General features: G+C 49.4%; 42 protein-coding genes and 1 riboswitch (1 of these 43 only partly in view). Of the genes, 38 read left to right on the forward strand and 4 right to left on the reverse strand.

Annotated features, from left to right (window positions below; translation table 11 throughout):
- The 3 genes in view from Q6A92_RS03345 to Q6A92_RS03355 are tightly spaced (at most 6 nt apart) and all read left to right on the forward strand, a layout consistent with a single transcriptional unit that may run on beyond the window.
- Positions 1–1,160, forward strand: partial view of a PTS ascorbate transporter subunit IIC gene (locus Q6A92_RS03345; RefSeq protein WP_332237023.1) — the 3' portion only. It extends 232 nt beyond the left edge of the window; the window shows 1,160 of its 1,392 coding nt (coding positions 233–1,392); the start codon falls outside the window, past its left edge; it ends in the stop codon at positions 1,158–1,160.
- A 6-nt stretch (positions 1,161–1,166) separates the two neighbouring features.
- Positions 1,167–1,994: a transketolase gene (locus Q6A92_RS03350; RefSeq protein WP_443029677.1), complete on the forward strand. Its 828-nt coding sequence runs from the start codon at positions 1,167–1,169 to the stop codon at positions 1,992–1,994.
- Positions 1,991–2,965 (forward strand): transketolase family protein, encoded by a 975-nt coding sequence (locus Q6A92_RS03355; protein WP_274400978.1) that lies wholly within the window; start codon positions 1,991–1,993, stop codon positions 2,963–2,965. Before Q6A92_RS03350 ends, Q6A92_RS03355 begins: the two co-directional genes overlap by 4 nt.
- Positions 2,966–3,356: 391 nt before the next feature.
- Here the strand turns inward: Q6A92_RS03355 and Q6A92_RS03360 are convergent, their stop codons facing one another.
- A complete protein-coding gene (locus Q6A92_RS03360; protein WP_332237026.1) occupies positions 3,357–4,364 on the reverse strand; it encodes a D-2-hydroxyacid dehydrogenase in 1,008 nt (335 codons plus the stop codon).
- 497 nt (positions 4,365–4,861) lie between these two features.
- On the opposite strand from Q6A92_RS03360, the gene Q6A92_RS03365 reads away from it, so the two are divergent.
- The 18 genes from Q6A92_RS03365 (at position 4,862) to Q6A92_RS03450 (ending at position 25,817) form a co-directional block, all read left to right on the forward strand.
- Positions 4,862–6,214 carry an NCS2 family permease gene (locus tag Q6A92_RS03365; RefSeq protein ID WP_274400983.1) on the forward strand — a complete coding sequence of 451 codons (1,353 nt, stop codon included), beginning with the start codon at positions 4,862–4,864 and terminating at the stop codon, positions 6,212–6,214.
- A 279-nt stretch (positions 6,215–6,493) separates the two neighbouring features.
- A complete protein-coding gene (locus Q6A92_RS03370) occupies positions 6,494–6,772 on the forward strand; it encodes a hypothetical protein (RefSeq protein ID WP_274400985.1) in 279 nt (92 codons plus the stop codon).
- 165 nt (positions 6,773–6,937) lie between these two features.
- Positions 6,938–7,039, forward strand: a riboswitch (purine riboswitch).
- 332 nt (positions 7,040–7,371) lie between these two features.
- Complete coding sequence (gene purE, locus Q6A92_RS03375) at positions 7,372–7,830, forward strand: 5-(carboxyamino)imidazole ribonucleotide mutase (protein ID WP_332237064.1); 459 nt, start codon at positions 7,372–7,374, stop codon at positions 7,828–7,830.
- Positions 7,827–8,978, forward strand: coding sequence for a 5-(carboxyamino)imidazole ribonucleotide synthase (gene purK / locus Q6A92_RS03380; protein ID WP_274400986.1), 1,152 nt, complete (start codon positions 7,827–7,829; stop codon positions 8,976–8,978). Before purE ends, purK begins: the two co-directional genes overlap by 4 nt.
- A complete protein-coding gene (gene purB / locus Q6A92_RS03385) occupies positions 8,975–10,273 on the forward strand; it encodes an adenylosuccinate lyase (RefSeq protein ID WP_332237027.1) in 1,299 nt (432 codons plus the stop codon). The genes purK and purB overlap by 4 nt, the downstream gene beginning before the upstream one ends.
- Positions 10,274–10,346: 73 nt before the next feature.
- Positions 10,347–11,057 carry a phosphoribosylaminoimidazolesuccinocarboxamide synthase gene (purC, locus tag Q6A92_RS03390; RefSeq protein ID WP_274400988.1) on the forward strand — a complete coding sequence of 237 codons (711 nt, stop codon included), beginning with the start codon at positions 10,347–10,349 and terminating at the stop codon, positions 11,055–11,057.
- Entirely contained in the window at positions 11,054–11,305 is a 252-nt protein-coding gene (purS, locus tag Q6A92_RS03395; RefSeq protein ID WP_274400990.1) for a phosphoribosylformylglycinamidine synthase subunit PurS, read from the forward strand. The genes purC and purS overlap by 4 nt, the downstream gene beginning before the upstream one ends.
- Entirely contained in the window at positions 11,302–11,994 is a 693-nt protein-coding gene (gene purQ / locus Q6A92_RS03400) for a phosphoribosylformylglycinamidine synthase subunit PurQ (RefSeq protein WP_332237029.1), read from the forward strand. Before purS ends, purQ begins: the two co-directional genes overlap by 4 nt.
- Positions 11,975–14,197 (forward strand): phosphoribosylformylglycinamidine synthase subunit PurL, encoded by a 2,223-nt coding sequence (gene purL, locus Q6A92_RS03405; RefSeq protein ID WP_332237031.1) that lies wholly within the window; start codon positions 11,975–11,977, stop codon positions 14,195–14,197. Before purQ ends, purL begins: the two co-directional genes overlap by 20 nt.
- Positions 14,173–15,597, forward strand: coding sequence for an amidophosphoribosyltransferase (purF, locus tag Q6A92_RS03410; RefSeq protein ID WP_274400994.1), 1,425 nt, complete (start codon positions 14,173–14,175; stop codon positions 15,595–15,597). Before purL ends, purF begins: the two co-directional genes overlap by 25 nt.
- A gap of 18 nt (positions 15,598–15,615) precedes the next feature.
- The gene (purM, locus tag Q6A92_RS03415) at positions 15,616–16,656 is read left to right on the forward strand and encodes a phosphoribosylformylglycinamidine cyclo-ligase (RefSeq protein ID WP_274400995.1); all 1,041 of its coding nucleotides are present in this window, start codon (positions 15,616–15,618) and stop codon (positions 16,654–16,656) included.
- On the forward strand, positions 16,646–17,215 hold the full coding sequence (purN, locus tag Q6A92_RS03420; RefSeq protein WP_332237032.1) for a phosphoribosylglycinamide formyltransferase: 570 nt from the start codon (positions 16,646–16,648) through the stop codon (positions 17,213–17,215). Before purM ends, purN begins: the two co-directional genes overlap by 11 nt.
- A gap of 17 nt (positions 17,216–17,232) precedes the next feature.
- Positions 17,233–18,774 (forward strand): bifunctional phosphoribosylaminoimidazolecarboxamide formyltransferase/IMP cyclohydrolase, encoded by a 1,542-nt coding sequence (gene purH / locus Q6A92_RS03425; protein WP_274400998.1) that lies wholly within the window; start codon positions 17,233–17,235, stop codon positions 18,772–18,774.
- Between the two features lie 39 nt (positions 18,775–18,813).
- Positions 18,814–20,088 carry a phosphoribosylamine--glycine ligase gene (gene purD / locus Q6A92_RS03430; protein WP_332237035.1) on the forward strand — a complete coding sequence of 425 codons (1,275 nt, stop codon included), beginning with the start codon at positions 18,814–18,816 and terminating at the stop codon, positions 20,086–20,088.
- A gap of 1,132 nt (positions 20,089–21,220) precedes the next feature.
- On the forward strand, positions 21,221–21,817 hold the full coding sequence (locus Q6A92_RS03435; protein WP_332237036.1) for a TetR/AcrR family transcriptional regulator: 597 nt from the start codon (positions 21,221–21,223) through the stop codon (positions 21,815–21,817).
- 53 nt (positions 21,818–21,870) lie between these two features.
- Positions 21,871–24,495, forward strand: coding sequence for a phosphoenolpyruvate synthase (gene ppsA, locus Q6A92_RS03440; protein ID WP_332237039.1), 2,625 nt, complete (start codon positions 21,871–21,873; stop codon positions 24,493–24,495).
- An 82-nt stretch (positions 24,496–24,577) separates the two neighbouring features.
- Positions 24,578–25,054, forward strand: a complete 477-nt coding sequence (locus tag Q6A92_RS03445; RefSeq protein WP_332237041.1) for an SRPBCC family protein — start codon at positions 24,578–24,580, stop codon at positions 25,052–25,054.
- A gap of 100 nt (positions 25,055–25,154) precedes the next feature.
- Entirely contained in the window at positions 25,155–25,817 is a 663-nt protein-coding gene (locus tag Q6A92_RS03450) for a hypothetical protein (RefSeq protein ID WP_332237042.1), read from the forward strand.
- Between the two features lie 660 nt (positions 25,818–26,477).
- Here Q6A92_RS03450 and Q6A92_RS03455 read toward each other — a convergent pair.
- On the reverse strand, positions 26,478–26,924 hold the full coding sequence (locus Q6A92_RS03455; protein ID WP_332237044.1) for an ImmA/IrrE family metallo-endopeptidase: 447 nt from the start codon (positions 26,922–26,924) through the stop codon (positions 26,478–26,480).
- A 589-nt stretch (positions 26,925–27,513) separates the two neighbouring features.
- Here Q6A92_RS03455 and aceB point away from each other — a divergent pair.
- From aceB to Q6A92_RS03495, 8 genes are all read left to right on the forward strand, one after another.
- The gene (gene aceB / locus Q6A92_RS03460; RefSeq protein ID WP_332237046.1) at positions 27,514–29,109 is read left to right on the forward strand and encodes a malate synthase A; all 1,596 of its coding nucleotides are present in this window, start codon (positions 27,514–27,516) and stop codon (positions 29,107–29,109) included.
- Positions 29,110–29,197: 88 nt separating this feature from the next.
- Positions 29,198–30,475: an isocitrate lyase gene (aceA, locus tag Q6A92_RS03465; protein ID WP_332237048.1), complete on the forward strand. Its 1,278-nt coding sequence runs from the start codon at positions 29,198–29,200 to the stop codon at positions 30,473–30,475.
- Positions 30,476–30,710: 235 nt separating this feature from the next.
- Positions 30,711–31,691, forward strand: a complete 981-nt coding sequence (locus Q6A92_RS03470; RefSeq protein WP_332237049.1) for an L-lactate dehydrogenase — start codon at positions 30,711–30,713, stop codon at positions 31,689–31,691.
- Positions 31,692–32,112: 421 nt separating this feature from the next.
- Positions 32,113–33,846 (forward strand): adenine deaminase C-terminal domain-containing protein, encoded by a 1,734-nt coding sequence (locus Q6A92_RS03475; RefSeq protein WP_332237050.1) that lies wholly within the window; start codon positions 32,113–32,115, stop codon positions 33,844–33,846.
- A gap of 153 nt (positions 33,847–33,999) precedes the next feature.
- On the forward strand, positions 34,000–34,290 hold the full coding sequence (locus Q6A92_RS03480; RefSeq protein WP_274401010.1) for a YerC/YecD family TrpR-related protein: 291 nt from the start codon (positions 34,000–34,002) through the stop codon (positions 34,288–34,290).
- Positions 34,291–34,386: 96 nt separating this feature from the next.
- Positions 34,387–36,621 (forward strand): DNA helicase PcrA, encoded by a 2,235-nt coding sequence (gene pcrA, locus Q6A92_RS03485; protein ID WP_274401011.1) that lies wholly within the window; start codon positions 34,387–34,389, stop codon positions 36,619–36,621.
- 398 nt (positions 36,622–37,019) lie between these two features.
- The gene (ligA, locus tag Q6A92_RS03490; protein ID WP_274401012.1) at positions 37,020–39,023 is read left to right on the forward strand and encodes an NAD-dependent DNA ligase LigA; all 2,004 of its coding nucleotides are present in this window, start codon (positions 37,020–37,022) and stop codon (positions 39,021–39,023) included.
- Between the two features lie 3 nt (positions 39,024–39,026).
- Positions 39,027–40,214, forward strand: a complete 1,188-nt coding sequence (locus Q6A92_RS03495) for a CamS family sex pheromone protein (protein WP_332237052.1) — start codon at positions 39,027–39,029, stop codon at positions 40,212–40,214.
- A gap of 134 nt (positions 40,215–40,348) precedes the next feature.
- Here the strand turns inward: Q6A92_RS03495 and Q6A92_RS03500 are convergent, their stop codons facing one another.
- Complete coding sequence (locus tag Q6A92_RS03500; RefSeq protein WP_332237054.1) at positions 40,349–40,720, reverse strand: hypothetical protein; 372 nt, start codon at positions 40,718–40,720, stop codon at positions 40,349–40,351.
- A 531-nt stretch (positions 40,721–41,251) separates the two neighbouring features.
- Here Q6A92_RS03500 and gatC point away from each other — a divergent pair.
- From gatC to rlmD, 5 genes are all read left to right on the forward strand, one after another.
- A complete protein-coding gene (gene gatC, locus Q6A92_RS03505) occupies positions 41,252–41,548 on the forward strand; it encodes an Asp-tRNA(Asn)/Glu-tRNA(Gln) amidotransferase subunit GatC (RefSeq protein ID WP_332237056.1) in 297 nt (98 codons plus the stop codon).
- Positions 41,549–41,572: 24 nt separating this feature from the next.
- Positions 41,573–43,033, forward strand: a complete 1,461-nt coding sequence (gene gatA, locus Q6A92_RS03510) for an Asp-tRNA(Asn)/Glu-tRNA(Gln) amidotransferase subunit GatA (RefSeq protein ID WP_332237057.1) — start codon at positions 41,573–41,575, stop codon at positions 43,031–43,033.
- Positions 43,033–44,469: an Asp-tRNA(Asn)/Glu-tRNA(Gln) amidotransferase subunit GatB gene (gatB, locus tag Q6A92_RS03515; RefSeq protein WP_274401017.1), complete on the forward strand. Its 1,437-nt coding sequence runs from the start codon at positions 43,033–43,035 to the stop codon at positions 44,467–44,469. The genes gatA and gatB overlap by 1 nt, the downstream gene beginning before the upstream one ends.
- Before the next feature lie 762 nt (positions 44,470–45,231).
- Positions 45,232–46,170: a diacylglycerol kinase gene (locus Q6A92_RS03520; protein WP_274401018.1), complete on the forward strand. Its 939-nt coding sequence runs from the start codon at positions 45,232–45,234 to the stop codon at positions 46,168–46,170.
- 557 nt (positions 46,171–46,727) lie between these two features.
- Positions 46,728–48,098: a 23S rRNA (uracil(1939)-C(5))-methyltransferase RlmD gene (gene rlmD / locus Q6A92_RS03525; RefSeq protein WP_332237058.1), complete on the forward strand. Its 1,371-nt coding sequence runs from the start codon at positions 46,728–46,730 to the stop codon at positions 48,096–48,098.
- Positions 48,099–49,059: 961 nt separating this feature from the next.
- On the opposite strand, the gene Q6A92_RS03530 is transcribed toward rlmD, so the two are convergent.
- Entirely contained in the window at positions 49,060–49,809 is a 750-nt protein-coding gene (locus tag Q6A92_RS03530) for a MurR/RpiR family transcriptional regulator (protein WP_274401156.1), read from the reverse strand.
- 163 nt (positions 49,810–49,972) lie between these two features.
- Between Q6A92_RS03530 and Q6A92_RS03535 the strand changes: the two genes are divergently transcribed.
- From Q6A92_RS03535 to Q6A92_RS03550, 4 genes are read left to right on the forward strand one after another with little or no spacing between them, the layout of a single operon-like run.
- Positions 49,973–51,988, forward strand: a complete 2,016-nt coding sequence (locus Q6A92_RS03535; RefSeq protein WP_332237059.1) for a fructose-specific PTS transporter subunit EIIC — start codon at positions 49,973–49,975, stop codon at positions 51,986–51,988.
- Between the two features lie 31 nt (positions 51,989–52,019).
- Positions 52,020–54,641: a glycoside hydrolase family 38 C-terminal domain-containing protein gene (locus Q6A92_RS03540; RefSeq protein ID WP_274401046.1), complete on the forward strand. Its 2,622-nt coding sequence runs from the start codon at positions 52,020–52,022 to the stop codon at positions 54,639–54,641.
- Between the two features lie 11 nt (positions 54,642–54,652).
- Positions 54,653–56,344 (forward strand): alpha-amylase family glycosyl hydrolase, encoded by a 1,692-nt coding sequence (locus Q6A92_RS03545; protein WP_332237060.1) that lies wholly within the window; start codon positions 54,653–54,655, stop codon positions 56,342–56,344.
- Between the two features lie 9 nt (positions 56,345–56,353).
- On the forward strand, positions 56,354–57,505 hold the full coding sequence (locus tag Q6A92_RS03550) for a glycerate kinase family protein (protein WP_274401048.1): 1,152 nt from the start codon (positions 56,354–56,356) through the stop codon (positions 57,503–57,505).
- Positions 57,506–57,671 lie beyond the last annotated feature (166 nt).

Consider the following 57,671-nt stretch of genomic DNA (forward strand, 5'->3'; position numbering starts at 1 on the left):
TTATGCCGACGAATGAAGCAGTGCTTCCCTACGCTCTCAAGAATTTCGGCTCTATGGGCGCGCTGATCATGGTCGGCGGGTTTGCGATTAATATTTTGCTTGCCCGGTTTACCAAATTTAAGTTTATTTATCTGACGGGCCACATCATGCTTTACGTTTCCTTATTTGTTACCGTCATTCTTCAATCCGTCGCCGGCCTGAACGGATTTGTCCTTTTCATTGCGGGGGCCGTCGTCATGGGTCTCTATTTTACCTTTATGCCGACTCTTTTGTACCCTTATTCGAAGAAGATTACGAATGGAGAAAAGTTCACCGTCGGGCATACCGGGGACATCGGCTACTGGTTTTCGGCATGGATCGGAAAATACGTCGGCAACCCGGAAAAAAGCGCTGAAAAATTTAAACTGCCTAAATGGTTAAGCTTTTTCAGCGATTCGACGACAAGTATGGCTGTTACAATGGTCCCGATCTACCTGATCTGCGTGCTGATTGCCGGATACGGCTATGTTGCCAAAAACATCAGCGGAAGCACGGATCCGATCATGTTTGCCGTTCTGCAGGGCCTGACCTTCGCTGCAGGAGTAACCGTCATTCTGGCCGGCGTTCGGATGATGCTGTCCGAGATTATTCCGGCATTTTCCGGCATATCCGGAAAGGTAGTTCCCGGGGCTGTTCCCGCACTGGACTGCCCGGTCATGTTTCCTTATGCACCGACCGCGCTGCTTCTGGGTTTTATCTCGATGTTTATCGGAATGATTATCGGAATGTTCTCGCAAATGGGCTTTCATTCTCTCTATATCATTTTGCCGGGTATTGTACCGGCATTCTTTGCCGGCGGCACGGCAGGGATTTTCGGAAACAGCACCGGCGGCTGGAAGGGGGCAATCGTCGGGCCGTTTATCGTTGGTATCGCATTAGCCATCGGGACCGGTTTCCTGATTCCAAGCACAGGGGCATTGGCAAAAACAGGGAGTACTTTCGGCGACCCGTTCTATGCAACTGCCGGATTGGCCTTTGCAAAATGGACAAAATTGGCAACGACGAATCCACTGTGGGGTCTGCTTGCTTTAATCGCGGTTCTTGCGGTCATCAGCCTGCTGCTTAGACGGCGGACCCGTAAAGAGCATGCAGCAGAAAATATTGAAAATACAGCAAAATAATAGGAGGTGATCGTCTTGGATTTATCAACGCTTCAGAATACGGCAAACCGGCTGAGAATAGATGTTCTTAATGCAGTGTATCATGCGAAATCCGGGCATATCGGCGGCTCCTTTTCTTCGGCGGAGATTGTTTCCTATCTCTATTTTAAAGAGATGAATATTAAAGCAGACGATCCTGAATGGGAGGACAGAGACAGATTTGTATTGAGCAAGGGGCATGCAGCGCCTGTTCTATACAGTGCTCTTGCCGAAAAAGGGTTTTTCCCGCGCGGGGAGCTAGAGACGCTCAGAAAATTCGGCTCAAAACTTCAGGGACATCCGGATATGAAAAAAGCACCGGGCGTTGATATGTCGACGGGTTCTTTAGGACAGGGATTTGCGGCTGCGGCCGGAATGGCCATGGCCGGGAAATTGAATCATAAAGATTATTATGTCTATGTACTTGCCGGGGACGGTGAGATGGAAGAGGGCGAAATCTGGGAAACGTTAATGAGCGCCGCCAAATATAAATTAGATCATTTGATTCTTTTTCTTGATCACAATGGGATTCAGCTTGACGGAACAACCGGTCAAGTCATGAATACCGAACCGATAACCGATAAACTGAGGGCGTTTAATTGGCACGTGATTGAAATTGACGGTCATGATTTTCAGCAGATTGAGGATGCTGTTCAAAATGCAAAAATGATAAAAGAGCAGCCGACGGCCATTGTTGCCAATACCGTTAAAGGCAAGGGGGTTTCCTTCATGGAAAATAAGGCGGCCTGGCACGGCAAGGCGCCTAATGAAGAAGAATACAAAAATGCACTAAGAGAATTGGAGGCATCCGTATGACCGGAGTACAGTCAGAAAGAGTCGCCTTGAGAGATGCCTATGGAGAAGCATTGCTCGAACTTGGTAAAAAGCATCCGGACGTCGTTGTGCTCGATGCCGATCTCTCAGAGTCGACAAAAACCTGTAAATTTGGAACGGCATTTCCGGAACGTTTTTTTAACATGGGCATTGCTGAGCAAAACATGATGGGGGCCGCTGCCGGCCTTGCCGCCTGCAAATTTGTCCCTTTCGCCTCGACTTTTGCATTGTTCGCTACAGAACGGGCTTTTGAACAAATTCGAAATTCCATTGCCTATCCCCGATTAAATGTTAAAATTGCTGCGACTCATGCCGGATTATCTGCCGGGAAAGATGGAGGCAGCCATGAAGCGATTGAAGACATTTCTTTAATGCGGAGCGTGCCGAATATGACTGTTATTGTTCCGTGCGATGCCGTTGAAGTGGAGCAGGCGGTCGAAGCCGCATATGCGTATGACGGGCCTGTCTATCTTCGCCTGAGCAGACTGGAACTGCCGATCATCCATTCAGCCGATTACACCTTTCATATCGGCAAGGGAGAAGTACTGGCAGACGGTGAGGATGCGGCCATCATGGCCACGGGGGCCATGGTTCCCCGCGCATTGGAGGCATCCGAAAGACTGAGACGCGATGGAATTCACGCAGCCGTTCTTAATTTTGCAACGATCAAGCCGATTGATAAAGAATTGATTCTCCATTACGCAAAGAAAACCGGGAAAATAGTGACAGCGGAAGAGCATACGATGTTCGGCGGCCTATTTTCCGCTGTTGCCGAAATTGTTGCCGAACATGATCCGGCGGCTGTCGCAAAAGTCGCCATTGCAGATAGATTCGGTCAGACCGGCAGCCCGGAAGAGCTCTTTCAAGAATACGGGTTAACTGTGGAAAATATTATCAGGAAGGTTAAAGCTCAACTTCCGGGGAACGGAGAGGGCGGTCGTTTGTTCGACTAAACGAAGAACGGAGCTACCCGGCCGGAGTGAGGGCCGGATGGCTTCCAAAATCGGCCGATAGAGCCCCTAATTCGGCTGGTAGAGCGCCTGATTTGGCCGATAGAGCGCCCGAATCGGCTGATAGTCCCACGGATTTGGCTGGTAGAGCGCCCGAATCGGCCGATAGAGCCCCTGATTTGGCTGGTAGAGCGCCTGATTTGGCCGATAGAACCCCTAATTCGGCTGGTAGAGCGCCTGAATCGGCCGATAGCTCTCCCGAAATCCGGTGGATAAGGTCATCAGGACTGTCCCGAGCCGGGGAAGCAGGTTGTATCTTCAATAAATCAAGAAGCCTCAAGTAAAAAAACCGGGCAACCATGTGCCCGGTTTTTCACTAACTGGTCTTATTTGTTCATTTTTCTTTGGACGGCGGCTGCACTTGATTTTTGCTTGTTCCTGTCGTTAAAATATCGAGAACGCTGTTCAGGCCGCCTTCGACCATGTTTTGAACGGCTGTTGTTGTGAAAAACCCGACATGGGGGGTCAGGATCACCTGATCCAGATGGATCAGTTTCAACAGCTGCGGATTGTCGATTGTTTCGTGGCTCAGATCCTGATTAATGAAACGTTCATCTTCAAAGGTGTCCAATGCGGCGCCCGCGATCTCCCGGTTTTCAAGTGCCTCTATCAGATCGTCGGTGTTGACGAGGCCGCCGCGTGCCATATTAATCAGGAATGCGCTGCTCTTCATTAATTTCAGTGTATTTTTATTGATCATGTGTGTCGTGGAGTCGAATAGCGGCGTATGCAGCGAAACAATGTCCGACTCGCGAAGGACGTCTTCCATGGAAGAACGGTAGTCGAGGATGTCTGCTAATTTTTCGTTTGGATACTGATCAAACGCGATGACATGGGCCCCCAGCCCCTTAAACAGCCGGGCGGCGATCGCACCGATATGTCCGGTGCCGATGATGCCGACGGTCATGGACCGTATTTCCCGTGAGATCAGGCCGTTCCAGCGAAAATCGTGGCGGGCGATCCGTTCATCGAATTGGGGAATGCGGCGGACAAGACTCAGGGCCTGGGTAACGGCCAGTTCGGCCACTGCATAAGGAGAGTAAGCCGGAACATTCGTGACAGTCAGACCGTTCCGATCTGCTTCTCTTAAGTCGATCATATCGTATCCGGCAGAGCGCGTGGCAATCTGCCGGATTCCGTATTGTTTTAATTTTTGATAAACGGCCGGACCGCCGACGGGCACGGTCTGCTGTATACAAAGGCCGTCGCAGCCTTTGACCTGATTAACCGTCCGGATTGAAAGGACGTCCCGGGAGATGCCGATGTCGATATGATGCCGATCCGACCAGCGTTTGACCGCTTCTTCTTCCTCTTTAATAACGTGGAACATAAAAAATTTCATTATTTTGATCCTCCCTTTGAATTCAGCACAAATCCGGATTTCAGCCGTACAGGAGAATACGGTTAAGATCTGCCATGATCTGTGAATCGGTTCACAAATCCATCGTACATGATTTTATCTGCAGTGTAAACGATTCTCATTTAAAGCGTGAGCAGGATGCTGCTTTAATGCACGAAAGAATCATGCAATCGGCTGTACATTTTGATAAGCTTTACCCACAGGTTTGATATCATCCTGAATTCACGAACAATTTATAATTCATATACAAAAACGTTCGTAATTTGTTTGACTCTACTCGGCCTCGTTGTTATAATGAATGTGCAAAAAAAGTCGTCCATCTTTATGAGCATTCGTTAAAATTTTTTTCGGTTCCTGCGGCGGTTCATTTATTCTTTATAGGATGCTTCAATGTGTTTTGAAGCTTTTTTTGTTTTTATGCTCTATTTCGTGCTGAAGAGCCGGAGGAATCCATCCGTATCTCCGGGGGAAAATGGACAATGAATGGAAATGGGGACGATTTAAAAAGGGGGATTATTGTGAACAGCAATTGGTTATCACGTTATTTTCAGTTCTCTGAATTGAAAACAACGCTCGGCCGCGAGGTGCTGGCCGGTCTGACAACGTTTATTTCAATGGGGTACATATTGTTTGTCAACCCCAGCGTGCTTGGCGCTTCTGGCATGGACAAGGGTGCGGTCTTCACGGCGACCGCCCTGTCCAGCGCGCTTGGCTGTCTGATTATGGGAATTGTTGCCAAATATCCGATTTCCATCGCGCCCGGCCTGGGTGTCAATGCTTTTTTTGCTTATTCCGTTGTCATTGGCATGAAGGTTCCGTGGCAGACGGCCCTTGCAGGGGTTTTTATTGCCGCGGTTATTTTCTTCATTATTACAATATTTAAAATTCGCGAACTGATCATTAATGCCATTCCGCAAAGCATGAAACTGGCGATGGCTGCCGGCATCGGGATGTTTATCGCTTTTATCGGGCTGAGCGAGGGCGGCCTGATCGTCCCCAGTAAGAGTACGATCGTTTCTTTCGCGATGCTGACGAAGGGAACGACCTGGCTGACCATTTTCGGCCTGATTGTCACAATCATTCTGATGTGCCGGAAGATTCCAGGCTCCATTTTCATCGGCATGGCGCTGACCGCGATTGCCGGCATGATTTTCGGCCTGATTCCGCTGCCGACCCAGATTATTTCGACGGCACCCAGCCTGGCACCGACGTTCGGCGTGGCGATTACCCATGTCGCCGACATTAATACGGTGCAGCTTGCCGTCGTAGTCCTGACCTTCCTGCTTGTCACATTCTTTGATACCGCCGGCACCTTGATCGGCCTTGCCGAACAGGCGGGATTCATCAAAGACAACAAGATGCCCCGTGTCGGCCAGGCACTGCTGGCCGATTCGTCATCCATGCTTGTCGGCTCGGTGCTCGGTACTTCACCGACATCGGCATATATCGAATCCTCTACAGGTATTGCGGTAGGCGGCCGTTCCGGATTGACAGCCGTGGTTACCGGCATCCTGTTCCTGTTCGGCCTTCTGTTCTCGCCGCTGCTGGCCGTTGTGACTTCGCAGGTTACCGCGCCTGCCCTGATCATCGTTGGTGTGCTGATGGCTAGCGCTCTGAAAAAAATTGAATGGGATAAATTCGAAATTGCCGTTCCAGCCTTTTTGACCGTGCTTGGCATGCCGCTGACCTACAGCATTTCCGACGGCATCGCTCTCGGATTTATCGCGTATCCGATCACCATGATTGCTTCCGGACGGGCAAAAGAAATTCATCCGATTGTGTATGGCCTGTTTTTCGTCTTCATTATTTTCTTTGCAGTGATTTTTGGTTAAGTCCGGAACAGATTGAAAAAATTCCTTTTCTTTTTGTACTATCCTAAGTCGAACATCAAAGTCCGGCAGTCCGGGATTGTGCACTTCGAAGAGGAATTTTTTTATGCCGCAAGTATCGCTTTTATAGTATCAGCCGGCGATCAGGTACTGCAATCTGGGCATAAGGACTCCCCGGCTGCCGCGGGTGAAGTTTTCTGATCTGAAGCGAGGCGTGCCGCATAGCGGGGAACAAGCTGAGCCATGATAAAGGATAATCAATCCAAAAGGACGTGAGTACCGATGGTTTCTTTAATTCTGGCTATCCTGTTCTGGCTCGCCGGCATCGCTCTGATGTTTGCCGGTTATATTCTGACACGAAAAATAAAAACGGCAGGGAAAAAATTACTGATCCATGCCGAGCACGAAAAGGGAAAGGACAACTCGGCAAGTATCGCGATGACCATAGAAGGAAAGATGTTGAAGTACACGCCGAGCTTTCTCGTACAGGTTATTACCAATATCTCCGGATCGATACTGATTACCTTCGGATTTGTGGCTTTGGCGTTTTATATTCACTGAATCCTAAGGTGTATCGTCCCGCTCATCCGGCAAAGAATAACGGGCATTTGCCCTTTTTTCCGGAATTTAGGAGACAAAAGGCGAACAATACCGTCTCGCTGCTCTTACAATGTTCGATTATTAGGTTGACACAATCCGAACGATGCTGATATGATGAGAGTGTCAAAAAAGAAGAATGTAAACCCTCATATATTTTTGGGAATATGGCCCATCTGTTTCTACCCGGCGACCGGAAATTGCCGGACTATGAAGGGAAATCATAACGTTCTGTCGCTTGAACCGCTGATCTGCGGTTAGGAGACCAGGCGGTTTGTTTTCTCTTTTTTTTGGAGAGGCGGCTGTTCTGGGCTTTTTTTATTCTATAGCACGTACAAATTTTTAGAAGAATCGTGCAGCAGCCGAATGTCCTGTGCGCGCCGCGTTCAGCGGCCTGTTTCGGCATGAGGCTGCCCCCGGCCGGCACAGCGAAGGCTTCGCCTGTGCCAAAGGGTTGGCGGAGTCAGGTTTTCTAATGCCATATGTTCAAAGGAAATCTCTGCCCTTTTAACAAATTGTTTTGGGGAGGCAGCATTGTGAGTAAAGCAACAGTCGGTGTGATCATGGGAAGCAGCTCGGACTGGGAAACGATGAAAAATGCGTGTGATGTTCTGGAGAACATGGAGATCCCGTATGAGAAAAAAGTGATTTCGGCTCACCGTACGCCGGATCTGATGTTTCACTATGCGGAGACGGCAAGGGAGCGCGGCCTGAAAGTGATTATCGCCGGCGCGGGCGGCGCGGCGCACCTGCCGGGAATGGTAGCGGCGAAGACCACCCTGCCCGTGATCGGCGTTCCGGTGCAGTCGAGAGCGCTGCACGGCATCGATTCGCTGCTGTCCATTGTACAGATGCCCGCAGGAATCCCCGTTGCTACAGTGGCGATCGGCGCAAGCGGAGCGACAAACGCCGGGCTTCTGGCCGCCCGCTTTCTGTCGGCGTTCGACGAATCGCTGAAAGAACGGCTGGACGGTTACCGTCAATCGCTGGAACAGAAAGTAAAGGAAAGTGATCTAAGTTGAAGCGGAAGATCATTTTGCCGGGACAGACCATCGGCATTCTCGGCGGCGGCCAGCTCGGGCGGATGATGGCGATTGCTGCCAAACAGATGGGCTACCGCATTGCTGTGCTCGATCCAACGGAGGACTGTCCGTGCGCTCAGGCCGCCGATACAGCGATTACGGCGCCATACGATGATCCGGAAGCCGCAAGAAAAATGGCGGAATGTGCGGATGTTGTGACCTATGAGTTTGAAAACGTCGCTGTCGGGACAGCCGATTATCTGCAGGAGCACAGCTATCTCCCGCAGGGCTGGCATTTGCTTGAGATCACGAAAGACAGGCTTAATGAAAAGGCGGCGATCGAAGCGGCCGGTCTTCCGCTGGTTCCTTATTGTCCCGTCAGGAATGAAAGCGAATTGAGATCGGCGATTGCCGAAATCGGCTTTCCTTCCGTACTGAAGACTACAGAAGGCGGCTATGACGGAAAGGGGCAGTATACGCTGCAGTCGGAGGACGATCTGAAGGAAGCGCTTCCGCACATCGGCCGCGTGCCGTTCGAACTTGAGAAATGGCTGCCTTTTGAAAAAGAAATTTCCGTAATCGTCGTGCGCAGCACGGCGGGGGAAACATCGGTTTTTCCCGTTGCTGAAAATATACACCGCCATCATATTCTGCATCACACGATTGTGCCGGCGAGAATACCGGGTGCACTCCGCGAAGAAGCCGCCGGCTATGCGCTGCGTCTTGCGGAGACGCTCCATCTCGTCGGCACGCTTGCCGTTGAAATGTTTGTCGGCAAAGACGGCACGGTCTATGTCAATGAAACCGCGCCGCGTCCGCACAATTCCGGCCATTTTTCAATCAATGCCTGCGAGACGTCGCAGTTCGAGCAGCATATTCGGGCGATCTGCGGCCTGCCGCTCGGCCGTCCGGATCTTCTGAAACCGGTGATCATGGTTAATATACTCGGCGAGCATCTGCAGCCGGTACTGGACAACCTTTCACTTTTATCGGATGCGCATTTGCATCTGTACGGCAAGAGTGAGGCGAGAGAAGGCCGGAAAATGGGGCATCTGACGATCCTGGGCGACTCCGTACAGGAAGCCGTAGATAAAGCAGAGAGATTAGGGATATGGAAAATTGAACAGGAAGCGGGTTTAAATTCATGATTGATCGTTACACGCGTCCGGAGATGGGCGCTATCTGGACGGAAGAGAACAAATACAAGGCCTGGCTTGAAGTCGAGCTTCTTGCTTGCGAAGGCTGGTCTGAACTGGGGGAAATTCCGAAGGAGGACGTTAAGAAACTGAGGAGAAACGCAACCTTTACGGTGGAACGCATCCATGAAATTGAACAGATGACGCGCCACGATGTGGTTGCCTTTACCCGCACGGTTTCGGAGTCGCTCGGCGATGAAAAGAAGTGGGTGCACTATGGGCTGACGTCAACGGATGTCGTCGACACGGCACAGTCCTATCTGCTTCGGCAGTGCAATGCTCTTTTACTGAAGGATATTGAACATTTTATCGCTGTCATCCGCGAAAAAGCGAAAAAGTACAAAAACACCGTGATGATGGGCCGGACCCACGGCGTCCATGCCGAACCGACGACATTCGGCCTGGTTATGGCCCTCTGGTACGAAGAGATGAAACGCAATCTTGCTCGGTTCAGGGAAGCCGCCGACGACATCCGCGTCGGCAAGCTTTCGGGAGCGGTCGGCACCTATGCGAATATTGATCCGTCTGTCGAAAAATACGTCTGCGAGCATCTCGGATTAAAGGCTTCGCCGATTTCGACCCAGGTGCTGCAGCGGGACCGGCATGCACATTATATGGCGACGTTGGCTCTGATCGCGACATCGATTGAAAAGTTTGCCGTCGAGATCCGCGGCCTCCAGCGTTCGGAAATCCGCGAGGTCGAGGAAGGTTTTGCAAAAGGCCAGAAAGGTTCGTCATCGATGCCCCATAAGCGCAATCCGATCGGTTCCGAGAACATGTGCGGCATGGCGCGTGTCATCCGCGGCTATATGATGACAGCCTATGAAAATATACCGCTCTGGCATGAACGCGATATCTCGCATTCGTCGGCGGAACGGATCATTCTTCCCGATGCGACAATCTCTCTCGATTATATGCTGCACCGCTTCTCCGGCATTCTTGAGAATCTGACCGTCTTCCCGGAAAATATGCGCCGCAACATGAAACGGACATTCGGCCTCCCGTTTTCTCAGCATGTGCTGCTGGCACTGATTGAAAAGGGCATGAGCCGGGAGCAGGCGTATGATATTGTTCAGCCGAACGCCATGAAGTCATGGGAAACCGAAACACCTTTCAAAAAGCTGATCGAGCAGGATGAGCGCATCACGGATAAGCTGTCCCAGGATGAAATTGACGCCTGCTTCGATGAAACATATCATCTGAAAAACGTTAATCTCATTTTTGAACGTCTCGGTTTGAATGACTGAAACGGGCGTTTATTGACATAAAAGACAGGTTCGGCGAGCCGCTGAAAATCTGATCAGACAAAGGGGAAAAATGATGAGCCAGTTACTGTATGAAGGCAAGGCAAAGAAAATGTTCACGACAGACGATCCGAATGTTCTGCGCGTTGAGTACAAAAATGATGCGACTGCGTTCAACGGCAAGAAGAAAGCCGTTTTTCCCGGCAAGGGGCGGCTAAACAACGCGATCTGCACGCGAATTTTTCATGTGCTGCAGGCACACAATCTCCCGACCCATTTTATTGAAAAAATTTCCGAGACCGAGCAGCTCGTCAAAGCGGTCGATATTATTCCGATCGAAGTGGTTATCCGCAATATCGTTGCCGGCAGCCTGGCAAAACGCCTCGGCCTTGATGAAGGAACGGATCTCGGACGGACGATTATTGAATTTTACTACAAGAGCGATGAGCTGGGCGATCCGATGATCAACGACGACCACGCGCTGGCCGTGAAAATTGCAACGGAGGCGGAATTGACGGAAATTCGCCGCCAGGCGCTCAACGTCAACAAAGTGCTGCAGGCTCTCTTTGCCGAAGCGGGTATTCTGCTGGTCGATTTTAAGCTGGAATTCGGCAAACTGAAGACAGACGGCGGGATTGTTCTTGCCGATGAGATTTCGCCGGATACGTGCCGCCTCTGGGACAAGGAAACTCATGAAAAACTCGACAAGGACGTTTTCCGCCGCAACATTGCCGATCTGCCCGAAACCTATGAAAAACTGCTGAGCCGCCTGGAGGCCGTGCAATGAAAAAGGTGAAGGTGTTTATTACTCTGAAAGAGAGCGTGCTGGATCCTCAGGGCCAGGCCGTGATGCAGTCGCTCCATAATATGGACTATCGCAATGTGAAGGACGTCCGGATCGGCAAATATATCGAACTTGAAATAGAAGACGCGGCGGATCCGGCGGAACAGGTCGATGCGATCTGCAGCAGGCTGCTGGCCAACACAGTGATTGAAAATTATCGTTATGAAATTGAGGAGGAGGAACACCTGTGAAAACCGCGGTCATTGTTTTCCCCGGATCGAACTGTGATCAGGACATGTACTACGCGATCAAGGACGGCCTCGGCGAAGAGGCGGAATACGTCTGGCACGCGGAAACCTCGCTTGACGGCTTCGATGCGGTGATGATTCCAGGGGGCTTTTCGTACGGAGATTACCTCCGTTCCGGCGCGATTGCCCGCTTTGCCGGTATCATGCCTGCTGTCGTCAGGGCAGCCGGGGAGGGCAAGCCGGTGCTCGGCGTGTGCAACGGTTTCCAGATTCTGCTTGAGGCCGGCCTGCTGCCGGGCGCGATGCTGAAAAACAAGCATCTTAAGTTCATCTGCGAGACAGTGAATCTTAGGATGGAAAATAACCGTACGCTTTTTACTTCATTATATAAGGAAGGCGAAATCATCCGCATTCCGATCGCGCACGGTGAAGGCAACTACTATTGTGATGACGAAACGCTTCGGGAACTGAGGGATCAACAGCGGATCGTTTTCACCTATGCGGGCGAAAATCCGAACGGTTCGCGGGCGGCTATTGCCGGTATCGTCAACCGGAACGGCAACGTGCTCGGCATGATGCCCCATCCCGAGCGGGCGGCGGACGTTCTGCTCGGCAGCGACGACGGGCTTCGGCTTTTTCAGTCAATCTTGAACTACTGGAGGGAATCCGCACATGCCGCTTACACATCTTGAACCGTCACCGGAACAGATTGAACGGGAGAAAATCTACAGAACAATGGGATTGACAGAGGACGAATACCGGGAAGTTGCGCGACTTCTCGGCCGAAAACCGAACTATACGGAAACCGGCCTTTTCTCCGTCATGTGGTCCGAGCATTGCAGCTATAAAACATCAAAACCGCTGCTCAAACTTTTTCCGACGAGCGGAAGCCGCGTACTTCAGGGGCCGGGTGAAGGCGCGGGAATCATTGATATCGGCGACAGCCAGGCTGTCGTGTTCAAGATTGAAAGCCATAACCATCCGTCGGCGATTGAGCCTTATCAGGGTGCGGCTACCGGAGTCGGCGGAATCATCCGCGATGTGTTCTCCATGGGCGCTCGTCCGGTTGCCCTGCTCGATTCGCTCCGCTTCGGCGATCTGAGCGATCCGCACGTCCGCTATCTGTTTGAAGAGGTCGTCAGCGGGATCGCCGGCTACGGCAACTGCATCGGCATTCCGACGGTCGGCGGTGAACTGCAGTTTGACAATTGTTACAATGGCAACCCGCTCGTCAATGCGATGTGCGTCGGGATCATGAATCATGAGGATATCCAGGTCGGCCAGGCGCGCGGAATCGGCAATACGGTGATGTACGTCGGCGCGAGCACGGGCCGCGACGGAATCAACGGCGCGACATTCGCTTCCGAAGAGATTACGGAAAAATCGGATGAGAAACGCTCGGCGGTTCAGGTCGGCGATCCGTTCATGGAAAAACTGCTGGTTGAAGCGTGCCTCGAACTGACCAGGCATGAAGCGCTCGTCGGCATTCAGGACATGGGCGCGGCGGGGCTCGTTTCCTCCGCCAGCGAAATGGCTGCGAAAGCGGGAGTCGGCATCCATATGAATCTCGATCTGATCCCGCAGCGCGAAACGGACATGACCCCCTATGAAATGATGCTGTCCGAGTCTCAGGAACGGATGCTGATCGTTATCAAAAGAGGCAGCGAGACAGAAATCCAAAAGATTTTCGAACGCTGGGGCCTTCATGCGGTTGCCGTCGGGGAAGTCATTGAAAAAGAAGTGCTTCGTCTCGAACATAAGGGCAGAATCGTTGCCGAGGTGCCGTCGGACGCACTTGCCTCCGCTCCGGTGCGCCACATGCCGTCTGCGGTGCCGGCTGAATATACAGCCAATCAATCGGTACCGAACTGGGTACCCGATATCCAGGACTTTGCCGCAACGATTAAAAAGCTGCTTGCACAGCCGACGCTGGCTTCGAAGGAATGGGTCACCCGTCAGTACGACTATATGGTGCAGACGAATACGGTCGTTGCCCCCGGTTCCGATGCCGCTGTTATCCGCATCAGAGGTACGAAAAAAGGGCTTGCGATGACGACGGACTGCAACGCAAAGTATCTGGCGCTGGATCCAAGGGAAGGCGGGAAGATCGCCGTTGCCGAAGCGGCGCGCAATATTGTCTGTTCGGGCGCTCTTCCGCTCGGCATCACCGACTGCCTGAACTTCGGCAGTCCCGAAAAGCCGGAAGTGTTCTGGGAAATGGAGGAGTCGGTCAAAGGCATGGCGGAAGCGTGCGCAGCGCTGGAGACTCCGGTCATCAGCGGCAATGTTTCTCTCTATAACGAGACGGACCGTGAAGCGATTGATCCGACACCGGTGGTCGGTATGGTCGGCCTTGTTGAGGATCTGGCCCGCGTCATGACTGCTTCTTTTAAACACGAAGGCGATGCAGTTTATGTCATCGGCACGGCGGCGCCTGAATTCGGCGCCGGCGCGCTGCAGATGCTGATCGAGGGCAAAGCAAGCGGCAGGGCGCCGATGCTTGATCTGTCCCTTGAAAAGAAGCGGCAGTCCCAGCTCCTGAAAGCGATCAAAGCGGGCTATCTATCTTCCGCCCATGATATTTCCGAAGGCGGCCTGGCAGCGGCGGTTGCCGAATCCGTTTTCGGGACACCGTTCGGCGTGGACCTGCATTTTGACACTGACCCGGCTGCGGAGCTTTTCTCTGAAACGCAGTCCCGCTTTGTTGTGTCTGTCCCTGAGACGTCCATGAAGGCCTTTGAGGCCGCAGTGGATGACGCCGCGTTTGCCGGGAAGGTTACCCGCGATGAACAGATCCATATTAGCTTTGCATCTGAAAAGGTCTCTTTGAACCGGCCCGAACTTGAAAAAGAATGGAGAGGAGTCCTGTCATGCATGATGTCGGCAGAGAATTAAACGAAGAATGTGCAGTATTCGGAATCTGGGGACATGTCAATGCGGCGAGACTGACTTATTACGGACTTCACAGCATGCAGCACCGCGGCCAGGAGGGGGCGGGTATCGCCGTATCAGACGGAAAGCGCATCTACGATCATAAAGGACTCGGACTTGTGAACGATGTTTTTGATCATGAAAAACTTGAACAATTAAACAAAGGGCATGCGGCAATCGGCCACGTCCGCTACTCGACTCAGGGCGGAAACAGCTATGCCAACGTCCAGCCGCTTGTGTTCCGCTCCCAGAAGGATACGTTGTCGATTGCCCATAACGGCAACCTTGTTAATGCCCATAAGCTGAAAGGCGAGCTGGAGGAGCGCGGGAGCATTTTTCAGACGACGTCCGATACGGAAGTGATCGCTCATTTGATCAAAAGGGACTTTTCCGATAATTTCATTGAAAGTGTCAAGCATGCGCTTTCCGTTATAAAGGGAGCCTATGCGCTGACCATGCTGACCGAACATCAGCTGATCGCGGCGCTTGATCCGAATGGCCTGCGGCCGCTCTCTCTCGGACGGCTTGGCGAGGCCTGGGTCGTTGCCTCAGAAACCTGTGCATTCGATCTGATCGGAGCGACCTTTGTACGCGACATTCATCCCGGAGAAATTTTGATAATCGACGGTGACGGCCTGCATTCGGAATTCTATACGAATCACTCGACTCCGGCGATCTGCAGCATGGAATATATCTATTTTTCAAGGCCGGACAGCAACATTCAGGGAATCAACGTCCATGCCGCCCGTAAAAATCTCGGCCGGCTGCTGGCGCAGGAAGCTCCAGTTGAGGCCGATGTGGTCACCGGGGTCCCCGATTCAAGCATTTCGGCGGCAATCGGTTATGCGGAAGCAACGGGAATTCCTTATGAACTCGGCATGATCAAGAACCGCTATGTCGGCCGGACGTTTATTCAGCCTTCACAGGAACTACGCGAACAAGGCGTTAAAATGAAACTTTCTCCCGTACGTGCGATTATTGAAGGCAAGCGTGTCGTGATGGTCGATGATTCGATTGTCCGCGGCACGACCAGCAGGCGGATCGTCGGTATGCTGCGGGACGCCGGCGCGACGGAAGTTCACGTGCGGATCAGCTCACCGCCGATTACCCATCCCTGTTTTTACGGGATCGATACATCGACCTCATCCGAACTGATCGCCGCCACACACTCAGTGGAAGAAATCCGGGAAGAAATCGGTGCCGATTCGCTCATTTTTCTGAGCGTCGACGGCCTGATGAAGGCGATCGGCCGCGATCCTGCACTGAAAAACTGCGGCCAGTGCCTGGCCTGCTTTACCGGAAAATATCCGACTGAAATTTATCCGGGTACCGTTCTGCCGCATGAAAAAGAAATGCTTGTCTGAAGGAAGGAAGATAAAAAAATGGCCGATGCGTATAAAAATGCCGGTGTGAACATTGAGGCCGGCTATGAAACGGTGGACCGAATCAGGAAACATGTGCAGCGGACGTTTCGTCCCGAAGTGGTCGGCGCTCTGGGCGGTTTCGGCGGCGCGATCGATCTGTCGAAGATGAATCTTAAGGAACCGGTGCTTGTATCCGGAACAGACGGTGTCGGAACAAAACTGATGGTTGCTTCCGCCACCGGCCGTCATGATACGGTGGGTACGGATGCGGTGGCGATGTGTGTCAATGATATCATCACACAGGGTGCCGAACCGCTCTACTTCCTCGATTATCTGGCCTGCGGATCGCTGGAGCCCGCAAAAGCCGAAGCGATCGTTAAAGGGATCGCCGATGGCTGCGAAGCGGCCGGCTGTGCCCTGATCGGCGGCGAAACGGCGGAGATGCCGGGCATGTATCGGGGAGACGATTACGACATTGCCGGTTTTGCTGTCGGCGTGGTTGAAAAAGCGAAACGGATCACCGGGGAAAACATCAGACCCGGAGACCGGCTGATCGGCCTCGCATCAAACGGTCTTCACAGCAACGGCTTTTCTCTTGTCCGGAGAGTCATCGCCGATGCGTCCCTGAAATTCAGCGATGCGTATAGACCCGATCCGCGCCGGACGATCGCCGATGAACTGCTCAGGCCGACACGGATTTATGTCAAGCCGATTCTCAGCCTGCTGCAGGAAATCACGATCGGCGGGCTGGCCAATATTACGGGCGGCGGCTTTTATGAAAACGTGCCGAGAATGTTTCCGGAAGGCCTCGGCGCCGAAATCGACACGGCCATCTGGCCGGTCCCGGCTGTTTTCCGCTGGCTGAAAGAGCTGGGCGGACTGACGGCACAGGACATGTACCGCACATTTAATATGGGCATCGGCATGGTGATGGCGGTGGCTCCGGCAGACGAAGGCTTCGCGGTCGACCGGCTGAGAGAGCTGGGCGAAACGCCTTATGTGATCGGACAGGTGACCGAAAGACAGGGATTGGCGCTGGTGAATCTGGATGAAGCATAAAATAGCGATTTTTGCCTCGGGTCACGGAACCAATTTTCAGGCAATCGCCGAGGCTGTCCGGCGCGGCGAAATAGCGGCCGTTATCGAGCTGATGATCTGCGATCAGCCGGGTGCCCATGTTATTGACCTGGCGAGAGAAGCCGGTGTCAGAACACGAGTGATTGTACGCAAAGATTATCCGAGCAAGCGCGCCTTTGAGGAAGAAATTAAAGAAACCTGTCAGGCGTGCGGCATTGAGTACATTTTTCTCGCGGGGTATATGCGCATCCTCGGCAAGACATTGCTTGGAGCCTATCCGCACCGGATCGTGAATCTGCATCCCGCGCTGCTCCCGTCCTTCACCGGGCTCGACGCGATCGGCCAGGCTCTGCGAAAGGGAGTCAAGATTACGGGTGTGACGGTGCATTATGTTGACGAGGGGATGGACACCGGACCGATCATTGCCCAGGCTGCCGTTCCGGTTGAAGACGGAGATACGATCGACTCTTTAACAGAACGCGTGCATGCGGCAGAACATGTCCTTTATCCGAAAACAATTGCGAAAATACTTGGAAACTGAGGAAGGGAAGAGTCAAAGTGGCAAAGCGTGCTTTAGTCAGTGTTTCAGATAAGACCGGACTGATTGATTTTGTAAAAAAATTGGTGGATGCAGGTGTTGAAATCATTTCAACGGGCGGAACAAAAAAAGCGATTGAAAATGCAGGCCTTCCAGTGGCCTCGGTCAGCGACGTGACCGGTTTTCCCGAGATCCTCGACGGGCGTGTGAAGACGCTGCATCCGGCTATTCACGGCGGGCTGCTTGCTGTTCGCAGCAAAAAGGCACATATGGATGCCATCGCCGAGCACGGCATTCAGCCGATCGATTTTGTGATCGTTAATCTTTATCCTTTCAAGGAGACCATTTCCAGGCCCGATGCTGCTTATAGTGAGGCCGTTGAAAATATCGATATCGGCGGGCCGAGCATGCTCCGCTCAGCGGCGAAAAACCATGAAAGCGTGACCGTCGTCTGCGATCCTGCCGACTATGATCTGGTGGCGGAGAGTCTGGATGAAAACGGCGAGGTTCCCTTCGAACTGAAACAAAAACTCGCGGCCAAGGTTTTCCGGCATACGGCTGCCTACGACGCCCTGATTGCCGACTACTTCACCAAACAGACGGGCGAAGTTTTCCCGGAAAAACTGACAATCACTTATGAGAAGAAGCAGGCGCTGCGTTACGGCGAAAATCCGCATCAGCGGGCGGCCTTCTACCGTGAACCGATTGAAAATGAATCGACCATTGCCGCGGCCGGGCAGCTTCACGGCAAGGAACTGTCATACAACAATATCCGCGATGCGGATGCCGCGCTCGGTATTGTCAAGGAATTCCGGCAGCCGGCAGCTGTCGCGGTCAAACATATGAATCCGTGCGGCATTGGCATCGGCGAAACGGTCAACGAAGCCTACGACAGAGCTTACGAAACCGATCCCGTCTCGATTTTCGGAGGAATTATCGCACTGAATCGCCCGGTCGACAAGGCGCTGGCCGAGAAACTGCACAGCATTTTTCTGGAAATCGTCATTGCTCCCTCTTATTCGGAAGAAGCGCTTGCCATTCTGGAAAAGAAAAAGAATATTCGGCTGCTGCAGGTTAAACTGACGGATGACAGCCAGGAATTTACACAGTACACGTCGGTGCGCGGCGGGATGCTCGTTCAGGATCTCGATACCAAGGGTTATGAAGACGTCAGGGAAAATCTGAAGGTTGCCACGGAGCGTAAACCGACCGATGATGAACTGAAGAGTCTGGCCTTCGCCTGGACCATTGTCAAACACGTCAAATCCAACGCAATTGCACTTGTCAGAGACGGCCTGATGGTCGGTATGGGCGGCGGACAGACGAACCGTGTCGGGGCGGCGAAAATCGCCCTTGAGGAAGCGGGAGAAAAGACAAAAGGGGCGGTACTGGCGTCGGATGCCTTTTTCCCGATGGGCGATACAGTCGAAGAAGCGGCCAAAGCCGGAATTACAGCGATTATCCAGCCGGGCGGATCGATCCGTGACCAAGAATCGATAGATATGGCGAATAAATTCAACATTGCCATGGTTTTCACGGGCATGCGCCACTTTAAACACTGATCCGCTCTTATCTTCCGCACTTTCGAAAGGAGCCGAAACATGAATGTCCTGATTATCGGCAGCGGCGGCCGCGAACATGCAATGGCATGGAAAGCCGCACAAAGCCCGAAAGTAGATAAGCTTTTGGCGGCACCGGGGAGCGACGGAATAGCGGCCGTCGCCGAATGCGTGCCGATTGATGTCATGGATTTTGAGCAACTTGCCGCCTTTGCCAAAGCACATCGTATCGACTTGACGCTTGTCGGTCCCGAGCAGCCGCTTGTCGGCGGGATCGTCGATTTTTTTGAGAAAGAAGGTCTGAAAATTTTCGGGCCGTCCGCGGCGGCGGCTCAGATTGAGGGAAGCAAGTCCTTTGCCAAGGCGCTGATGGAAAAGTATAATATCCCGACGGCGCATTATCGGACGTTTACGGATTATCAGGCCGCCGGCAATTATCTGCACGAAGTCGGCGCCCCGATCGTTCTGAAGGCCGACGGACTGGCCGCCGGAAAGGGAGTCGTTGTTGCGCCGACGATGGAAGCGGCCGGACAGGGCCTGAAAACATTGATGAAAGATAAAAAATTTGCCGGGGCAGGTGCCCGTGTCGTCATTGAGGAGTATCTGGAGGGCGAAGAATTCTCCTTGATGGCGCTCGTGCACGGCGGGCTGGTCGTTCCGCTCGCGATTGCCCAGGATCATAAGCGGGCCTTTGAAGAAGATAAAGGACCGAATACCGGCGGGATGGGCGCCTATTCGCCGGTTCTGCAGATTGCGCAGACGGTTGTCGCCGAGGCTGTGCGCACCATTGTCGAGCCGGCCGCAGCGGGGCTTGTTCAAGAAGGGCGCCCATTCACGGGTGTGCTTTATGCCGGGCTGATGCTGACTGAAAAAGGCCCGAAAGTGATCGAGTTCAACTGCAGATTCGGCGATCCGGAAACACAGGTTGTTCTGCCGCGCCTGGAATCGGATCTTATTGCGGCCATTCAGGATGTGATGAAAGGAATCCGGCCGCAGCTGCGGTGGACGGACAGGACCGCTGTCGGCACAGTGCTTGCCTCAAGGGGTTATCCCGGTTCATACAAAAAAGGCGAAAAACTCGGCCGCCTTGACGCTCTTTCTGAAAATGCCCTGCTCTTTCATGCAGGAACGAGAAAGTCCGGCACTGACTGGCTGACTAACGGAGGACGGGTACTGCTTGTGACAAGGCTCGGCGACAGCCTCCGCGCTGCCCGCGACGCCGTGAACCGCGATCTGGAAAACATTCAGACAGATGCCGTCTTCTTTCGGAAAGATATCGGCCACCGCGCTTTGGAAGCGGAGGCAAAGAAGGCATAAGACCGCCGTCCGCTGTCAGACTGTAACCCTTTGCAGCGGCAACATGCCGCCCAATAACCAACTGCCGGAGAACCCCGGCAGTTTTTAATAGCACCTTAAAAGAACTCAATACCCATGCGGCTGCTAAGGGCAGCCTGTAAAAAGGCATCAACTGCTTATCTGCGCTACTGATTTTGGATCAATATATTCATACGTTTGCGTAACCGCCCCGCCGCTTCTTGTGTAAAATACGTGGCGGCAGTTTCTTTATCGCGTCCAGCGGTACTCATAGATGAGTCAAGCGCATTAGGAAAACTGCAGAGATAGATTGAAGCGACATGTCATACAGGGCACCGCCAAATGGGCTATATGGGCGGGGCTTTTTGTATGGTCGCGGTCACCTCTCAAGGCCACAGGGCCCGGAGCGGCCTGCCGCTTTTGTTCAAAATATTATCCTTAGGTTTTCATATAACGGGTATCCCCTCAACTCATGTATCCAGTCGGGCCGCGGCGCGAGAACGCCAGCGCTTCTTCCGAAAACCGATCGGTTTGCACAGGCGGCAGTCTATTTTTTTGAATGTTCCTGCGGACGACGGGTTATTCCGTTGAAAAAGAGAGATATCCTGCACAGACAGGCGTTACATAGCGGCAACACCCGGCCTTTTTCTTCGGCCCGCCGCATATTCCGGTGAATCGCGGCTAAAATCGCCGGTAACGGCCAAAGAATCGACAGTAAACAAACTGGAATCGATAAGTAAGAATAATCAGAACAAAGAGATCGTCCCTGATTGATGGATCAAACGCGGCCGGAATTTGATCAGCCATTACCGCAGCTTTATCGATCGTCATCCCCGTTTTAACGATCATGAGCAGCAATTTATCGACCGCTGCGGGAGTTTATTGATTGATCGCGGACACGCTTCCGTCTTTCGAAAGATTGACGGCCTCGGGAAAGATCGATCATTAATTGACGACCCAGCAGGAAAATGGGCTAAAGAGATACTCATATTTCAAGTTATATTTGAAAGAAGCATCTTGACAATGTGACCGGTTGGTCATATACTATTCTCACGATGCGACCATCCGGTCATAATAAAAATTATTTTTTTTACAATCAATATGACCACTCGGTCGTTACAGGAGGATAAAAGTCATGCCAAAAGCAACCTTTTATAATTTAAGTGATGAAAAGAAAGACCGAATATTCGATGCCGCCATGCAGGAGTTCTCAGCCCGGAGTTTCGGCGAGGCATCGCTTAATCAGATTATCAAGAATGCAGGTATCCCTAAGGGCAGTTTCTATCAATATTTTGATAATAAGGAAGATATCTATCTCTATATGATAGAAGTCATTTCGAAAGAAAAGTCTGAAATACTAAGCCAGGTAAAAGGAATGGATCCGGATGCAGACGTTTTTGAAGTGATTATGTATTCGACCAGAGAAGCCCTTGAACAAGGAAGCGAGAAACCGGGGTATGTCGAGCTGGGGATGCGGATGGAACTGGATAATAGTGAAATTACGATGAAAATCCGTGAATCATCCACTGATAAATTTGTAAAAATGGTTGAGCGTGATAAGAAGCGCGGTCTTATCAAACCGGATGTTGATTCTGAACTGGTGATTAATATGATTTCCACATTTAGTTTAAATGAGTATTACAGGAACAGATCAGACAAGGAAAAGTATTTAAAGAATCTCGGCGATGCGATCAAAGTTATCAAGGAAGGCATTGCACTGTCTAAGGATTGACAGACATGACTAATATATTTTGACACTCAAAATAGACAGAAAGGTGAATCGGTATGAATACCTATGTGCTTGGCTTTCAGGATATTGATAAAACAAAGCTTCCTATCGTCGGGGGGAAAGGAGCGAACCTCGGGGAACTGTCCAGAATCGCGGGAATAAGAGTACCGGGAGGTTTCTGCGTCACGACGGAAGCGTATAAAAAGACAATCGGACAAATACCTGAGCTGCCTGAGCTCTTAGAACAGCTCGCTCATGTAAAGGCGGGAGATAAGGAAAGGATCATTGAAGTTAGCGCTAAGATCCGCCGCGTCATCGAAAAGACGGCTATCCCGGAGGAAGTCGCTGAAGAGGTAACGCGTCATCTGGCAAAACTGGGAGAGCAGAATGCTTATGCCGTGCGGTCCAGCGCCACAGCGGAGGATCTGTCGACGGCCTCCTTTGCCGGTCAGCAGGATACGTATCTGAACATCATCGGAAGGGAGGCCATTCTGAAACATATCAGCAAGTGCTGGGCATCGCTGTTTACTGACCGTGCCGTGACCTATCGTATCCAAAACGGATTCGACCACCGCAAGGTCTATCTGTCTGTGGTCATCCAGCGGATGGTTTTCCCAGAGGCGGCGGGGATCCTGTTTACTGCCGACCCGATCACTTTCAATCGCAAAGTGGTGTCTATCGATGCAAGCTTCGGTCTCGGCGAAGCACTGGTTTCCGGTCTCGTCAACGCAGATAACTATAAAGTACGCGACGGCAGCATTGTTGATAAGAAGATCTCGACAAAGAAGCTGGCGATCTATGGCCTGAAAGAAGGCGGAACAGAAGAGAAGAGGATCGATACCGCACATCAGAATATGCAGACGCTGACGGACGAGCAGATTTTGGAGCTTGAACAAACGGGCAGGCGCATTGAAGCCTATTTCAGCGGCCCCCGGGACATCGAATGGTGCCTGTATGAAAACAAAATTTTTATCGTCCAGAGCCGTCCCATCACCACTCTTTATCCCATACCGGACGTGCGGGACGGAAAAAACCATGTGTATCTGTCGTTCAGCCATCAGCAGATGATGACCGACGCCATGAGGCCGTTGGGCTCGTCCTTTTTTCAGTTGTCGACCGATGATTTTCCCCTGATTCAAATCGGCGGAAGGCTGTACTTCGATATCGCGCACGATTTGGCTTCTCTCACGGGACAAAAGGTTGTACTCATGGCCGCGGATAAGATGGACCCTCTCATGCATACTGCGCTCAAGAGCTTAATAAAGCGAAAAGACTTTATGAAATCATTGTCGCGCGGCAAAAAAGCCCTCAGCATGGGGTCGGGGTATTTTTCCTGGGGACTGGTCGCTCAGTTTATGAAGATTTCCCGCGACAACGATCCATCCGTCGTTCAAACGCTGTTGTCAAAAAATAAGGCATTGATCAGAGATATGGGGCAAAGGACAGCAAATTTGTCCGGAGAAGAACTGTTTGCCGCCGTTATCGAAGAGCTCAAGCGTTTAAAAGAAGCGGCGTATGCCCCCCAAAACATGGGAGTGATCTATGCCGGGACATTAGCGCTGAGCTGGATCAATAAGCACATGGAAAAGTGGCTGGGCGAGAAGGGCACGGCCGATTCGCTCACCAAATCCGTTGCCAACGATGTCACTTCCGAAATGGGACTGGAGCTGCTGGATGTGGCGGATGTCGTCCGTCAATATCCGGCGGTGATGGAGTATCTGGGACACGCCAAGGACGAAACCTTTTTTGAGGACCTGGCCGAGCTGGAAGGCGGAGACGCCGTCAGTCAGGCCATCCGGGCATATCTTGAAAAATACGGCATGCGCTGCCCGGGCGAGATCGATATCACCAGGCCCCGTTTCAGCGAACAGCCGACCGCGCTGGCCCCGATGATTCTCAACAACATCAAGAATCTTGAACCAGATGCCCATGGCGCCCTTGTTAGGCGGGGCCTGCTGGAAGCAAAGCAGAAGGAGCGGGACCTCCTGAACCGTCTGGAACAATTGCCCGGCGGAAAGGAAAAGGCCAAGAAAGCAAGGAAGAAGATAAGCGTTCTACGTAACTTCATCGGTTACAAGGAATACCCGAAGTACCTGATGATGGAGCATTTCTGGATCATTAAGCAGTCCCTGTTAAAGGAGGCCGCCCGGCTCGTGCAAAAGGGAGTGATCCGGGAGAAAGAGGATGTCTGCTACCTGTCTTTTGAGGAATTCCGGGAGGCCGTTCGTACAAGCCGGTTGGATTACGATGTCATAACGAAAAGGAAAGAGGAATACGAGGCGTATAAGAAATTATCACCTCCCCGTATCATAACCTCCGAAGGCGAGGTCTTATCCGGTGCATACGATACCGGCAACATCCCGAAAGACGCTTTGGCAGGCATCCCTGCTTCCTCCGGGACCGTCGAAGGCCGGGCACGGGTCGTTTTAAGAATGGAAGATGCCGCCTTGGAGGAAGGCGATATTCTGGTTACGACATTTACCGATCCAAGCTGGACACCGGTTTTTGTATCCATTAAAGGCTTAGTGACGGAAGTGGGCGGGATGATGACCCACGGTTCTGTCATTGCCAGAGAATACGGCCTGCCTGCGGTTGTAGGTGTGGAAAATGCGACGAAGCTGATTAAAGATGGCCAAAGGATTCGTGTAAATGGATCGGAAGGGTATATAGAAATCCTGTAATTGCATTTCTTATATCAGTAAAGTTATCGGCTGACTGAAATCTGAAGCGATGACACAATGTCAGGAAGGATGCGTGATTCAATTGATTGAGGAAACGACTGCGGTATCTACGATGATACGACATTTTAACGTTGCGGCAGAAAGGGTCTTTGATGCTTTTTTGGAACCGTCGGTCATGAAAAAATGGTTTCTGACAACGGAATTTACGAATAAAGCTGTAAAGAATGTTCCCCATGTCGGCGGTACCTGGGAAACGGTCGACCATCGGGACGGGACGGACTACAGAGCGATTGGCACATATCTGGAAATCAACCATCCAAATCGGTTGGCTTTTACTTTGCAAATGCCGCAGCTCAGTGAATCAATCGACAAAATCATTGTTGAGATTAAGACGCTTGAACAGGGCTGCGAAATGGCCTTCACGCAAAATATTCCCGTAACTTATGATGCAGGCTGGACTTCGCAAAATGTGGAAAGGGCAGTTAATGAGGCTAAAAACGGTTCAGAACGTGTCTGGAATACCTTGCTAGGCCGCTTAAAACAAATTGTCGAAGGCTAATAGCTAAACGGTTCTGTATGATTCAAAGATATATAGAGATCTTGTAAAGCACTGAGTTGATGTTCAGGGGCCGAGAATCCCGGAAGGAAGGATGAAAAAGATGAACGTTGACATCGCTGCTTTCAAACAACAAATGAAGGACGAGGAAACGAAAGGTTTGGTTATCGACCTTGATGAGACGCTTTCATCCACAATACAGTACTGGACTTCGGAACTTGTGAAAAGCTTCGGTAATCCCGAAAATCTGCCAGCAGAAGAAATGACGAAAAGAATCCTCGCTCAGGACATCCCCTTTTGGAAACCTGAAGAAGTTCAAAAGTGGATGATACGCGCCCTGAAGTCCGAAGAAATGACTGAGGCATATCCAATAATTGAAGGTTCAGATAAAGCTGTTGACAGAATAAATCAGGCCATCCCGGTGGTAGGCTACCTTACTCTAAGAGAGACATTAATCAGAGATGCTACAAGAAGATGGCTGCAGAAACATGGCTTTCCCGATCGGCCGGTGATCACCAGGCCTGACGATTTAAAGAGCGGAGGAATGAAATGGAAAGCAGAGACACTGGCCTATCTCTATCCTCAGGTCATCGGCACGATAGATGATACCCCTGGTTTTATTGACTATTTACCAAGCAGCTATAAGGGGGCCATTTTTCTGTATGGTAATCGGGATTACCGAAAGAGCAATCTCGACGTTATACTCTGCAGTACCTGGGATGACGTCTGCAGAGAGGTAGCAGCCCGCCGCGCCGCGCTTCAATAAACGGCCGGCATTGCTGTTCCCTATGGCTCTCAGCAGTTTCAAAAACTTTGAGACACTAATCCTTTGTTTGTACGAGAGCTACTGGAATCGTGCAGGGCACAGGATTTATTGAACCGCTTGAAAAACAGTGCACCGGCGGGAATAAAAGTCTAAAAGGGCGAGAAAGATGCTGTTAACGAACCTTTTAGGCCCATCCGCTAGGTGATTAATGGTTTGAACGAAATAAAGCCAGCGTTTTTTTGCTGGCTTTAGTTGTTTCCCTGCAAAAATTCGTCAGGAATTTTCTTTTGTATAATTTTGTATAATTAAGAATGGTAATTTATGAAAAATGCAGGAATGAAAGTTCTTCCGTCCAAAATTTTAACCTGATCCTCATCTCCTGAGAGGAATGACTTGTGCAGAATCAAAGTATTCTTTCTTCGGTTGCAGATAGCGGTCAAAGCTCCCACGTTCTAGGCTAAACAAATTAACAAGAAACATGGGAGTAATATGAAATTCAGATTCCATATCAGAAATAGATATCGGAAAGCAGCTGTAAAAGGGATTTTACCCAGCCCGGACGAATGGGAGGAATTTGCTCGTCAAGGGTTTCCAGCGTCTGATAGTTCTTTTTGTACATTTGTCCAAAGAAATAGCGATTCTCCTGATAAGTCATTAAGCCTAATTTATAAGCACGGTATGCCAATGCGACGCTTGCATGTCGATGTAGTAGTCCGGGTTGGAATGCCTGGGCAGTTCGGCTAAATCCCGCTTAAATTCCTCCTCGGGCAGCAGGAAGACAGCGGCCAATTGATTGGCTCGCTGCTCGATTTGCCTGTGCTCCGATTTGGTCCGTGTTTCCATATCAACGGCAGTATGAAGCAGAAGATGCCCAGGCTCATGTGCCAGATCAAAGTTTTTGCGGACTGCTGATTTGTTAATGGTCCCTAAGATAATGAATGGGCGACCATCGTCTGTGATTGTGCTGTAGGCATCAATTTCCGGACCGAGGGTCTTTTCAACAATGTAGATGCCGCTGATTTCAAGTGTATATATCAGATCTTTGTTGTGTCGGAGTTTGAGAAATTTTCTTGCCAGATCGGCTGTTCGAGTAATTCTTTGGTCCATTGACTGATCCGGATCGGACCGCAACATTTCCGCAACCCTTTGTCGCAGTCCAGTGATCGCTGAATCAGGGGTTATCAAAAATTTTTCAAAAAAACGGATGTAGTAATCGACATAGCTAATATAAGTTCTTTCAAGCTTAGTCTGCGGATTACTGATGATCCTATGAACATTACCGGAGATTCTCCCGCCTTTTCTGTAGATTTAAACCTACTGACAATTTCCGAACGGCACACTCCAGTGAATAGTCAGAGATGGACTTCTTCGGTGCGGGTTTTCAAAAATTGATTTAAAAGTGTACTCCTTTCCGTCCGGATACTTCTTCTTGCCGTTCCATCATCCCGCACGAGAACAACTCTTCAAAAATGTTTTATTTCTGATTCTTTTTTTAACAAAGGCATCAATCGGGTTTCATTAAATGGGGCTATAGTGCACATTTCACTGAAAAAGGTTCCTCATTTGCGAAAAATGTCGATTTTTAGTTCATAAATTTGCCGCAAATTTTTAAAAAAAGGTTCACAAATGCATCTTACTGTTATATAATACATTTACAGTTTTCAAAGCTGTAATATAACAGAAAAGAGGTAAACTCATGGCTACTCAGACAACCGGAATCAAAGTCACTGGTCCGATGCGCCCGGAGTATAACACAATTCTGACGCAAGAGGCTTTGCGGTTTATCGATCGGCTGGAAAGAACGTTCGGCCAGCGACGCATCGAACTGATGAACAAGCGGAGCGAAAGGCAAAAGGATTTTGACAGGGGAGAGAGGCCGGACTTTTTAAAGGAGACCAAGAGAATCAGGGAAGGGAACTGGCAGATCGCTCCGCTTCCGAAAGATCTCCTGGACAGACGGGTAGAAATCACCGGCCCTGCCTCGGACCGGAAGATGGTCATCAATGCGCTGAATTCCGGAGCCAAGTTCTTTATGGCAGATCTGGAAGACGCAATGTCGCCGTCATGGGACAATGTCATTCAGGGACAGATCAACTTGCGTGATGCTGTTCGCAAAACCATTTCTTTTGTCAATGAAAAAGGAAAGCGCTATCAGCTTAAGGATTCTATTTCCGGATTGATGGTGAGACCCCGGGGCTGGCATATGATCGAAAAAAATATCCGGATCAACGAGACGCCGATCTCCGGTTCACTGCTTGATTTTGGCCTTTTCCTTTTTCATAATGCCCGGCAGTTGATTGAGAAAGGCACGGCTCCCTATTTTTATCTGCCGAAGCTTGAGAGCCATTTGGAAGCGCGTCTGTGGAATGACGTATTCTCCTATTCGGAGCAATATATAGGCATCCCGCACGGAACGATCAAAGCCACAGTCCTTCTCGAAACCATTCCGGCAGCTTTTGAAATGGATGAGATCCTCTATGAACTGCGCGATCATTCGGCCGGACTCAATTGCGGCCGCTGGGATTACATTTTCAGTTATATTAAGAAGTTCAGAAATCAGAAGAATGTCATTCTTCCCAATCGTTCGGAAGTGACGATGACGGTGCCGTTTATGAGAGCTTATTCTCTGCTTGCGATCAAAACCTGTCACCGCCGCAAGGCACCGGCCATCGGCGGAATGGCGGCGCAAATACCGGTTAAAGGGAACGAAAAGCTAAACGAAGAAGCGTTTGCAAAGGTCGAAGCCGACAAACAGCGCGAGGTAAACGACGGACACGACGGCACATGGGTCGCTCATCCGGGACTTGTACCGGTTGCTCTGAAAGTCTTTGATCGCGGCATGCCGGAACCTAATCAAATAGAAAAAAAACAGCTGGAAGATATTCACATCACGACGGAGCAATTGCTTGCCGTACCGATCGGCAAGATTACCGAATCGGGCGTCCGTGAAAACATCTGTGTCGGGATTCAGTACATAGCGTCCTGGCTCAGAGGCAACGGCGCCGCCCCAATCAATCATTTGATGGAGGATGCGGCGACGGCGGAAATCTCGAGGGCGCAGATGTGGCAGTGGATCCGCCATCCGAAGGGTATTCTGGAAGACGGACGGAAAGTGACTGTCGAGCTTTATAAACAGATCAGAACGGAGGAAATGCAGAAATTAAAGCAGCAGTACGGAGACGCCGATTTTCAATCGGGCAAGTTCGAAGAAGCGGCCGAACTATTCGACAAACTGACACTGAGTGATGACTTTGCCGATTTCTTAACAGTGCCCGGATACGAACTCTTATAATTCAGACCTCCATCCGCTGGAAACCGATCATCATTGCATTGACAGGGCCGAAACACAAATGCCATCCATTAAAAAGGAGAGGGAAAAAATGACAGATGCAAGAGTGAGCAAGCTGGAAGAGTCGTGGAAGAGTCCGAGATGGAAAGGGATCAGGCGTCCGTACTCGGCGGAAGATGTCATTAAACTGCGGGGTTCGTTAGATATTGACTATACGCTTGCCCGCCGCGGTGCGGAAAAGCTCTGGAAACTTGTGAACAGTGAAAAATACGTAAACGCGCTGGGTGCGTTAACGGGAAATCAGGCGGTTCAGCAAGTGAAAGCGGGTCTGAAGGCAATCTATTTAAGCGGATGGCAGGTGGCCGCCGACGCCAATCTGGCCGGCCAGATGTATCCGGATCAGGGGCTCTATCCGGCGAACAGCGTGCCGGAGGTGGTGCGCCGCATCAATCATGCGTTCCAGCGTGCCGATCAGATCGATTCGGTCGAGGGCAATCATTCGAAAGACTGGTTCGCTCCGATTGTCGCCGACGCCGAGTCCGGATTCGGCGGGCAGCTGAATGTTTTTGAAATCATGAAAAGCATGATTGAAGCAGGCGCAGCGGCCGTTCATTTCGAAGATCAGTTATCTTCCGAGAAAAAGTGCGGGCACATGGGCGGCAAGGTGCTGCTCCCGACACGGACGGCCATCAGCAACCTAATCTCGGCCCGGCTCGCCGCAGACGCGATGGGCGTGCCGACACTCATTGTCGGCAGAACGGATGCCAATGCGGCCAATCTGCTCACCAGCAATATCGATCCTTATGATGCGCCGTTCATTACCGGAGAAAGGACGGAGGAAGGCTTTTTCCGGACGAAGGCCGGCATCGACCAGGCAATCTCCCGTGCGCTCGCTTATGCGCCTTATGCCGATCTGCTCTGGTGTGAGACCGCGGAACCGAATGTCGAGGAAGCGCGGAAATTCGCCGAAAGCATTCATAAACAGTATCCGGGTAAACTGCTCGCTTACAACTGCTCACCGTCCTTTAACTGGAGGCAGAAGCTGGATGAAAAAACGATCGCCGGCTTCCAGGAAATGCTGTCGGAAATGGGCTACAGGTTCCAGTTTGTCACGCTGGCCGGCTTCCATGCGCTCAACTACAGTATGTTCCATCTCGCTCACGGCTACAAGGACCGCGGCATGGCTGCCTATTCCGAACTGCAGCAGCAGGAATTCTCCAGTGAGAAAGACGGCTACTCGGCGACGCGCCACCAGCGCGAAGTCGGCACCGGTTACTTCGATCTGGTCTCGACCATTGTCAGCGGCGGAAAGTCTTCCACGGTAGCACTGAAGGGCTCAACGGAAGAGGCGCAATTCCAGGCCAACTGATCCGCTTGAGCCCGTATTCGCTCGTGTATTTCCCAGACTTTTTCAGGTTTCCCGTCCGTGCCGTTTCAAAAGGCGGCGGGATCTATGCCTGAGCCGGGTCCCGTTTTGTCGGGGCCTTTTTTTTTATTTTGCAGAAGGCTTATAATGAAATGGAGAAAAGTCCCATTGTTCTGAATGGGAGTAGTTGATTTCTAATGACAAAACCGGGATCACAGAGAAAAAGGAGAGAGTTGAAATGAGCGAAACAATCAGAAAAGTCGGCATTGTCGGGATAGGCAATGTCGGCAAGGCCGCCGCATCGGCCATTGTCCACGAAAATATAGCGGACGAGCTGTATCTTTCGGATATTGATGCGGAACGTGCGAAGGGGGAAGCGTGGGATTTTGCAGACAGCATTGAACTGACGCCGTCGAGAACGCGCGTTAAGGCCGTCTCTCTTGAAGAGCTGGCTGCCTGTGACGTTATTCTGGTTTCGGTTACAGAGCGGCAGAAAATCATCAGCAATTCGCGCCTCGAGCTGCTTAAAGGATCGGCGGCGATTGCCTATGATATCGTTCCGAGATTAAGAAAGGCGGGATTCGGCGGAATCTACGTGATTGCCACGAATCCTTGCGATATCATTACTTATCTGTTTTACAAACTTTCCGGGCTGCCGAGAAAACAGGTCATCGGGACCGGCACCGCGCTTGACAGCATGCGGCTGCGCAGACAGATCTCCGAAGTGATCGGCGGCATCAATCCGCGCAGCATCGTCGCCTACATGATCGGCGAACACGGTGATTCACAACTTGCGGCCTGGTCCCATGTCACGGTCGGCGGCAAACCGTTAGACGAATACGAAGCGGAAAATCTCGACCGCTTCGGAAAGATAGACCGCGGTAAGGTAGAGGAAGAGGCCCGCCATTTCGGCTGGGAAATCCTGACACGCAAGGGCAACACACAGTTCGGCATCGGCAACGAACTCGCCTTTTTTGCTAAATCAATTTTAAACGATGCCCGCATTGCCACGGCAGCTTCAGCCGTTCAGAAAGGCGAATACGGCCGCGACGGTCTGTCGATCGGTGTCCCGATCGTTCTCGGCCGCGATGGCATTGAAGAAATTATCCATCTGAATCTTAATGAGAACGAACAAGAATTGTTCAATGCATCGGCGGATCTGGTGAAAAAGTACATCGACCAGACATTGGCCGAGCATGGGGAAACAGCCGGGAAATAAGCCAACCTGATCGTCGGGGTGCAGAAAATTATCGTATATTGTAAAAAAAACGTCCAGCGGCCGATACCGTCGGGCGTTTTTGGCGCGGCCGGACCGGATCTTCCGGACAACAACGCCTTGTGAAACGAAACGCTGCTCCGGACATTTTTGGGGCAATAAAAGCGGCGGCAAACGGTTCTGTACACCGCCCGGACAGATTCTGCCGATGTAAGCCCGGGAACAATTGAGAGAGTCCGGCGCTTCTGCTTCAGATTCAGATTATGACCGGATTGCAGAATGCCCTGAATCGTTAGATACAGAGTCGTTTTTTGATAAAAAGCAGCGGATGATTTAAACTTTCTTCATCGAGACAATTGCGGTAAGATAGTAACAGAAATGCTTTCATGGATTAGCGTACGACCACACACAAGAGGAGTGTATCATGAATCAGGAATCTTACTGGACGATCACCCAAATGCGAAGACAGGCGGCGATCATTCGCGGAGAGGAAGCACCGGAGACCGTACTGACTGATGCCCTCTATTTGAATACCTACCTGAAAAGCTGGGAAAAAGCAAATATCTGGATTGACGGCGACCGGATTGTCTATGTCGGAGAGGCTATGCCGGCGAAAGACAGCGAGATAACAAGACGGATTGACTGCAAGGGTTATGTCCTCGTTCCCGGTTATATTGAACCGCATGTCCATCCCGGCCAGCTCTATAATCCGCAGTCATTCGCGGCGTATGCGGCGCAATTCGGAACAACGGCATTGATCTGCGACAACGCGATTTTATTCAAGACGTTGAGCGACGAGGAGGCGTTCGGGCTGATTGACAAGCTCGACCGGCTGCCGGCCACTTTCTACTGGTGGTGCCGCTATGATCCGCAGTCGGCTGTTTTTGATTCTCCGTTTAACGACGAGCGCATCAGAAAATGGCTGAATCATCCGCGCGTCGTCCAGGGCGGCGAGCTGACGGGCTGGCCGCTGGTTGTTCATGGCGACGATCAGATTCTGACATGGATGCGCGAGACGAAACTTCTGAGAAAGCCGATCGAATCCCATCTTCCCGGCGCATCGGAACGTACGCTGACCCAGCTCAAGCTGTTCGGCGCGGATTGCGATCATGAGGCGATGACCGGCGAAGAGGCGATCATGCGTCTGAGACTGGGCTATACGGTATCGCTGCGCTACTCGTCCATCCGCCCCGATCTGCCGAATATCTTAAAGACAATGATGAATGAAGGTGTGCGCGATTTCCAGCATGTGTACATGACACTGGACGGAGCGATGCCGGCCTTTCTGAAAGACGGAGTCGTCGATCGGCTGATCCGCATTGCCCTCGACCAGGGGGTGCCGCCGGAAGACGCTTATATGATGGCGTCCTCCAACATTGCGGTTCATTATAATCTGGCCGACCGTATCGGCCATATCGCCCCGGGAAGACTCGCTAACATCAATTTTCTGCGTTCGCCGTCTGATCCCCGTCCGCTTGCGGTGATGGCAAAAGGACGCCTGGTTTTTCATGACGGTCAAACGGAGAATGATCTCTTTTTCCCGTTCAGCCTCTCCGAAGGCCTGAAAGGCCCGGCCTTTGAATTCTCGCTCACGGCGGAACAGCTTACGGCAAAAACGGCCCTCGGTCTGGATATGATAAACGATGTGATCACCAAACAATATGAGCTGCCGGCTGCCGCATCAGGAAAGCAGCTGCCGGATGATGTGCTTTACATGACGCTTGTCGATAAAAAGGGCAGCTGGATTGTCAATACTTATGTGCGTGGGTTCGCCCGCAGCCTGTCTGGATTTGCCAGCAGTTTTTCCGCAACGGGAGATGTTCTGCTGCTCGGAAGGAAGAAAGAAGATATGATTGCCGCCTTTAACCGGCTGAAAGAGCTCAAAGGCGGGCTGGTCATTGCTGAAGACGGAAAAATAATGAAGGAACTGGCTCTGCCGATACTCGGCTTCATGTCTGCGCTCCCTATGGAACAGCTGATACGCCGGACCGGCGACTTTGAAAATGAGCTGTGCTCTGCAGGTTATCATTTTGGCGATCCTTTTTTCAGCCTGCTTTTTTTTGCGTCGACTCATCTTCCCTACATTCGGATTGCTCCGAAAGGGATTGTCGATGTGATGCACAGAAAACTGCTGGCGGCAAGCGAACCATTAATATAAAATACAGGTGTTCAACAGGTGGAAAGGGCTGGCGAACCCCGGCCCTTTCCGGAATTTTCAAACATCTTCGGGTGTGAAGATAAATACAGATCTATCGGCTGCTTTAAGTACATGCTTGTTGCAGAATAGCGAAAGGGAAGGGAATGGACAAGGGTGCAAATCGATAAATTGAGAGGAAAGGCGCTTGACCAGCTGTTTGACGCCATCCTGACACTGAAGGACAGAGAGGAGTGCTATCGCTTCTTTGACGATTTGTGCACAATGGGTGAAATCCAGTCGCTCTCGCAGCGGCTCGAAGTCGCCAGGATGCTGATGGCCGGTCATACGTACCATCGTATCGAAGATGAAACAGGTGCCAGTACAGCGACGATTTCGCGCGTGAAGCGATGCATCAATTTCGGCAACGACGGTTATCAGATGACACTTGAGAGACTGAGCAAATAGGAACAAAAAATACCGGCTGTTATAAGGAAGCAGCCGAATGATCTGAAATCACACATTCGGCCGGCTTGAAAACAGCCGTATTGAGGAAGTGGTAAGATGGACAGCATCTCTCAGCAGCTGCTTGAAGGGCTCAACCCCGAGCAGCTGAAGGCGGTCAAGCATCACGACGGGCCGCTGCTGATCATGGCCGGCGCGGGCAGCGGGAAAACGCGTGTGCTGACACACCGCATGGCCTACCTGATGATTGAAAGAAATGTAGCGCCGTGGAACATCCTGGCGATCACGTTCACAAATAAAGCGGCGAAAGAAATGAGAGAACGGCTTGCCGCTCTGGCGGGACCGCTCGTCGATGACACCTGGGTGTCGACCTTCCACTCGATGTGTGTGCGCGTTCTGCGCCGCGACATCGACCGGCTCGGAATCAGCCGCAATTTTTCAATACTGGATGCGACGGATCAACAGTCCGTCGTCAAAAATATCTTAAAAGATCAGAATCTTGATCCTAAGAAATTCACTCCGCGCAGCATTCTCGGAAAAATCAGCGCGGCAAAAAACGAGCTGAAAACGGCCGCGGATTTCGCCAAAACGGCGAACGGCCCGTTCGATGAAGTTGTCCGCGATGTTTATACGGAATATGAGAAGCGACTGCTCAAAAACCAGTCGCTCGACTTTGATGACTTAATCATGACAACGGTGCGCCTTTTCCAGCGTGTACCGGAATCGCTGGCCTTTTATCAGAAAAAGTTTCAATATATTCACGTCGATGAATATCAGGATACGAACCGAGCCCAGTATCTGCTCATTCACCTGCTTGCGGACCGTTTCAAAAACTTGTGCGTTGTCGGTGATTCGGATCAATCGATTTACGGCTGGCGCGGTGCGGACATTCATAACATACTTTCCTTTGAGGAAGACTATCCGGATGCCATGGTGATCAAACTGGAACAGAATTACCGGTCCACAAAGAAGATTCTGGAGGCCGCGAATCATGTCATTGAGCATAATCATGACCGGAAGCCGAAAAACTTGTGGACGGAGAATGCCGATGGCAAGAAAATCGCTTATTACCGGGCCGGGACAGAACATGACGAAGGCTATTACGTTGCCGGGAAAATCCGCGAACTGTCCGAACAGGGATTCAGTTATTCGGATATTGCAGTTCTTTACCGGACAAATGCCCAGTCCCGTGTGATTGAAGAGACGCTGGTTAAATCGAATATTCCGTACCGGATGATCGGCAGCATTAAATTCTATGATCGAAAGGAAATCAAGGATATTCTCTGCTATCTGCGCCTGATTGCCAATCCGGATGACGATATCAGCCTTGCCCGCGTGATTAACGAACCGAAGCGCGGAATCGGCGCGTCATCTATGGACAAGCTGGCGGACCGGGCGATCGGCGGCGACCTGTCCCTGATGAAAGCGATCGGAGAAGCGGAGCAGGCCGGCATCGCTTCGCGAACGGTCCGCAAGATGGAAGCCTTCGCCGAACAGGTCATGAATTGGTCGAAGATGCAGGAGTTTCTGCCGGTGACCGAACTGGTCGAAGAAGTGCTCGACAAATCCGGCTATCGCGAAATGCTGAAGGCGGAGAAAACGCTCGAGGCTCAGAGCCGGATCGAGAACCTTGAGGAATTTTTATCTGTGACGAAAGAATTTGAGGCTAAACATGACGACAAGTCACTGATCGCTTTTCTGACCGAACTGGCCCTGGACGCCGATATCGATGAAGAGGAGGAAGCGGGGACCGATGACGCGGTCATGCTGATGACGCTGCATTCCGCAAAAGGGCTGGAATTTCCGGTCGTTTTTCTCATCGGCATGGAAGAAAGCATTTTCCCGCATCTCCGTTCGCTCGACGATGAAGGGGAAATGGAAGAGGAACGCCGGCTGGCTTATGTCGGCATCACAAGGGCTAAAAAGCGTCTGTTTCTCACGTCCGCGCAGATCCGTACTTTATTCGGGAACACGGCGGTGAATGCTGTTTCTCGTTTTATTAAAGAAATACCGGAAGAATTGCTGGATATAGAGCAGCCGGAACAGCCTTCCGGAGCAGCGCGCTTTTCCGCTTCCGCAGTAAAGAAATCGCCTTTTGCCAGCCGCTTCGCTTCAGCATACAGCAGCCGGCCGGTTCCGATGCTGCAGAAGAGGCCGCACGGGAACGAAGAGTGGCATGCCGGCGACAAAGTGCTTCATAAGAAATGGGGACAGGGAACCGTTGTCGGCATTAAAGGCAGCGGCGACAGTATAGAACTGGATATTGCCTTTCCCAATCCGGTCGGACTGAAACGGCTTCTCGGCGCCTTTGCACCGATCGAGAAAGCCAAATAATCGGTATGGAACATTTTAAAAGAGTCTGTTCAAAAGGGAGAAGATTACAGGCTTGTGGCGCGGGCTTCTCTAACAGGAGCCCTGCTGCCTCGCCGAAGCGTCAAAAGACCGGTACAGTGCCGTTGCGGCTGCCGGGTATTGCCTGGATCCACAGACGGCAGCGGCTTCGATGCCGTGAACGGGACTTGCTGTCACAGACATTTCGGTGTGCTGGTTTTCACAGACTGCGGCGATTCCGGCGTTGTATACAGAACGTGTACGTTTTTAGCCGGAGCCCCTTCCTTACCGGGGGCGGGTCCCTTTACCCGGCCCGGCTGCCGGCCCTCTTTTGAACGGACTTTCTTTACCTTCTTTCGATACTTTTCGAACAGCCTCTTAAATAAAGGAGAAACGGAATTATGGACGACAACCTGCCTAGCCGCGTCCGCGTGCTGCACAGGCAACTGAATCAATACAGTTACGAATACTATGTCAAGGACAATCCGAGCGTCCCGGACAGTGAATACGACCGGCTGATGCAGGAACTGATCAAGCTTGAGGAAGAACATCCGGAACTGATCACGCCGGAATCGCCGACTCAGCGCGTCGGCGGCCAACCGCTCAAGGCCTTCAGAAAGGTCACGCATGACATCCCGATGCTCAGTCTCGGCGATGTATTCAGCAAAGAAGAACTGCTTGATTTTGACCGCCGTGTCCGCCAGGCTGTTGGGCCTGATGTGACTTATGTCTGCGAACTGAAGATTGACGGACTGGCCATCTCGCTGACTTACGAAAAAGGGCGATTTGTTCTTGGCGCGACACGGGGCGACGGGGTAACAGGCGAAGATATTACGAACAATCTGCGCACGGTGCGCAGCCTTCCCCTTGTTCTTCCGGAAGAAGAAGACATCGAAGTGCGCGGCGAATGCTACATGCCGAAAAAATCGTTTGAAAAGCTGAACGAAGCGCGGCGGCAGAACGGCGAGGCGCTGTTTGCCAATCCGCGCAATGCGGCGGCCGGTTCCCTTCGTCAGCTGGATCCGAAGATCACGGCCAAAAGACGGCTTGACGTTTTTCTGTACAGCGCCGGACATTTTGACAGAGATCGGATTCAGACGCATGACGGCCTGCTGGAGTACATCAGGAAGCTCGGACTGCCGGTTAATCCGGAATCGCGCCGCTGCCGGAACATGCAGGATGTGTTTGATTACATCGAGGAGTATACGGAAAAACGCGACTCGCTGACTTACGGTATTGACGGCATTGTCGTGAAAGTCGATTCCATGGCCCAGCAAGCGGAACTCGGACATACAGTCAAGTCGCCCCGCTGGATGATCGCTTATAAATTTCCGGCTGAAGAAGTCGTGTCGACGCTTGAGGATATTGAAGTCCGCGTCGGGCGGACGGGCGCGGTCACGCCGACGGCCGTTCTGACGCCGGTATCCGTTGCGGGTACGACGGTCAAAAGAGCGACACTGCATAACGAAGACTTGATTCGGGAGAAAGATCTGCGGATCGGCGACCGCGTCGTCATCCGCAAAGCGGGCGACATTATTCCCGAGGTCGTTAATGTGCTGACGGATCGGCGGACCGGGGCAGAAAAACCGTTTACGATGCCGACCCGCTGCCCGGAATGCGGCAGCGGGCTGGTCAGGCTTGAAGATGAAGTCGCACTGCGCTGCATCAACCCCAAATGCCCGGCGCTGATCCGCGAGGGACTGATTCATTTTGTCTCGCGCAATGCGATGAACATTGACGGACTAGGCGAAAAGGTTGTGACTCAGCTCTTTGAAAAACAGCTGATTCACGATGTGGCCGATCTGTATCAGTTAAAATATGATGATCTGATTGCCATGGAAAGAATGGGAGAGAAATCAGTTTCCAATCTGCTTGATGCGATCACGCATTCGAAGCAGAACTCCCTGGAGCGGCTTTTATTCGGCCTCGGCATTCGCTATATCGGCTCGAAAGCGGCACTTGTTCTGGCCCGGGCCTTTAAAACAATGGATCGGCTGTCAGAAGCATCGATGGATGACCTAGTGGCTGTCGATGAGATCGGTGAAAAGATGGCGGATTCCCTTGTTGCTTATTTTTCAAAACCGGAAGTTGCCGCGCTGATCGGCGAACTGAAGGCAGCCGGGCTGAACATGAGCTATCTGGGCCCCGATCCGCAGCAGATGAGCGCTGCCGATTCGCCGTTCAGCGGGAAGACGGTTGTACTGACCGGCAAGCTTGAGAGCATGTCGCGTCCGGACGCAAAAAGTGAAATTGAAAAACGGGGCGGCAAGGTCACCGGAAGCGTCAGTGCAAGCACGGACATCGTTGTCGCCGGCGAAGCGGCGGGATCAAAACTCAGTAAAGCCCGGGACCTCGGCGTTGATATCTGGGATGAGACGCGTTTTCTGGAAGCACTTAAGGATTAAGGGGTGTCACGATTGAAAAAAAGAAAACTCGGTGCAGCCGCACTGATCGTTCTGAGCCTTCAGCTTGCCCTTGCAGGCTGCTCGCAGGGCAGTTCACAGAACAGCGTTGTGAAAAAAAACGGAGGAACGCAGACCACCCAGCTGATACCAGGCGCGAACAGTAAGGATTATCAGTCGCTTCGCCCGGTTTCCAACGATCAGATGCGCGGGTATATCAATTACGGCGTCAACAATCGTGTAGATGTCGACCAGCTGGAACTCGGGCTGATGAATATGTCGAAAAGTGTTTTCAGCCCGGATCAATATGTTTTTCAAAGCGGCCAGTATCTGACGGAAAATGACATTAACGGGATGCTCTATCGCCAGGGCCAGGAGAAAAATAAGACGAGCGGCTCGCTGCCGGGACTCAATCCCCCGCTTGGAACAGGCAAAACGGCCGTTCAGCGGGCCCAGAGCAGCCCGAAATATTTAAATTACGTACTCGAACAGGACTATCTGAAAAAGTCGAGTAATGGAAAATATGTACTGGCAGGAGTATCCATCGCCGTTTCGCTTAATTCGGTCTACTCGGACCAGATCATGGATCAAAACCAGAATATCAATTCGATTCAGGAACAGTTGAATTCTGCCACAGTCAAGGCATGGGGAAGAAGCGTCGCACCGAAAATTCTGCAGCGTGTGCGCAGCGTCAAAGGCTTGAGCAAAGTGCCTGTTTTCCTCACCCTTTATATGACTGCCGCTCCGGATTCGCTGATTCCGGGTGATTATTTCGCGAAAACGACGGTTTCGGCCGGTTCGGCAACAATCGATAAGTGGACGACGGTGAATGATCAGCATGTCCTGTTTCCGTCTACTGCAGCATCAAGCCAGTATAAAGCGGATCTTGCCAAGTTTAATACATTTAAAAGCGACGTTCAGAAATATTATCCGGATTTTGTAGGCGTCGTCGGGAAAGGCTTTTACGAAAACCAGACGCTTACCGATCTGACAATCGACATCAATCTTCGATTTATGGATGAAACAGAAATCATCGGTTTTACCAATTACGTTGCTTCCATTGTCAACAATGGATTCGGTTTCGGCCGCGAAGTCCCGATTCATATCTCGATCACAAGCAACGATGTCCAGGAAGCTCTGGTCGACAGAACGTCGTCGATGGATACGGCCTATGTACACATCTTCCAGCATTGACCGCAAAAAGAACATGGCAGGACCGAGAGCGCGCAGCAAAAGAACTGCGGGCTCTTTTCTTCCTTTAGTCAAGGTGTTGATGGAATCGATGCCCAGGCTCCGATTTTAGAAAAATTTTTTAAATGGGTATCCCCTCAACTCATGTATCCGGCCGTGCTCGGGTTATCAACCGTCAGGCGCCGTTTATCGGTCATCGCAGGCGATTTATCGGTCACCGCCGGGAGTTTATCGATCGTTGCCCGGGTTTTATCGGTCACCGCTGGGAGTTTATCGGTCGTTGCGGCCGAGTTATCGGTCAGCAACGGCTGTTTATCGACCGATGCGGCCAGATTATCGGTCAGTAGCAGGCTATCGGTCGTTGCCTGGGATTTATCGGTCACCGCCGGAGGTTTATCGATCGTTGCCTGGGATTTATCGGTCACCGCCGGGAGTTTATCGGTCGTTGCCTGGGATTTATCGGTCATCATCGGGATTGATTGCGGAAAGGCTCTTCGTCTTTCGAGCAATTGACGGTCTCAGGAAAAGTCGATCATCATCTGACAGCTTTATTTATTTTACCGGAGTACAAAATTTTTAGCGGCTGTGTATAAAGATCGATACCAGGCGCGGCAGCGTGCCCGGCACGAAACCGTTCCCGCTGTCATAAGTGCCGAAGGCCTGGCGGGGCCGAGGGTCTCATCGCCTTCTTTTTTGACGCGCGGCGGCAGCCGGCTGTTTCCGGAATATCTGAAAAGCTGCATTCTTAAATCGCTGAACCGGATATGGAACCGACGATCGGGCTTCATGATGCAGTACGGGCCGTGCTGCAGCGGGAGCTGCCTTTTTAAAAAAATTCTGCAGACAATCGGCGGGCCCGTCCCGGCAAAAATTGCGGATCCGTGCTCAAGAGCTGCGGGATTGCGCATTTTTTTACGGAATCGCGTTTTTAAGCGGCCTTCCATTGATTATAGTCAATGGAATTTGATATGATTAAGACATTGTTGGGATTTGCCGCAACCGGCCGAAAATCCCGGATGAATGAGATGGAGATGACTATAATGAGCCGGATAAATGAAGAACAGGTTCGATATGTCGCTAACCTTGCCAGACTGTCGTTTGACGATGTCGCGATCAAAAAGTTCACGACACAGCTGGACGATATTATCGGCTTTGCGGAGCAGTTGAACGAGCTGAATACGGAAGGTGTCGAACCGACGACGCACGTTCTCGACATGTATAATGTCATGCGCGACGATGTCGTCGAACCGTCTCTTCCGCGTGAAGAAGCGCTGAAGAATGCGCCTGTCCAGGAGGACGGGCAGATCAAAGTGCCGCTGATTATGGAAGCGGACTGATCAAAAAGAAGGAGGATAACAAAGATGCCACTTTTTGAAGAAGGCCTTGTGCATCTGAAGAAGAAGATACATAGCAAGGAAATTAAGGCATCCGATCTCATTGACGAGGCCTTTTCCCGGATAAATGAAGTAGACGGCAAAGTGAAGGCTTTTTTAACGCTGAATGAAGAGGCGGCCAGAGAGGAAGCACGGACGATCGATGAAACCGCTGCAGATGAAGATACACTGCTTTTCGGCCTGCCGATCGGCATCAAGGACAACCTCGTAACCAAGGGCCTGCGCACAACCTGTGCGAGCCATATTCTTGAGAATTATGATCCGCTCTATGACGCGACGGTCGTCGAGAAAGTCAAGGCGCAGAAGGGGATCGTGATCGGCAAAATGAATATGGATGAATTCGCCATGGGCTCGTCAACGGAGAATTCGGGGTTTGCGCTGACTCGGAATCCGTGGGACCTGGAAAGAGTGCCGGGCGGTTCAAGCGGAGGCTCAGCTGCCTCCGTCGCTGCCGGAGAAGTGCTGTTCGCACTCGGCTCGGATACCGGCGGTTCGATCAGACAGCCGTCCGCATTCTGCGGAGTCGTCGGCATGAAGCCGACTTACGGCCGCGTTTCCCGCTTCGGTCTGGTCGCCTTTGCTTCATCCCTTGACCAGGTCGGACCGATCACCCGGACAGTTGAAGACAATGCTTATCTGCTGGAGGCGATCGCCGGATTGGACCGCCACGACTCGACCAGTGCCGACATTCCGGTGCCGCATTATTCCGAGGCACTGAACGGAGATGTTAAGGGGCTGCGGGTTGCCGTCCCTAAAGAATATCTTGGCGAAGGGATCGATGAAACGGTTAAGGATAGAATCAAGGCGGCGATCCGTCAGCTGGAGAAGCTCGGCGCTGTCTGCGAGGAAGTTTCGCTGCCGCATTCGAAATATGCGGTGCCTGCTTATTATGTCATTGCTTCATCGGAAGCCTCGGCCAATCTGGCCCGCTTCGACGGCGTACGCTACGGCGTACGGGCCGAGTCGAATGACCTGATCGATATGTACAAGAAGTCGAGAAGCGAAGGCTTCGGCGACGAAGTCAAGCGCCGGATTATGCTCGGGACATTTGCTTTAAGCTCGGGCTATTATGACGCTTATTATAAAAAAGCGCAGCAAGTGCGTACACTGATTAAACAGGATTTTGAAAAGGTTCTGGAAAATCATGATATTATCGTCGGACCGGCAACGCCGACAGCAGCGTTCAAGATCGGTGAAAAAGTGGATGATCCGCTGACGATGTATATCAATGACCTGCTCACCATTCCGGTCAATCTCGCCGGCGTTCCGGCAATCAGCCTGCCTTGCGGATTAGCGGACGGCCTGCCTGTCGGCCTGCAGATGATCGGCAGGCCGTTTGGCGAAGAGACGCTCTATAAGGCGGCATATGCCTATGAACAGACCGCCGGTTTTCAGCTGACGCCGGCATTCAAAGGGGCGAATCAATGATGAGCAATTTTGAAACAATAATCGGCCTTGAAGTCCACGTCGAACTGAAAACGAAGACGAAAGCTTTCTGCGGCTGCGCCAATGAATTCGGTGCACCGCCGAATACGCACACCTGCCCGATCTGTCTCGGCCACCCCGGCGTTCTGCCGATTCTGAACCGCGAGGCTGTCGATTTCGCAATTAAAGCGGCGCTTGCTCTCAACTGTAAAATTTCCCGCGAAACAAAATTTGATCGCAAAAATTATTTTTATCCGGATAACCCGAAGGCCTATCAGATCTCGCAGTTTGATCAGCCGATCGGCAGAAACGGCTTCATTGAAATCGAAGTCGACGGCAAGAAGAAGAAAATCGGCGTACACCGGCTCCATCTCGAGGAAGACGCCGGCAAACTGAACCATCTGGCGGATGGTTCGGGTTCGCTTGTCGACTTCAACCGTGTCGGCACGCCGCTGATCGAAATCGTCTCCGAAGCGGATATGCGTACGCCGAAGGAAGCCTACGCATATCTTGATAAACTGAAAGCAATCATGCAGTACATCGGCGTTTCCGATGTCAAGATGGAGGAAGGCTCGCTGCGCTGCGATGCCAATATCTCCATCCGCCCATACGGTCAGACGGAATTCGGTACAAAGACCGAACTGAAGAACCTGAACTCGTTTGTTTTTGTTGAAAAAGGCCTCGCTTATGAGGAGAAACGCCAGGAAAAAATTCTGCTTTCAGGCGGAGCGATCGAGCAGGAAACACGCCGTTACAACGATGCGACGAAGGCGACGACACTGATGCGCGGCAAGGAAGGTTCCGATGATTACCGCTATTTCCCGGAACCGGATATCATTAAACTGAAAATCGATCAGGACTGGATCGACCGCATCGAGGCCGAGATTCCGGAGCTGCCGGATTCCCGCCAGAAACGCTATGTCGCCGAGCTTGGCCTGCCGGAATACGATGCGATGGTATTGACGCAGACAAAAACGATGTCCGATTTCTTTGAAAGTGCGATCGGCGAAGGAGCCGATCCGAAACTTGTTTCCAACTGGCTGATGGGTGACGTTTCAGCTTATCTGAACAGCAATTACAAGACAATTGATCAGGTGCCGATGACGCCGCAAGGCCTGGCCAAGCTGGTTCAACTGATTGAAAAGGGAACCATTTCAAGCAAGATTGCCAAAAAAGTCTTTAAGACCCTGATTGAGAAGGGCGGCGATCCCGAAGAAATCGTCAAGGCCAAGGGGCTTGTTCAAATCTCCGACGAGGGCGCGCTGCACGAATTGATCGATCCGATTCTTGCCGCCAATAAACAATCGATGATCGATTATAAAAACGGCAAGGACCGTGCGCTTGGCTTCCTCGTCGGCCAGGTGATGAAACAGTCACACGGCAAAGCCAATCCGAACGTGGTCAATAAAATTATTCTTGGAGAGATTGAAAAACTTTAAAAGTGCCATGCGTCTTTTCTGAAAAAGCAGCTGTACGTGAACACAGTAAGGTTTTGGTACAACCTCCGACGATTCGCTGCGGCTTTGGCCTGATCCGCTGCGATATTCCGGAATTTCGGTGCAACTGGTTTTTGATCGGGTGAAACGAAGAAAACCGGCTTTTAGACGGTTCCGGCCCCTCTAATAAATAGGAAACATGTGAAAAAGATAGATTGCTGCAGCTAACCGATAGATTCGGGAGACCGGATATTTCTCAATCTGCTGCGCAGCTATCAATAATGTACAGAGGTTTATGAAATTGCAGAGGACGTCTCATCGGCCGATTGTCTGACTTAGAGACGTTCTCTTTTTTATCATAAAGCCTTCCCGGAACCCTGAAAATGTGGCCAATAAAGGACAATAGACGGCTCGAGTTATTAGCATGGATCGTACTCAGTACTCATGATCCGGATCAATCTCTTTTCGTGCGTTATCAAGCACTTCAAAGATGCTCGAAGAAACAGAAAACAGATTTTAGAGACAGAAAGAGGATGAAATGCTTACGATTCTGCCGATTTTCATTTTTTTGCAGACGGTTTTTGCGTCGTTAAATTTGGGACCGGGCCGTGCGGGATGCCGCTTCCGCTTTTTTGCTTTTAAAATTTGTTTACAATATAATTAAATTAGGTTGAATAGGTAGAATAATCACCGCTTAAACTGCGTTGCAAAGATGTTTTTCAGGAGAAGCGGCTGTTAGATAGATGTTTAGTCGGGTGATAAATCATGAAAAAGGCGCGAATTATTTACAACCCAACATCCGGACGCGAGCTGGCAAAAAAGAACATCGCTTATATTCTGGATCGCCTGGAGGACGCGGGCTATGAAGCATCGGCCTACGCGACAAAAGGAAAGGGCGATGCCACAAAGGGCGCACGGAAAGCAGTCAGAAGAAAATTTGATCTCGTTGTTGCGGCAGGCGGCGACGGCACAATCAATGAAGTGATTAACGGACTGGCCGAAAGAGAATTTCGTCCGAGGCTTGGTGTGCTTCCGCTTGGCACGACGAACGATTTTGCCCGGGCCGTCGGCATTCCCCGCGATATTGTCGGCGCATGCGATGTACTCTGCGACGGATACGAAATACCGATCGATATCGGCAAGGTCAACAATCACTACTTCGTTAATATGGCGGGCGGCGGCAAACTGACGGAGCTGACCTATGATGTCCCGAGCAAACTGAAAACGATGCTGGGGCAGATGGCCTACTATATGAAAGGTATTGAAATGCTTCCTTCCCTCAGGCCGACAAAGGTCAGAATTGATTATGACGACCGGACGTTTTCGGGGGACATTATGCTCTTTCTCGTTTCCAACACCAATTCAGTCGGCGGGTTCGAAAGACTGGCTCCGGAAGCCCAGCTCAACGACGGTGTTTTTGATCTGATTATATTGAAGGAAACCAATCTCGGCGAATTCATCCGCCTGGCTTCCATGGCTATGCGCGGCGAGCACATGAAAGATCCGAAAGTGATCTATGCTCAGGCCAGCCGCATTAAGGTGCAGACGGAAGAAAAAATGCAGTTGAATCTTGACGGAGAATACGGCGGCGATCTTCCCGGCGAAATTGTCAATCTCTATCGGCACCTCTACCTTATGGTTCCGAAAGAACTGGCCGATACACAGCAGACGGACAACAGGCAGGAAATTCAGGCCCCGGTTTAATCCTTTAAACTTGAAATTTTCACATCCGAAAGTATTGATCATCAAGGCGTCTGTAAACTGTTCTAAGAACGCTATTTCTGTGAAAAACAATATGGCCGAGACTGGGAAACGCTGAAAAAACGGTGCCTGACGTGAACTGTTACTGTGTTCTGCGGGGATTATTGGTCGGATCGGGCGTTTAACCGGCGGGGATCCAGGGTTCTATCGGTGGGATCAAGCGCTGTACCAGCCGAATTAGGTGCTCTATCGGCCGGATCGGGCGTTGTACCAGCCGGATTAGGTGCTCTATCGGCCGAATTAGGTGCTCTATCGGCCAAATCAGGCGTTTAACCGGCGGGATCCAGGGTTCTATCGGCCGAATCACAGGCGTTTAACCGGCGGGATTCAGGGTTCTTATCAGCCGAATCGCGCACTAGGCAAAATCGGGTGATTCACCGGTTGCTTTGAAGAAAGCGGAAAGTTCGTTCTGAAATCGAAAACTAGTATTGAAGCCTGAAGACTGTGAGTGCTGGACCTCCCGCCAAGGAAATCATTAAAATTCTGGAAGGAGAAGGGTTATGCCTGATTCCATACCTGTCCGAAAGAATGATCAAATAGACGTTACATTTTCCGATCTGACGCAGGACGGATCCGCTGTCGCCAAGGTGAATGGCTATACATTATTTGTTCCCGACGGCCTTCCCGGCGAGCAAGCGACGGTCCGGATTTTAAAGACAAAAAAAGGGTACGGTTACGGACGCATTGCGGAGCTGACCAAGATCAGCGATCAGAGAACCAAGGCGCCGTGTCCGTATTATGACCAGTGCGGCGGCTGCGCGATACAGCATATCCGTGCCGAAGGACAGCTGGACTACAAAAGGGAAATTGTCAGAGATGCACTTGAACGGATCGGCGGATTCACAGGCCTTCAGATCAATCCGACGCTTGGTATGGAGGAACCCTGGCGTTATCGGAATAAAATTCAGGTTCCTGTTGCCTGGCAGGACGGGCATTTCGTTTTTGGCTTTTACAAAAAACGCAGCCACGACATTGTTGATATGGATCATTGTCTGATCACGGAACCGATCATTGATGAGGTAGTGCAGACTGCCAGACGGGTTGCTGAAGAAAAAGGGATCACTCCCTATGATGAGGCGAAAAACCGTGGTACCCTGCGTCATGTCATGGCACGGTTTGGGAAAAAGACAGGCGAAGTGATGGTCGTGTTCATTACGCGGACAGAGGAATTGCCTTTTCGAAAAGTACTGATCCAAACATTGACAGATGCATATCCGCAGATTAAATCGATTGTGCAAAACGTGAATTCGAAACGGACCAACGCCATCATGGGGGAAAAAACAAAAACGCTCTGGGGCCGCGATGTGATTTACGACCGAATCGGCGGCGTGACATTCGCTATCTCGGCACGTTCCTTTTTCCAGGTCAATCCGATTCAGACGGAAGTGCTTTACGGCAAAGCCCTTGAGTATGCTTCACTGACCGGAGAGGAGACGGTCATCGATGCTTACTGCGGGATCGGGACCATTTCGCTGTTTCTGGCCAAAAAAGCGAAAAAAGTCTACGGGGTCGAGATCGTCCCGGAAGCAATCGACGATGCCCGGCAGAATGCAGAACTGAACAAAATCGCCAACACCCATTTTGAGGCAGGGAAAGCGGAAGCAGTCATTCCCCAATGGCAGAAACAGGGTATTCAGCCGGATGTGATCGTTGTCGATCCGCCGCGCAAAGGATGCGACGGCGCGCTTATTAAAACAATGATCGCGATGCAGCCGAAGCGGATCGTCTATGTTTCCTGCAATCCCGCCACACTTGCCCGCGATCTGAAACTGCTCGCTGCGGGCGGATTTGAAGTTAAAAAAGTGCAGCCGGTCGATATGTTTCCACAGACGATGCACGTGGAATGTTCATGTTTGCTAACAAGAAAATAAAAAGTTCTTGTCAACATCGATAGGATTCTCTCGAGATTTTCTTAATGCGTGAACATGGCTCTATCCTTATAAGCGTCAACGGCCAGTCACACGCACAAAGCAATCGGGCGAATGAGAGCCTGAATAGAGCACCGAAAACCGCGCCGAGAATGTCGACAAAATCTATCATTCTTTTCAGGTAAAGGCATTATGGCAGATCAAACGCTTCGTAATCGCGTTCACAAGATCCGTCAACTGGACATGGAGGGAATTGTCGCAAAAATATTGACAGTTCCGATTGAAACGGGTATAAGAATGTGAACCGGCGAAAGATCAAAAATTATAAAGATGTGTTACGGCATGTATTACGACCGTTGCTTGGGTCTTCTCTCTTATCGGGAGGGTAGCGTCGAGCCTGACGTGCGTCACAATAGGCTCCTGCCGGTCCATTAAAAGACTAATGGTATCATAAGCAATCTTTGCCAAAACTATAGATTTGGCAAAGCGAGGAGAAGTCGAGCTCTGTCGTGGCCAGTTAATATGAACATATCCATATTTATCAGCTTTGGTCTGCTGATACTGGACATATGTTTTCATTGTACCTGCCATACATGCAAGCAACCTCTTAAACCAATTTGATACGGACTTAGCTCAGAAATTTAACTGGGAAGAGAATGTAAAATTTAAAAAGATAGGCACAGTGATTATAGGTGAGCATGCATGTCCATTTACTTGGATGACCGTAATATTAGATAGAGTCGCTGATTGGATGCTGGCATATAAAAAGAATCCCGGATTAGCGGTTACGTTTACTTATCATTCGACAAAAAAATAGACCTCTCTTGTACAATAATGGCTTAGAGATTTTGCTTAAGGGAAAATTATTATTAAAAATGAGGAATGTTAGAAAGTTTTACAAAGCTAGAAACATAGGTGATAAATATTATTTTCAGAGAGGATTTATAAAGAGCATCAGAATCGTTTAACCTAACTTTTTGATGTACTTTAAGTAAATTTCCATCAATAAATCAGAAAATATCATTAAAAAAGATCTGGATGTGATGTCATAGCCTTCATATATATTTGAGGGAACATTGCTACTGATATTCCTGTTCATCAATGATGCCAATTCGCTGCTTCCATTATTTGTAATTGCAAACTGAAAGGCATTTGTATATCTAATCTTTTTGGCGGCATTGATCAGAGTTTTTGTCTGACCACTCATTGAAATGAAAAGTACAGTATCCTTAGGTTTTAAAAGATTTGGCAGTAGATCCAAAAGATGTGATTCGTATGCATAAATTGCTGGTTTGTTAAATTGCATCAATCGATCACTAATATATTCCGCTATCGGTTTACTAAGACCGACTCCTGAAATAATAACCGTGCCAGCCTCATAAATTTTTCTAACAATATATTCCATATCATTAATATGTACTTTCATTAATGCGTCCGAAAAAAATTGCTGGTATTGCTTTAGCAATATACGTTCGTTTATTACTTTTGTTTCCTTAATTAATTGGGCAACGAAAAATTTAAATTCAGAGAATCCCTTCAAACCAAGTCTTTGGCACATTCTGATAATTGTTGTGGTAGAAATAGAGAGGTCATCGCTCAAGTTAGAAATGTTCATTTTGGGTACACCTTCAATGTGGTTATCCAAATAATACAGAACATATTTCTCACCGTGACTTAGTTTATCTACTTTGTTTGAAAAGCTGTCGATGAGCATTCCCACTAATCTTCATCTCCGTAATGAAAACGTATTATAAATATACCATAATGATGAAATATCGTACATATGTACACAAACTGAACAATAATGTAATCGCTTTTATTGTATACCAATAGTGTAGAAATGATTATTAGATTATCTCATTTAAGGAGTGAGAAGAATGAATCTTCAACACATGACTGACCGTAGTCTGATTGTGTTTAGCGACTCTTGGACTACGAAAAAAGAAATTCTTGACGGCTTAATTAATCAATTCGTCAAAGGGGGGTATGTCACAGATAGAGATTCGTATAAACAATCAGTTCTCGAGAGGGAAAAGATTTCGGCAACCGGACTTGAAAATGGATTTGCTATTCCACATGGAAAATCTGCGGGTGTAGTCAAAGCAGGTTTTGCAATTGCGCGCTTAGCTAAGCCGCTTCCAGCCGATGCATGGGCATCTATCCGATCGGATAATCAAGTTGAGCTGATTTTTTTACTCGCGATTCCTGATAAGCAGGCGGGAACAACTCATCTTAAGCTGTTGCAACAATTAAGTACAAAATTAATGAACGAAGATTTTGTTAATCAACTAAAAACTGCTAGGAACCCTGATGAACTTTTTAACTCTTTAAATCTGGATGAAGCTGACTCAAAAGATAATCGGCTAACGTGTAGTCACGGGAAAAATCTAATCGCAGTTACTGCGTGTGCTACTGGGATCGCTCATACTTACATGGCGGCCGAGGCTTTGAAAAAATCAGCTAAAAAGATGGGTGTCAGTCTGATTGTTGAAAAACAGGGAGCAAATGGATTGGAAGATTCGCCTACGCCGGAACAAATAAAAAATGCCGATGGTGTTCTCTTTGCGGTAGACACAAAGATCAAGGGCTTGAACCGTTTTAACGGTAAGCCATATATAGAGGTCAATGTTGCGGAACCTCTAAAAAATGGTGAGGCCTTAATTGATAGAGCTTTAAATCATCCACAGGGAATTTTAAGGAAACAAATTGAGAATGACTCTGATACCCTTCTGACATCAAAAGAGATTACAAAAGGATTTTCTTGGAAGAGATGGGGCACTGAGTTAGGCAAAGCCGTGATGACCGGTATTTCCTACATGATCCCGGTTATGGTCGCCGCAGGTATTATGCTTGGTATTGCAAAATTGACCTGGCTGTATATCATGCATCTGCCAATTGCAGATATTGATCTTCCAAAGTATAACAGCTTTGGTGGCTTCGCTCAGTTAATTCACTATTTAGACCTGTTTGGTGGGATGACACTTAACTTTATGTATCCGATATTTGCGATGTTTGTTGCCTATGCTATTGCTGACCGTGTTGGTCTGATTTCCGGATTCCTGGGCGGTATCTTTGCTGCAGGATTAAATTACACCCTATGGGGAATTACGACAGGTCTGCCTAGCGGCTTCCTTGGAGCACTTGTATTCGGTTTAGCGGCTGGATATATTGCACGTTTCTTAAACACAAAGATTCACTTATCAAAGAATTTGCAGGCAATGAAACCAATGCTTATTATTCCTGGAATAAGTGTACTCGCTATTTTTCTTCTAAATATATATATCGTTTCTCCGGTATTTGGCGGTTTAAACCTGTTAATATCCGACTGGATTAAGAGTATGGCGAATGGTGGTAAAATTGGATTATCCTCCATCATTGCTGCTGCTACCGCTTTTGATTTGGGCGGACCAGTTAATAAGGCCGCCGGCGCTGTTGCGATTGGCCTTGCGGCGGATAAGATTTTTCCTTTGACACCACGGGTCCTTGCAATTGTCATTCCGCCAATCGGAATGGGCATCTCAACACTAATTGACAAGTGGGTTGTCGGTCGTCACGTGTACCCGGCGGATCTTCGCGTTGCCGGAAACACTTCATTTTTACTTGGTTTCTTAGCGATTTCCGAAGGAGCCATTCCATTTATGCTGAGGAATCCGCTCATTACCGTCCCTCTAAATATCATCGGCGCTATAGCCGGATCTGTAACAGCAGTAATGCTGGGCGCTGTCCAATGGCTGCCGCTGCCGGCTATTTGGGGATGGCCTCTTGTTTCTAATCTGCCAGCGTACTTGATCGGCTTATTTGTAGGAGTGCTGATTATTGCACTGTGCAATATCTTCATTCGATACCATCTGATTAAGAAAAAAGAGGCTCAGGGCGAAAAAATAGACTATTAATTTTTACTAATAAATGTAGGGATGTTGGTTTATGACGAAAAAAACTGTTTATGTCGTACCGCATACGCACTGGGATCATGAGTGGTATTTTTCTGAAGATGATTCTATATCGCTGTTATTTGAAGCGTTGGGCTATGCACTGGATGTACTGAAAAAAGATACTGACACTATTCGTTTTACATTTGATGGCCAAACGTCTCTAATAGACGATTATCTGAAGCTGCGACCGGATCAGGAAAAATGTTTGAAGGACGTTATTTCAAAGAAGAAAATGCTTGTAGGGCCTTGGTATACTCAGACGGATACTTTACATGTAGAGACAGAATCAATTATAAGAAATTTATTAATCGGAACGCGCGAGGCGCTTGGCTTTGGCCATTGTATGGGTATTGGCTACCTTCCCGATATTTTTGGACAAAATGCCTATCTTCCCACACTATTTAATGGATTTGGAATTAGGACAAGTATTCTTCAGAGAGGGGTATACAATGATCAGGTTAAGGATGATCTGAATTTTGTATGGCGTTCACCCAGTGGTGATTCTGTTTATGCTAACAATCTCTATTTTGGATATGGACCGGGCAAGTTTTTATCCACGGATCCCAATTATTTACAAAAATCTCTGTATCCTATTTTGAAAATATTAGCGGAAATGAACAAGCACTCTGACTTTTTATTGTTACCTGCAGGTGGAGATCAGGTACTGATTCGTGAAGAGCTTCCTGACTTGATCGATAGACTAAACAGCGTGCAATGTGACTACCAATTTTTGCTTTCGGACTATGAGACCTTTGTTCGAGATACCTTGGGGAAATATAGGCATCAAATAACCAAAGTTATAACAGGAGAACTTATTGCCTGTCAGAAGTCTCGAATTCATCAGACGATAGGTTCTCAACGGGTAGACATTAAATTAGCTGTAAGCCGAATCGAAGAAAAATTGTATCACCAGCTTGAGCCTTTAGCGGTTCTGGCAAATCAGTTCGGGAAACCTTATCCCGGAACGCAGATCGAGTCAGCTCTGAAACTTGTGTTACAGTCAGAAGCCCATGATTCCATTGCCGGATGTAATTCTGATGAGACTAATCGAACAATTCTGGAGCGGTTAAAAAAGTCAGAAAGAATCATTGACAGCCAGATTAATATTATTGAAAAGCAAATGGCGAGGGCAGTGATTGGCGATGATCAGGAAGATTCCGTTATTGCTTTCAACTTGTTGCCCAAAACAGTGGATAAACCATTGAAATTTGTCATCTTTACCCGAACCCCCGAAATAGCATTGACACAAAAAGATGGAAGAATGATTCCTCAAACTATCATTGAGCAAAATTTTATAAGTGGAGGAAAAAAAGTTATTGTCACTGCTCTGGGAGAAAAACAAGTTGAGATTCCCGGTTACTATCGCTCACTTATTCTGGCAAAGATATCTTTCAGTGGGTTTGGCTATCAGAGCTATTTTATTAAAGAGAATGTCCGACAACAAAGGTTAGTTCCAGTAAAAAGTAATTATTTAGAAAATAAGTTTTATCGCATATTTATTGAAAATGATCACATAAAAATTCTCAATCGCCTGAACAACAGCGAACGAAACTTCTTTTATTTTGAGGATCAGCCCGACGCGGGTGACTCGTATGATTTTTCACCTTTGGACTCGGATCAACCAGTATGTTTCAGTAAGACGGTTAAATTGCAGAAAATTGAGAAATCAGAGTTATGTCAATCCATGACCGTTACAAACGAATGGAAGGTTTCATCTGATCTGAATAAAAATAAAGCGACTCGGTTTGACAAAATACTAACTGTAACAACAAAAATAACTTTGATTAAGGATTCAAATCTGGTTTATTTGAATCATCAATTGAATAACACTGCCAAAGACCACAGAGTACGGATAATCTTTCCAAATAAAAATAACGGTTACAGTTATGCGGATCAAGGATACAGCATTATAAAAAGGAAGAACACTAATCCCTATCTATCATATTGGAAGGAAAGTCACTTTGCAGAGGCTCCGCAATCCTTTTATCCGATGGAAAACTTTGCGTATACAACGGATACTGTTTCGTCTACAGGTGTCATCACGTGTGGCCTGAAAGAATATCAGAGTACTGACTCCGAACTAATTTTAACATTGTTTCGGAGTGTCGGGCTTCTTGGCCGGGATGATCTAGCATGGCGGCCGGGACGTGCCTCAGGTATCAACAACAAAGTTGTTGATACACCTGATGCTCAAATGCAGGGCCAGCTTTCTTTTCATTATGTTTATCGATGGGATCATACGGCGAACGAGCACGGTTGGTTTAACGCAGTGGAGCAGGCAAAGAAAAGCCAGCTCACATATCAATTACAGACCCTCAACTCTTTTGAACAGCGTTTGGAACGATTTGAATTACCTCAGCCGACTGAGCTGCATCATTTGCCGCAGGACATCAATCTTCTTTCAGTCAATCCAAACATTTATGTAGCAGCTTTAAAAAAAGCAGAAGATCATGATTGCACAGTATTAAGGGTATTTAATCCGGACTCCAAGGCAGTAGAGTTGAACAAGACAATTTCAATTATGAAACGAATGAACTTGGATGAAACAGAACAACCAAACTTTGATACAACGATTTTACCAAAAGATGTGGGAACCTTCGAAATTAGATTGTAAAGGTGATTAAATTGGATACTCACTTATTGCTATCAACTGTAAATCAGCATCTGGGTCGTATATACACTGGAAGTAAGTTAAACGAATCTATAAAAATATTTGATGACTTTTTTAAAACGTATAAAACACCTGTACATCGTAACACTTCTTTATCTGAGAAAAATGCTTACCTGATCACTTATGGTGATGCGTTTTTCAATGACGACAAAGCAGGCCTGCAAGTATTAAAAGATGTTGTCGACAAGCAACTGAAGGGTATCATTACGGATATTCATCTTTTGCCGATGTTTCCGTTTACTTCAGATGATGGATTCGCAGTCTCTGATTATCTCAAAATAAATCCGATACTTGGCGATTGGGAGGACATTGATGATCTGTCCCATGAGATACGTTTAATGTTTGATTTTGTTGCCAATCACTCGTCAAAGTCAAGCGAATGGTTTCAAAAGTTTCTTGAACAGGCATCGGAATTTGAAAATGCGTATATTCGGGAGAGTGCAAACTTTGATGCATCTAAGGTCACTCGCCCGAGAACTTCACCACTGTTTCATCACTATAAAAATGATGAAGGGAAAGATTATTCAGTCTGGACAACCTTCAGCGAAGATCAGGTCGACAATAACGTAGGAGATCCGAAAACGCTTCTGAGACTGACTGAAGTTCTATTGACATATATTGAACGCGGTGCTTCATCAATAAGGCTGGATGCCATTGGATTTTTGTGGAAAGAGTCAGGCACAGCATGTATGCATTTGCGACAAACGCATCAAATTGTTAAGATGTGGCGGAGCATTCTGAATGAAGTAGCACCAGGGACACAGATTATTACCGAAACAAATGTACCAGAACAAGAAAATCTTAGTTATTTTGGTAACGGATCGGACGAAGCGAATCAAGTATACCAATTCCCTTTGCCTCCTCTTGTGCTTTTTAGTCTGACTGTAAATAATAGTAAGGTTTTAAGTAACTGGGCAAAGCATGTTAAGCCGATATCGAGTACAGGGACATACTTTAATTTTCTGGCGTCTCATGATGGTATTGGCATGAGACCAGTTGAGGGTATTCTGTCGCGAAATTATTGGGATTTATTAGCGCGCAAAGTTGAGAAGAATGGAGGCAGGATTTCTTACAAAACGAACCAGGATGGAAGTCGGTCAATTTATGAGCTGAACATCAATTACAGTGATGCATTGAGGAACGATGGTGAGAATGATCAAGTAGCTGCAGGAAAGATGGTAGCTGCACATCATATATTACTTTCTTTTCTTGGTGTACCGGCAATTTACTATCATTCACTCTTTGGTTCGCAAAATGACGTAGCCGGTATGAGAAAATCCGGTAATAGTCGTCAGATTAACCGCGAAAAACTGGATGAGAACAAATTATTTTATGAACTGAAACACAATCCATATCGTCGGACCATCTTTGAGGGAATCAAAAGATTACTGAAAATCCGACAACATGTGAAAGCTTTCAATCCATATGGCGTTCAAAATGTGTTGGACATCTCAAATGATATTTTTTCTCTTCAAAGAACGGATCCCGTTAGTGGGGACATATGTTTGACGTATACAAATCTTACACCCTATGAAAAGGATTTGAACGTCATGAATGGTATTGAACTAATCTCCGATCAGAATATCCGGCATAACAGACTTCACCTTGGACCTTACGGAATCGCTTGGATTAAACCTAAAAAGTGAGTGAAACGCATGAATATTTTTATCGGAATTGATTCATTTAAGGGGAGCGCAGACTCTCTTGAACTTGGCCGGGCGGCTGAAAAAGGGATAAAAACAGTAATGCCAGCAGCAGGAGTTCATGTTCTTTGTGTTGCTGATGGCGGAGAAGGAAGTGCCGTTGCTGTTTGTCATGCTATTGGGGGCAAGTGGCAGCATACAGAAAGCGTAGATCCATTTTTCAATAAGATTCAGGCCAGCTATTTATTAACTCATGTTAATGGTGAACCTGTTGCGATCATAGAATGCGCAAGTACGATCGGTATTCAGTTTCTCCAGAATAATCCTTCAAACAGTTCTTATACTGCAACAAGTTATGGTTTGGGATTAATGATCAGAGATGCGCTATCAAGAAATATTAAACATATTATTATAACATTGGGCGGAAGTGCTACCACAGATGGCGGCCTGGGTCTTCTTCAGGCACTGGGTGCAAAACTGTTCGATCAAAATCACAAAGTCCTTCCCTCGACGTGCAATCCGTTGATAAAAACTAGGGCTATTGATTTTGAACCAGCTATACAATTGTTTAAAGGATTGAGGGTGGAAATAGCGGTAGATGTAAAAAGTCCGTATTGCGGAGCTGCAGGTGCTGCTCATGTATATGGTCCTCAAAAAGGTTTGAGACCTTCTGAAATTACTTATTTGGAGGATAAATTACAAGTTATTAGAAAACTGGTTATGAATCTTTATGGTAGTGACCTTCAGAAGATTCCTGGGGCTGGCGCTGCAGGTGGGTTAGGTGGGGCATTTGCTTTGCTTCGCTCAAAGTTAATGCCCGGTTTTGAGCTTCTCTCAGGGTTAACTGATTTGAAAAAAATATTGCGGGATTCTGATCTTGTCATTACTGGTGAAGGGAGTTTAGATGCTCAATCTTTGTATGGAAAAGTACCATATGAAATTGCAAAATTATCAAGATCCTATAACATTCCCTGCGTTGCGCTATGTGGAAGACGGGATCCTGAATTGGGTGAACTCGAAGGTATGTTTAACGGGATATTCTCAGTTCAGCTTGAAGCCAATTCTCTTGCCAATGCCATGAAAAAAAACACTGCGCTGTCGGGTGCTGAGATTGTCAGCAGGGAAATTATAAAGCTGATCAATAGCAAAAAGGAACAAATGTAGATTGTTAGGAAAGGCAGGTATCATAAAAAATTTTGTTCGAGAACTCAAATTTCCGTTTGAAAATCAATACGGATGGGGCTATAAGTACTCTTGCCATAAAAAAATGCTGCGCTATGCGTTTTTTTAGGACAATGCTTCCACAATCACAATCGGGAAAATGAAACGG

Origin of the sequence: Sporolactobacillus sp. KGMB 08714 (assembly GCF_036598985.1) — a bacterium.
GTDB lineage: Bacteria > Bacillota > Bacilli > Bacillales > Sporolactobacillaceae > Sporolactobacillus.

Bases quoted from the DNA above. Each gene is read 5' to 3' on its own strand.
- Q6A92_RS03355 (WP_274400978.1), top strand. From the start codon at position 1,991: ATGACCGGAGTACAGTCAGAAAGAGTCGCCTTGAGAGATGCCTATGGA.
- Q6A92_RS03360 (WP_332237026.1), bottom strand. From the start codon at position 4,364: ATGAAATTTTTTATGTTCCACGTTATTAAAGAGGAAGAAGAAGCGGTC.
- Q6A92_RS03365 (WP_274400983.1), top strand. From the start codon at position 4,862: ATGAATGGAAATGGGGACGATTTAAAAAGGGGGATTATTGTGAACAGC.
- Q6A92_RS03370 (WP_274400985.1), top strand. From the start codon at position 6,494: ATGGTTTCTTTAATTCTGGCTATCCTGTTCTGGCTCGCCGGCATCGCT.
- purE (WP_332237064.1), top strand. From the start codon at position 7,372: ATGGGAAGCAGCTCGGACTGGGAAACGATGAAAAATGCGTGTGATGTT.
- purB (WP_332237027.1), top strand. From the start codon at position 8,975: ATGATTGATCGTTACACGCGTCCGGAGATGGGCGCTATCTGGACGGAA.
- purC (WP_274400988.1), top strand. From the start codon at position 10,347: ATGAGCCAGTTACTGTATGAAGGCAAGGCAAAGAAAATGTTCACGACA.
- purS (WP_274400990.1), top strand. From the start codon at position 11,054: ATGAAAAAGGTGAAGGTGTTTATTACTCTGAAAGAGAGCGTGCTGGAT.
- purL (WP_332237031.1), top strand. From the start codon at position 11,975: ATGCCGCTTACACATCTTGAACCGTCACCGGAACAGATTGAACGGGAG.
- purF (WP_274400994.1), top strand. From the start codon at position 14,173: ATGCATGATGTCGGCAGAGAATTAAACGAAGAATGTGCAGTATTCGGA.
- purM (WP_274400995.1), top strand. From the start codon at position 15,616: ATGGCCGATGCGTATAAAAATGCCGGTGTGAACATTGAGGCCGGCTAT.
- purN (WP_332237032.1), top strand. From the start codon at position 16,646: ATGAAGCATAAAATAGCGATTTTTGCCTCGGGTCACGGAACCAATTTT.
- purD (WP_332237035.1), top strand. From the start codon at position 18,814: ATGAATGTCCTGATTATCGGCAGCGGCGGCCGCGAACATGCAATGGCA.
- Q6A92_RS03435 (WP_332237036.1), top strand. From the start codon at position 21,221: ATGCCAAAAGCAACCTTTTATAATTTAAGTGATGAAAAGAAAGACCGA.
- ppsA (WP_332237039.1), top strand. From the start codon at position 21,871: ATGAATACCTATGTGCTTGGCTTTCAGGATATTGATAAAACAAAGCTT.
- Q6A92_RS03450 (WP_332237042.1), top strand. From the start codon at position 25,155: ATGAACGTTGACATCGCTGCTTTCAAACAACAAATGAAGGACGAGGAA.
- Q6A92_RS03455 (WP_332237044.1), bottom strand. From the start codon at position 26,924: ATGGACCAAAGAATTACTCGAACAGCCGATCTGGCAAGAAAATTTCTC.
- aceB (WP_332237046.1), top strand. From the start codon at position 27,514: ATGGCTACTCAGACAACCGGAATCAAAGTCACTGGTCCGATGCGCCCG.
- aceA (WP_332237048.1), top strand. From the start codon at position 29,198: ATGACAGATGCAAGAGTGAGCAAGCTGGAAGAGTCGTGGAAGAGTCCG.
- Q6A92_RS03470 (WP_332237049.1), top strand. From the start codon at position 30,711: ATGAGCGAAACAATCAGAAAAGTCGGCATTGTCGGGATAGGCAATGTC.
- Q6A92_RS03475 (WP_332237050.1), top strand. From the start codon at position 32,113: ATGAATCAGGAATCTTACTGGACGATCACCCAAATGCGAAGACAGGCG.
- pcrA (WP_274401011.1), top strand. From the start codon at position 34,387: ATGGACAGCATCTCTCAGCAGCTGCTTGAAGGGCTCAACCCCGAGCAG.
- ligA (WP_274401012.1), top strand. From the start codon at position 37,020: ATGGACGACAACCTGCCTAGCCGCGTCCGCGTGCTGCACAGGCAACTG.
- gatC (WP_332237056.1), top strand. From the start codon at position 41,252: ATGAGCCGGATAAATGAAGAACAGGTTCGATATGTCGCTAACCTTGCC.
- gatA (WP_332237057.1), top strand. From the start codon at position 41,573: ATGCCACTTTTTGAAGAAGGCCTTGTGCATCTGAAGAAGAAGATACAT.
- gatB (WP_274401017.1), top strand. From the start codon at position 43,033: ATGAGCAATTTTGAAACAATAATCGGCCTTGAAGTCCACGTCGAACTG.
- Q6A92_RS03520 (WP_274401018.1), top strand. From the start codon at position 45,232: ATGAAAAAGGCGCGAATTATTTACAACCCAACATCCGGACGCGAGCTG.
- rlmD (WP_332237058.1), top strand. From the start codon at position 46,728: ATGCCTGATTCCATACCTGTCCGAAAGAATGATCAAATAGACGTTACA.
- Q6A92_RS03530 (WP_274401156.1), bottom strand. From the start codon at position 49,809: ATGCTCATCGACAGCTTTTCAAACAAAGTAGATAAACTAAGTCACGGT.
- Q6A92_RS03535 (WP_332237059.1), top strand. From the start codon at position 49,973: ATGAATCTTCAACACATGACTGACCGTAGTCTGATTGTGTTTAGCGAC.
- Q6A92_RS03540 (WP_274401046.1), top strand. From the start codon at position 52,020: ATGACGAAAAAAACTGTTTATGTCGTACCGCATACGCACTGGGATCAT.
- Q6A92_RS03550 (WP_274401048.1), top strand. From the start codon at position 56,354: ATGAATATTTTTATCGGAATTGATTCATTTAAGGGGAGCGCAGACTCT.